The following is a 55,578-nucleotide window of genomic DNA, read 5'->3' on the forward strand; positions in this document are numbered from 1 at the left end:
ACTGCCGGTCCGGCAGGACCGGCAGTGCACGAGCACCGCCCGCAGTGCGACCACTTGCGCGCCCTCGACGCAGCACGGTCGTTGCGGAGGCACCCACGGAGCGAGGAGGGTGACCCACGCCACTGGACGAGGGGACGCGGGATGGCGGGCGACGGCGCGGGGTCCCCCGGGGTCGGCCGCGTGGTGGTCGACGGGGTGCCGCTGGCGCACCGGGAGCTGGGATCGGGCGAACCGGTCGTCTTCGTGCACGGCGGGATCAGCGACCTGCGCACCTGGGCGGCCCAGCTCGAACCGGTCGCGACGCGGTACCGGGCGATCGCCTACAGCCGCCGGTACGCCCGGCCCAACGCCGACGTCCCGCCGGGTGCTGCCGACCCGGTGCCCGTGCACGTCGACGACCTGGTCGCCGTCCTCCGGGAGCTGGGCGCGGCGCCGGCGCACCTGGTCGGGAACTCGTGGGGCGCGATCATCTGCCTGCTCACCGCGATCGAGCACCCGGACGCCGTCCGCAGCCTGGTCCTCGAGGAGCCGCCGGTGCTGTCGCTGGTGCTGGGCCCCGGCCCGCGGCCGCACCCGGGGGTGCTCGCGCGCAGCCTGCTCCGGCACCCCGGCACCACGCTCGCGGTCCTCGCGTTCGGCCTGCGCACCTCCGCGCCGATGGTCCGCGCCCACCGGCGGGGCGATGAGGAGCACGCCTGGCAGGTCTTCGCCCGCGGCGTGCTGGGCCGGGAGGCGTTCGGGAGGCTCACGGAGGAGCGCCGGCAGCAGATGCGGGAGAACGCGACGACGCTGGCGCCGAACCTGCGGGCCGGCTTCCCGCCGCTGGGCGAGGACGCCCTCCGCGGTGTCCGGGTGCCCACGTTGCTGCTCACCGGCGCCCGGAGCCCCGTCGTCGTGCGGCTGCTCAGCCGGTGGCTGGCGACGCTGCTGCCTCGGGTCGAGCAGGTGCGGGTGCCGGGCGCGTCCCACCTCGTGCACGAGGACCAGCCCCGAGTGGTCAACGACGCGGTCCTGCGGTTCCTGGACCGGGTCCGTCCGGGCGACTGACGCCACCCCTCGGCCTGGCGCCGGTGTCCCCGCGCTGAGCAGCCCGCACGGTCGTTGCGGCCGCCATTCGGCGCGTTCCTGGTGCTCCTGCGGTGCTGCGGCACCGCGGGAGCACGAGGAGCACCGCAGGAGCGGGGACCGGGGGCGGTCGCGGGTCCCGCGCGCCCCCGGCCCCGCGGCTCAGGACCCCACGGCCGGGTTGACCACCGGCTCGTCGACCGCCTCGTCGGACAGGCCCCACCGCTCGAGGGTCCGCGCGTAGGTGCCGTCGTCGAACACGTGCTGCAGCGCCGCCTCGAACGCGTCGACCAGGCCGTTGCCCTTGAGCGAGGTCGCGGCGACGTAGGTGGTGTCGGGCCACCCGGCGTTGACCGTGCCGACGACCTCGACGTCCCCGACCGACTGCTGGTAGACGGCGTTCGGGTTCGGGCCGATGTAGGTGTCGATCCGGCCCGACTGCAGCGCCAGCAGGGCGTCCGCGGCGTTGGCGTGGTACTCCAGCTGCGCGGGCTCCAGCCCGGCGGCCTCGTTCTGCGCGTTCCAGTCCAGCAGGATCCGCTCCTGGTTGGTGCCCGAGCCGACCGCCACGGTCAGGCCCGCGATGTCCTCGGCGCCGGCGATCGACAGCCCGCTGCCGGGCTTCGCGGTGAACGCCATGACGCCCTGGCGGTAGGTGGCGAAGTCGAACAGCTGGAGCCGCTCGTTGTTGACGCCGACGTTGCTGAACACGGCCTCGAGGTCGCCGCTCTGCACGCCCAGGGGCCACTGCTCCCAGGCGACGTTGACCACCTCGAGCTCCAGGCCGAGGGACTCGGCGACGAGCGAGGCGATGTCCACCTCGCTGCCGACGACCGTCGCGTTGTCGTCGGCGAGGAAGCCCAGCGGCGGCTCCCCGGTGCCGACGACGCCGACGGTCAGCTCCCCGTCCTCGGCGATGTCGGCCGGCACGAGCGCGGCGGCGTCGGGGTCCTCGTCGGTGTGGACCCGGCCGGCCTGCTCGGGACCGGTGTCCACCTCCAGGACCGCCCCGGTCGCCCCGGCCTCCGCGGCGGCGTCGGCGCGCGCCTCGGACTCGATCTCGGCGGAGCTGGTGCAGGCGGACAGGAAGACCACGGTCGACAGGGTCAGCGCGGTCCCCACGGGGAGCGCGGCGGCCGGCCGGACGGCGCGGCGGTGGCTGCGGGTGCGGGTGCGGGTCATCGGGGGTCTCCTCGGGGAGCTCAGGCGCCCAGGCCGGGCGGGTTGGTCTCGGACCGCTCGACCGCCTCGGCGCCCAGGCCCCAGCGGTCGAGGACCTGCTGGTAGGTGCCGTCCGCGATGGCGGAGTCCAGCGCGGCGGTGAAGGCCTCGGCCAGGCCGTTGCCCTTGGCGGTGGCGACGGCGATCTCGGCGGTGTCGGGCCAGCCGCCGTTGACGGTGCCGGCCACCCGGACGTCGTCCGGGGAGACCGCGGCGCTGTAGGCGGCGGTGGCGTTGGGGCCGACGTAGCTGTCCAACCGGCCGGACTGCAGGGCGAGGACGGCGTCGTTGTAGGACTCGTAGTAGTCGATGGTCACCGGCTCCAGGCCGGCGTCGCGGTTCTGCTGGTCCCAGGCGAGCAGGATCTGCTCCTGGTTGGTGCCCGAGCCCACGCCGACGGTGAGCCCGGCGATGTCGGCGGCCTGGTCGACCTGCAGGTCGCTGTCGGCCCGGACCAGCCAACCGAGCTGGTCGACCCGGTAGGACGAGAAGTCGAACAGCTGCTTGCGCTCCTCGGTCACCGTGACGTTGGAGATGGTGGCGTCGACCTCGCCGGACCGGGTGGCCAGCGGCCAGTTGGACCAGTCGTTGACGACCAGTTCGAGCTCCAGGTCGAGCGCGTCGGCGACCAGGGTGGCGATGTCGGTCTCGCTGCCGATCACGGTCTGGTTGTCGTCGGCGAAGAACGCCAGCGGGACCGCGCCCTGGGTCACCGAGACCCGGAGCACGCCGTCGGGGAACGCGCCCTCGGGCAGCAGGGCGATCGCCTCCTCGCTGGGCGTGGTGTGGATGCGGTCCTGCTCCGGGCTGGTGTCGACGGACAGGGCGGTGCGCTCCCCGCCCTCGTCGGCGCGGGCCTGCTCCTCGATGTCGGCAGAGCTGCTGCACGCCCCGAGCGCCAGCAGCGACACGGCGGCCAGGACGGGGACGAGGCGGGCTCGTCGGGTTCGGGCGGTCACGGTGGTCCTCCTCAGGTGGGGCGCGCGGGCGCGCGCCATCGACGGGCCGCGCGGGCTGCGCAGTCCGGGGGATCGGCGGAACGGCCTCGCTGCAGTGCCCCGCCGGACCCGTCCCGGGACCCGCCCCGAGCTTGTGAAGGGTGGGGAGGACGGGGTCCTCTCACGAGGCGTCGCGCAGCGGGGTCCTCCTAGAGGACCTTGGCGAGGAAGGCGCGGGTCCGTTCGTGCCGTGGGGCGTCGAGCACCTGCTCGGGCGGGCCGGCCTCGACGATGCGGCCGTCGTCCATGAAGACCACCTGGTCGGCGGCCTCGCGGGCGAAGCCGATCTCGTGGGTGACGACGACCATCGTGGTGCCCCCTCGGGCCAGGTCCGCGATGACGCCGAGCACCTCGCCGACCAGCTCGGGGTCCAGCGCCGAGGTGGGCTCGTCGAACAGCAGCACGGCCGGTCGCATGGCCAGCGCCCGGGCGATGGCGACCCGCTGCTGCTGCCCGCCGGACAGCTGCCGGGGGTAGGCGCCGGACCGGTCGGCCAGGCCCACGCGGGCGAGCAGCTCGCGTGCCTCGGCCTCGACCTCGTCGCGGCGGCGGCCCTGCGCCGACACCGGCGCCTCCACCACGTTCTCCAGCGCGGTCAGGTGCGGGAAGAGGTTGAAGGCCTGGAACACGAAGCCGAACCGGGTCCGCTGGCGGAGGAGTTCCTTCTCCTTGAGCTCGTGCAGCCGGTCGCCGTCCCGGTGGGCCCGGCGGCGGTAGCCGACCAGTTCGCCGTCGAGCGCCACGAAGCCGCGGTCGACCTTCTCCAGGTGGTTGATGCTGCGCAGCAGCGTCGACTTGCCCGAGCCCGACGGCCCGAGGACGACGGTCACGGTGCCCGGCTCGACGACCAGGTCGACACCGTGCAGCACCTCGACCGCGCCGAAGGACTTGTGCACGCCGTGCACCTCGACGCGACCGGGACGGGTGGTCAGGGGGGCGGCGGTCACCGGGACACCTCGGAGCTGGGACGGACCCGGGCCAGGCCCGCGGTCAGGTTGGCGCGCAGCCGCTGCAGCGGCGTGGGCGGGAGGGTGCGGACGGCGCCGCGGGCGTAGTAGCGCTCGACGTGGTACTGGACCACCGTGACCACCGTGGTCAGGACGACGTACCAGACCGCCGCCACGACCAGCATCGGCAGCACCCGCTGCGTGCGGCCGTAGATGACGCTCACCGTGTAGAAGAGCTCGCCGAGGGCCAGCACGTAGACGATCGAGGTGCCCTTGAACAGGCCGATCACCTCGTTGACCGCCGTCGGGACGATCGACCGCATCGCCTGCGGCAGCACGATCCGGGTGGTCTGCCGGCGCCGCGGGATGCCGAGGGAGGCGGCCGCCTCCAGCTGCCCCTGGTCGACCGAGAGGATGCCGGCCCGGACGATCTCGGCGGAGTAGGCCGCCTGGTGCAGGCCCAGGCCGAGGATGGCGGCGCCGAACTTGTCGATCAGCGAGAGCGTCTCGACGCTGGCGAACGAGGGGCCGAACGGGATCCCGAAGTCCAGGGACTGGTACAGGTAGGCGAGGTTGTACCAGAGCAGCAGCTGCAGGATCAGCGGCACCGAGCGGAACACCCAGGTGTAGCCCCAGCTGACCGCCTGCAGCAGCGGCGACCGGGACAGCCGCATGAGCGCCAGCACCGTGCCGAGGGCGAAGCCGAGGACGGCGGTGATCAGCGTCAGCTGGATCGTCGTCCAGACGCCGCGGACGATCGACTCCTCGGTGAGGTAGGCGGCGACGACGTCCCACTCCCACCGGGGGTTGGTGACCAGCGAGTTGACCACCATCGCCAGCAGCACGGCGACGACGGCGGTGGCCACCCAGCGGCCGAGGTGCCGCGCCGGCACCACCGTCAACTGGTCGTAGGGCGTCCCGGACGGCCGGGGAGCGGCGGTCTCCGCGGTGGGCCGGGGCACGAGCGTGGTCATGCGGGGTCTCCCAGGGACTTCTCGAAGGCGTACCCGAGCTGGCCGGGGGGCAGGGTGCGCAGGGTCGCCAGGTCGGTGGGGCGGGGGACGGCGGGGTCGAACAGCGGCGTCCAGCCGGCGGCCAGGTAGAGGGCCCTGGCCTCGGGCTGGCGGGGGCCGGTGGTCAGGTACATGCGGGTGTAGCCGCGGCCCGCGGCCCGGGCCTCGAGCTCGGCGAGCACCCGGCGGGCCAACCCCCTGCGGCGGTGTGCAGCGGCGGTCCACATCCGCTTGACCTCGGCGGTGCCCGGGTCGGCGTGCCGGCGGTAGGCACCGCCGGCGACCGGGGCGCCGTCCTCCAGCAGCAGGAGCAGCTCGCCGTGGGGCGGGAGGAACTCCGCGGCGGGGTAGCGGGTGAGCTCGGCCGCCGCACCGCCGTACAGGTCGCCGTAGCGGCTGTCGTACTCGTGCAGCAGCTCGGCGAACAAGGGCGCGGCCAGCGGGTCGTCGGGGTGGACGGTGACGACGGCCAGCCCGGGCGCGGCGGTCACCGGGCCACCCGCGAGGGAGGGTGGACGACGCCGGGCAGGGGGGTGCGGGACATGCGGGTGCTCCCAGGGACGAGCGGGTGGGGGTGCGCGGGCACGCCGCCGGCACCGCGCGGGGGGCGGTGGACAGGAGCGGGCGGTGCCGCGGGACCGGCCGGAGCCGGTCAGGAGAGGGAATGCCTCAGCGACAGAGGGCGCTGTCGGTACGCAGGAGGTCGATCGTGGGTCGGCCGACCAGGACGGTCGAACGGTCCCGCACGCTCGGCGTGCTCCGGCAACTCACTGCTGGTGCTCCTCGGTCAGAGCCCGGGAGGGCTGCGGACTTGCGGACGCGGGCGCGTCCGCCAGGTCGTCACCCGGGGCACCCCGTCGCAGCGGAGGGTTGCCGGCCAGCGAGCCGGGGCTTGGTGCTGGCACTCAGGACCTGGCCGGGACCATAGGCGGCGAGCCGCCTACCCGTCAATCCCGATCGATTTGGTAGACATTGCAGCGGCGCACACCGAGGTCCGGAGGGAGGAGGCGGCGTGACCCGACCGGAACTGGCGCAGCGACGGCACGTCGACCTGCTCCGCACCTGCAGCGCCCTGTGTCCGGCGGACTGACCGCCCCCCGTCGTCCGACCCCGGCACAGGAGCGCTCCCGCATGTCCCTGCCCGATCCCACCCGCCTGCCCACCCTGTGCATCGTCGGCGCCGGCCCGACCGCCGTCGGCGTGCTCGAGCGACTCGTCGCCTCCGCACCCGAGCTGTCGGCCGGGCCCCGGCTGCAGGTCCACCTCGTCGACCCGTTCCCACCGGGTGGCGGCCGGGTGTGGCGGGCCGCCCAGCCGGAGCTGCTGTGGGCCAACTCCCTGGTCGGCGACGTCACCGTGCTGCCCGACCCGTCGGTCGTCGTCGACGGCCCCGTGGGCGAGGGGACGACGCTGTGGGACTGGGTGCGCGACGTCGCCCGGGACCGGCCCGCCGGCGACCCGGTCGGGCGGGAGGCCCGCCGGCTGGGGCCGGCGTCCTTCCCGTCCCGCCCGCTGGTCAACGCCTACCTGGGCTGGGTGCTCGAGCGCGTGGTCGCCGGGGCTGCGCCGTGGCTCGACGTCCACCTGCACGCCACCCGGGTCGTCGACGTGGCCGAGGGGCCCGACGGTGCCCGGGTGCGGCTGGCCGACGGCGGCGTGCTCGCCGCTGACGCCGTCGTCCTCGCGCAGGGCCACCTCGAGGCGCGGCCGACGCCGGCCGAGCGCCGGGTGGCCGCGGCGGCGGCCCGGGCCGGCCTGACCTACCTGCCCACCGGCTACACCGCCGACCTCGACCTCTCCGCCCTCGCGCCGGGGGAGGACGTGCTCGTCCGCGGGGCCGGGCTCGCCTTCGTCGACCTGGCGGTGCTGCTGACCAGCGGCCGCGGCGGGCGGTTCCGGCGCGCGGACGACGGCCGGCTGCGCTACCTGCCTTCGGGCCGGGAGCCGGTGCTGCACGTCGGATCCCGCCGCGGCGTCCCGTACCGGTCGAAGCTGGCCTACCCGTGGGCGGGGCCGCCGGTTCCGCTGCGCTTCTTCACGCCGGCGGCCGTCGACGCCGCCTTCGGGCCGGACCGGCCGCTGGACCTGCGCACCGACCTCGCCCCCCTGATCGAGCGCGAGCTCGGCTGGGCGCACCACACCGAGCTGTTCCGCGCCCACCCGGAGCGGACCGCCATGCCGTGGGACGAGTTCGCCGAGGCCTGGGCCGCGGCGGCCGGCCCCCGCGCGGAGCGCGCGCTCGTGGCCCGCGCGGTCCCCGACCCGCTCGACCGGTTCGACCTCGCGGCGCTGGACCGCCCCCTGGCCGGGCGGTCCTTCCCCGACCGGGCGACCCTGCAGGAGTCGGTGCGCCGGCACGTGCGCGCCGACCTGGCCCGGGCCGCCGACCCGGCGCACAGCACCGACGCCGCCGTCTTCACCGCGCTGCTGCAGTGCCACGGCACGATCGCCGGGCTGGTGGCCGCGCGGCGGCTGACGCCCCGGTCGGAGGCCGAGGACGTCTCCGGCTGGTGGATGAACCTGTTCAGCTACCTCGCCAGCGGCCCGCCCGGCCCGCGGCTGGAGGAGCTGCTCGCGCTGTCTGAGGCGGGGGTGGTGCGCTTCCTGGGCGCGGACACCGTGGTGGTGCTCGACGAGGACGCCGGCGTCTTCCGGGCGCACTCGTCGAGCGTCCCCGGGGTCGTCGAGGCGCGGGCGCTCGTGGAGGCCCGGCTGCCCTCACCGGACGTCTCCGCCACCCCGGACCCGGTCGTCGCCGGTCTGCTGCGCCGCGGCGAGGGGCGCGAGCGGGTGCTGCCCGACCCCGCCGGGCCGGGCGGCGTCCGGCGCACGGGTCGACTGGACGTCGATCCGAGCGGCCGGCTGGTCACCGCGGACGGCACCCCGAGCGAGCGGGTGTCCGCCGTCGGCTTCTGGACCGCCGGCGCGCAGGTCGCCGCCTTCGCCCGGCCACGGACGAACGCGCCCTTCTTCCGCCAGAACGACGCCCTGGCCCGCGACCTGTGGCGCCGGCTGACCGCCGACGCCGCACCCGCCCTCGCCGCGTCCACCGTCGGCGCCGCGTGACCCGCACCCTCCGGGTCGCGACCCGCTGACCGCTGGACGCGGCGCTGCAACCATGGTTGCATCAACGCATGACGCCCGGCGAGTGGGTGCTGCTGTCCTACCGGTTGCCGCGCGAGCCCTCCGGCCCGCGGACGACGCTGTGGCGGCGGCTGCGCCGGCTCGGCGTGGCCCAGCTCGCGGACGGGCTGGTCGCGCTGCCGGCCGACGCGCGCACCCGCGAGCAGCTGGAGTGGCTGGCCGAGGACGTGCTGGCGGCGGACGGCACGGCGGGGCTGTGGGTGGCCCGGCCGGCGTCGGTCGCGCAGGAGCGGGAGCTGGCCACCCGCATGGCCGAGGCGCGGGCCGAGGAGTACCGGGCGCTGGCCGCCGAGTGCCGGGCCGCCGCGACCGGGGCGGCGCCCGACCGCGCCCGGGCGCTGCGCCGGCTGCGCACGGAGTTCCGCGCGATCGGGCGCCGCGACTTCTTCCCGCCGCCCGAGCGCGAGCGGGCCGCCGCCGCGCTCCGCGAGCTCGCCGCGGCCGACGCGGTGGAGGTCGCGCCGTGAGGTGGGCGACCCGTGCCGGGGTCCACATCGACCGCGCGGCCTGCGCCTGGCTGATCCGGCGCTTCCTGGACTCGGCCGCCGAGTTCGTCTTCGTCGCCGACCCCGCCGAGGTGCCGGCCGATGCCACGCCGTTCGACATGCGCGGGGTCGAGCTCGGCCACCACGGCGGCGACTGCTCCTTCGAGACCATCCTCCGCCGCCACGACCTCACCGACCCGGTGCTCTGGCGCATCGCCGAGGCCGTCCACGAGGCCGACCTCGACGACGGGCGGTTCGACGCACCGGAGGCGCCGGGGCTCGACGTGCTGCTGCGCGGCCTGTCGATGACCGGCACCGACGAGCGGACCCTCGCCGTCTCCGGTCCGCTGTTCGACGGGCTCTACGAGTACCACCGCCGCCGCCTGCTGCTCGGCCGCGAGCCGGCCTGACCCCCCGAGGACGCCCATGGGATCCGACAGCCCCGCCCGGCCCCAGGAGCAGACCGTCGTCCCGTTCCGGACGGCGGTCCGGACCTGGTTCCTCATCTCGCTGCAGACCTTCGGCGGCCCGGCCGGCCAGATCGCGGTCATGCAGCGGACGCTGGTCGACGAGCAGCGCTGGATCGGCCAGCGCCGGTTCCTGCACGCCATGAACTACTGCATGCTCCTGCCCGGCCCGGAGGCGCAGCAGCTGGCCACCTACGTCGGGTGGCTGCTGCACGGCTCCCGCGGCGGGCTGGTGGCCGGGGGGCTGTTCGTGCTGCCCGGCGTCGTCGCGCTGCTCGTCCTCTCCGCGGTCTACGTGGCCTTCGGGACGACGACGGCGGTGCTCGCCGTCTTCGCCGGCCTCGCACCGGCGGTGCTCGCCATCGTCGCGCAGGCGGTCGTCCGGGTGGCGAAGCGCGCGGCGGACAGCCGGGCGCTGGTCGGCATCGCCGTGGCGGCGTTCCTCGCCCTGGCGCTGTTCGCCGTCCCCTTCCCGCTGGTCGTGGCGCTGGCCGGGGTGGCCGGCTGGGCGCTGGGCCGCTGGCGGCCGTCCGCCCTCCCGCAGAAGGCGGCGGCCGAGGGCCCGGACGCCGGACCGCCGCCGGTCATCTCCGACGACGTCCTGCACACCGAGGCGCCGTCGGGCCGGCGCACGCTGCGCGTCCTGCTCGTCGGGCTGCTGGTGTGGGGCGTGCCGGTGGCCGCCGCCGCCCTGCTCACCGGCGCGGGCAGCGTGTTCACGCAGCAGGGCGTGTTCTTCTCCGGCGCGGCGGTGGTCACCTTCGGCGGCGCGTACGCGGTGCTGGCCTACGTGGCCCAGCAGGCGGTGGAGGTCCACGGCTGGCTGGGGCCGCGGGAGATGGTCCGCGGGCTGGCGCTGGCCGAGACCACGCCCGGGCCGCTGATCATGGTGGTGCAGTTCGTGGCGTTCCTCGGCGCCCACCGCGACCCGGGGTCCCTCGACCCGTGGGTCGCCGCCGTCCTCGCCTCGCTGCTGGTCACCTGGGTGACCTTCGTGCCGAGCTTCCTGTTCGTCCTGCTCGGCGCCCCGTACATGGAGCGGCTGCGGGGCAACCGGTCGCTGTCGGCGGCGCTCACCGGCATCACCGCGGCGGTCGTCGGGGTCATCGCCAACCTCGGGGTCTTCTTCGCGGTCCACACGCTGTTCTCGCAGACGGTCGACGTCGACCGCGGTCCGCTGCACCTGGAGCTGCCCGACGTCGGCACGCTGCGGCCGGTGCCGCTGGTCATCGCCCTCGTCGCCGCCGTGCTGCTGTTCCGGCTGAGGTGGTCGGTGCTGCGCACGCTCGGCGTCTGCGCCCTGCTCGGCCTGGCGGCCGGGCTGGCGGGGCTGCCGGTCACCTGACCGGGCGCGGGGGAATCGCCGGGGCGCCCCCCGGGTTCGGGACGTCGCACGGCGCGCCGCGCCGTCCCCACCCGCAGGAGGTCCGCGCATGTCCGTCGTCGTCACCGGAGCCACCGGCTCCCTGGGCCGCCTCGTGGTCGAGGAGCTGCTCACCCGCGGGGTCGCTCCCGGCGACGTCGTCGCCGGCGGCCGCGCGGTCGAGCGGCTGGCCGACCTGGCCGACCGCGGCGTGCGGACCGCGCGGATCGACTACGACGACCCCGCCACGCTCGACGCGGTGCTCTCCGCGGGGGACGTGCTGCTGCTGGTCTCCGGCAGCGTCCCGGGCGTCCGCGTGGCGCAGCACCGGGCCGTCGTCGACGCCGCGGTGCGCGCCGGGATCGCCCGCATCGCCTACACGAGCATCCTCGGCGCCGACGACAGCCCGCTGCCGCTGGCGCCCGACCACCAGGCCACCGAGCGGATGGTCCGCGACAGCGGGCTGCCGTTCACGCTGCTCCGCAACGGCTGGTACACGGAGAACCACGCCTCGGGGCTGGCGCAGGCCAAGCGCACCGGCGTGGTCGCCGGCAGCGCGGGCGACGGCCGGGTCGCCAGCGCCACGCGCGCCGACTACGCCGCGGCGACCGCCGCCGTGCTGAGCGCCGAGGGCGCCCAGAACGCGGTCTACGAGCTGTCCGGTGACACCGCGTGGAGCTTCGACGACCTGGCCGCCGCCTACGGCGAGCTGCTCGGCCGCGAGGTCACCCACCAGCGGCTCACGCCCGAGGAGCACCAGGCGGCTCTGGAGGCCGCCGGACTCGACGCGGGGACGGCGGGCTTCGTCGTCGCGCTCGACGGCGGCATCCGGGCCGGCGCGCTCGCGCGGACGACCGGGGACCTCTCCCGGCTGGCCGGCCGGCCCACCACCCCGCTGGTGGAGGGCCTCCGCCCGTTCGCGTGAGCGACGCGCTGCCGGTCTGCCCTCAGCGGCGGGCCGGCAGGCGGCCCTCCTCGTGGTCGAGCTCCCGCTCGAGCCGGCGCAGGCCCTCGTCGGGGAGCCGCCCCACGTCCCGCCAGTGCACCAGCTCCTCCCGCTGCGCGGCGAGGACGGCGCGGCGCACCCGCAGTGCCGCCTCGTACTCCGGCGACATCGGCACCTCGCCGCCCTCGGCGCCCTGCAGCACGTCCAGCCGCCTCCGGTAGCGGTCCAGCCGCGCCTGCAGCTGGGTGCGGATGGTCTCGATGGCCTCGTCGTCCACGTCGTCGTGCTGCTCGGCGGCCAGCTCCTGCAGCCGCCGCAGCCCCGCCTCCACCGACGCGGCCCGCGCCTCGTTGCGCAGCCGGGCCTGGTCGGCCTCGTCGGCGCGCAGGCCCAGCGCCCGCACCAGCGGGGCGAAGGTCAGGCCCTGGCCCACGAGCGTGACCAGGACGGCGAGGAAGGCGCAGAACAGCAGCAGGTCCCGGTCGGGGAACGGGGCGCCGGACTCGGTGGTCAGCGGCAGGGTGAAGATCGCCGCCAGGCTGATGACGCCACGGGTCCCGGCCCAGCTGAGGACGATGATCTCCCGGCCGGACAGCCTCGTCCGGGTGGTGGTCGGGTCGTCGTCCTCCCCGGCGACGTCCTCGCCGCCGAGCCGGGTGTGCAGGGACTGCGGCAGGTGCTCGGTCAGCCACAGGAACAGCGGGCGGAGCAGCAGCACCACGCCGACGGTGATCAGCGACGCGGTGACGATCGTGCCGGTGTCGTACTCGCCGAGCCCCCCGATGACGGCGGGCAGCTGCTGGCCGATGAGCAGGAAGACCACGCCCTCCAGGAGGAAGTCCACCAGCCGCCACACCGCCTCGGTCTGCAGTCGGCTGGCGCCCGAGGCCCAGCTGGGGTTGTTGTGGCCGATGACCAGGCCGGCCACCACGACGGCCAGGACGCCGGACACGTGCACGGTCTCGGCCAGCAGGTAGGCGACGAACGGCGTGGCCAGCGACACGGCGTTGGACGACAGCGGGTCCCGGCGGATCCGCCGCAGCGGCCGGACGCCGTAGGCGACCGCCATCCCGGCCGCGACGCCCCCCGCCGCGGAGACGACGAACTGCCCGACCGCCGCCGGCGTGGAGAAGCCGTCGCCCTGTGCGGCGGCGACGGCGACGGCGAGCAGCGTCAGCGCCGTCGCGTCGTTGAGCAGCCCCTCGCCCTGGATGAGGGTGATCAGCCGCGGCGGCAGCCCCACCCTGCGGCCGACCGCCAGGGCGGCGACCGGGTCCGGTGGCGCGACGGCCGCGCCCAGCGCCAGGCCCGCGGCCAGCGTGGCGCCCGCGACGAACAGCGCGAAGCCGATGCCGATGACCACCGCGGTCACGAGCACGAGCAGCACCGACAGGCTCACCACGGTGCGCAGGTTGCGGCGGATCGCCGTCAGCGAGGAGTCCAGCGCCGCGCTGTAGAGCAGCGGGGGCAGCACCAGGGTGAGCACCACCTCCGGGTCCAGCACGAGGTTGGGGCCCGGTAGGTAGGCGTAGGCGATGCCGGTCAGGGTCAGCAGCGCCGCCGCCGGCAACCCCGTCCGGTCGGCGAGCCAGCGGACCGCCACGATGACCGCGACCGCGGCCAGGACCAGCAACACCACGGTCTCGACGTGCACCTCCGCATCCTCCCCGCGCCCAGGCCGGGCGGCCCGCGCAGGTCGGCAGGGCGCGGCGATGAGTTCGGCCGCACTCGCCCGTCCAAGCCGGTGGGACGACCCGAGAGGACGGCGACCATGAGCAGGACGTCAGAGACGCAGAGCGGGCCCCTCCCGCTGGACGTGGAGTTCACCGCGGTGCTGGTGCGCAGCCCCTCGCAAGGCGGGTGGACCTACGTGCAGATGCCGGGGTCGGCGGAGTTCTTCGGCACCCGTGGCCTGGTCAAGGTCCGCGGCACCGTGGACGGCCACCCCTTCCGCAGCTCCTTCATGGCCCTCGGCGACGGCACCCACAAGCTGCCGGTGACCGCCGAGGTCCGGACGGCGATCGGCAAGGAGGTCGGCGACGCGGTCACCGTCCGGCTGGAGGAGCGCCTCGGCTGACCTCCGGGTCCCGGCCGCGCCCCGTCGGCGGGCGTACTGTGCCTGCGTCACGCAGGGGAGTGCCGGCCGAGGTGATGGGGACGTCGTGAGCGATGCGGTCGGGTCCTCCCCGCGCGCCGTGGGCGGGGGCGGCCGTCCGCGCGCATCCGCGGTGTTCGACGCGGACTGGACCCTCGTCTCGGTCGACCAGGCCACCGCCGACCTCTTGGGGCGCCGCCGCGAGGAGCTGGTCGACCGCAACATCTGGATCGCCCTGCCCGAGCTGGCCGGCACGATCTTCCACAGCTTCCTGCTGCACGCGCGCAGCGTGGCGGAGCGCGTGACGTGGCGGGGCTTCTACCCGCCGGCGGAACGCTGGCTCGACGCCACCGCCGTGCGCGTCGGCGACCGCCTGCACGTCTCCCTGCGGGAGAGCGCCGGCCCGCTGCCGGACGGCGACGTCCTCCCCGAGGACGACGCCCGCGCGGCGGAGGCGGCCGAGGACGACCGGCTGCGCTTCCTCGCCGAGGTCAGCGAGTCGATGATCAGCACCCTCGACGCCGGCGAGTCGGTCACGAAGCTCGTCCGCCTCGTCGTGCCGCGGCTGTGTGACTGGGCCGCCGTCACCGTCCTCACCGACGAGGGCCGGCCATCGGAGGCGTGGGCGCACGCCGATCCCCGGCGCGCGGCGGACCTCGCCCTGTACATGCAGGGGCGGGTGCAGGGCCCGGCCCGCGAGGACGACCCGATGGCCGTCGCGCTGCTCACCGGTGAGCCGATCCAGGTGACCAGCATCGACCCGGACCTCATCGCCCCCACGCTGCCCACCGACGAGGTCCGCGCGGCGTGGCAGCGCCTCGACGCCCGGTCGCTCACGATCGTGCCGCTGCGCGCCCGGGCGGAGACGTTCGGCGCGCTCGGCCTGGTCAACAGCTCCGGACGGCCGCCGCACGGGGAGATGGAGATCGCCACCGCGGTCGAGGTGGCCCGCCGCGCGTCCCTGGCGATCGACAACGCGCGGCTCTACGGCCGCCAGCTGAAGGTCGCGGAGACCCTGCAGCGCAGCATGCTCACCCCGCCGCCGCAGCCCGACGACCTGCAGATCGCCGTCCGCTACGTGCCGGCGTCGAGCACGATGCACGTCGGCGGCGACTGGTACGACGCCTTCCAGCAGCCGGACGGCGCCACGCTGCTGGTGATCGGGGACGTCGTCGGCCACAACGTCGACGCCGCGGCCACGATGGGCCAGCTGCGGAGCATCCTCCGCGGGATCGCCTACGACCGGCAGGAGGAGCCGGCGCGCATCCTCACCCGCGTGGACTCGGTCCTCACCGGCCTGCACCTCGGCGCGCTGGCGACCGCGCTGATCGCCCGCATCGAGCAGACCCCGGAGCAGGCGCGCGAGGGGCGGCGCACGCTGCGCTGGTCCTCGGCGGGGCACCTGCCGCCGCTGCTGCTGTGCGCCGACGGCACCGTCCGGGTCCTGCACTCCCGCCCCGAGACGCTGCTGGGGGCGGAGTCGACGCGCCCCCGGACCGACTGGGTGGCCGCGGTCGACCCGGGCGACACGCTGCTCTTCTACTCCGACGGCCTGGTGGAGCAGGGGCGCAGCTCCATCGACGACGGCACCGACCGACTGGTGCGGGTGGTCGAGGAGGTGGGGGTGGCACCCGTCGACGAGCTGTGCGACGCGCTGCTCACCCGGATCGTGGGCTCCCGGCCCGACGACGACGTCGCGATCGTGGCCGTCCGCTGCGACCCCGAGGGGGACGGCGGACCCGCAGCGGCCTCCTGACCTGCGGGTGCGGCATGCTCGGCCCCACCACCCGCCCTCGTGGAGCAGAAGGGACCGCCATGTCGATCCTGTCCGGGTTCGCCGCCGCCCTGGCCGCCGGGAGCATCGAGGTCGTCGACCTCACCGCCCCGCTGTCGGCGGAGACGCCGGTGATCGCGCTGCCGCCCGAGTTCGCCCAGACGGCGCGCTTCGAGCTGGAGGAGCTCTCCCGGTACGACGACCGCGGCCCCGCCTGGTACTGGAACAACTTCCGCACCGGCGAGCACACCGGGACGCACTTCGACGCGCCCAACCACTGGGTGACCGGTCAGGGCGGCGAGGACGTCGCGTCGGTGCCGGCGCGGCGGCTGATCGGCCCGGCCGCGGTGCTGGACCTCTCCGCCGAGGCGGCCGCGGACCCGGACTTCCTGCTCGAGGTCGACCACGTCCGCGCGTGGGAGGCCGAGCACGGCCCGCTGCCCGAGGGCGGCTGGTTGCTCTACCGCACCGGCTGGGACGCCCGCAGCGCCTCCCAGGAGGAGTTCCTCAACGCCGACGACACCGGCGCGCACACGCCCGGCATCTCCCCGGCCTGCGCCCGGTGGCTGGCCGAGGAGGCGCCGGTGATCGGCGTCGGGGTGGAGACCGTGGGCACCGACGCGGGCGCCGCGCACTCCTTCGACCCGCCCTTCCCGTGCCACGCGGCGCTCATGGGCAGCGGCAAGTACGGGCTCACCCAGCTGCAGAACCTGGCCGCGCTGCCGCCCACCGGCGCGGTGCTCGTGGCGGCGCCGCTGCCGATCGTCTCCGGCTCCGGCTCGCCGGCCCGGGTGGTCGCGCTGGTCGAGCGGGGATGAGCGCCCGCACGACGGTCGCCGAGGCGGTCGGGGCCGCGCTGGTCGGCTGCGGGGTGGAGGCGGTCTTCGGCGTCGTCGGGTCGGGCAACTTCGCCGTCACCAACGCCATGGTCGCCGCCGGCGCGCGGTTCGTCGCCGCCCGGCACGAGGGCGGCGCCGCGACGATGGCCGACGCGCACGCGCGGATGACCGGCCGGCCCGCGGCGCTCAGCGTGCACCAGGGCTGCGGGCTCACCAACGCGCTGACCGGGATCACCGAGGCGGCCAAGAGCCGGACACCGCTGGTGGTGCTCGCCGCCGAGGCGTCCTCGCCGCAGTCGAACTTCGCCGTCGACCAGGTCGCGCTCGCCGCCGCGGTGGGCGCGGTGCCCATGCGGGTCACCTCCGCCGGGGACGCGCTCGACCAGGTGGCCGCCGCGGTCGCCACCGCGGTGCACGGGCGGAGGACGGTGCTGCTCAACCTGCCGCTGGACGTGCAGGTCGACGTGCTGCCGGTGCCGCCCGGGCCACCGCCGCTGCCGCCCGCGCCGCAGCCGGGGGTCACCCCGGAGCACGTCGAGCGGCTGGCGCACGCGATCGAGCACGCCCGGCGGCCGGTTTTCGTGGCCGGCCGCGGCGCGCGCGGCCCCGGCTGCCGAGCGGCGCTGGAGGCCCTGGCGGAGCGCAGCGGCGCGCTGCTGGCCACCTCCGCCGTCGCCAAGGGGCTGTTCGCCGGCAGCCCCTGGTCGCTGGACGTCTCGGGCGGCTTCGCCTCCCCGCTGGCCGCCGAGCTCATCGGGGGCGCCGACCTGGTCGTCGGCTGGGGCTGTGCGTTGAACATGTGGACGATGCGGCACGGCCGGCTGATCGCCGACGGCGCGGTCGTCGTCCAGGTCGACGACGACCCGGCGGCGCTCGGCGTCCACCGGGACCTCACCTTCGGTGTGGCCGGCGACGTGCGGGCGACGGCGGAGGCGGCCGTGGCCGCGCTCGGCCAGCGGACGGCGACCGGCTACCGCACCCCCGAGGTGCGGACGGCGATCGCCGAGCGGGTCCGCTGGCGCGACGTCCCGTTCCCGCCGGCGGAGCGCCCGGGCCGGATCGACCCGCGGACCCTGACCATCGCGCTGGACGACCTGCTGCCTGCGCAGCGGGTGGTCGCCGTCGACTCGGGCAACTTCATGGGCTACCCGAGCATGTTCCTCGACGTCCCCGACGAGTTCGGGTTCTGCTTCACCCAGGCGTTCCAGTCGGTCGGGCTCGGGCTGGCGACGGCGATCGGCGCGGCGCTGGCCCGCCCCGACCGGTTGCCGGTGGCGGCGCTGGGCGACGGCGGCGCGCTCATGGGGGCCGCGGAGCTCGAGACCGTCGTCCGGCTCGGGCTGCCCATGGTGGTCGTGGTCTACGACGACGCCGCCTACGGCGCCGAGGTGCACCACTTCGGGCCGGAGGGGCACCCGCTGGACACGGTGCGCTTCCCCGACGCGGACCTGGCCGCTATCGCCCGGGGCCACGGCTTCGAGGCGGTCACCGTCCGCGGCGTCGAGGACCTCGCTGCGGTGGCCGCCTGGGTGGCCGGCCCCCGCACCGCGCCGCTGTTCCTCGACGCCAAGGTGGTGGCCGACGAGCCGTCGTGGTGGCTCGAGGAGGCGTTCCGCGGCCACTGACGGCCTCGTGAGCATCGCAGGGAGCGCCAGCGACCGAGGAGCGGAGCGAGGCCGGGAGGGGCCAGGGAGCGCGGCCACTGACGGCCTCACAACGGGGGAGGAGCGCGGCTCAGAAGTTGCCGCGGCGGGCCTGCTCGCGCTCGATCGCCTCGAACAGCGCCTTGAAGTTGCCCTTGCCGAACCCCAGTGAGCCGTGCCGCTCGATCAGCTCGAAGAAGACGGTGGGCCGGTCGCCGGTCGGCCGCGTGAAGATCTGCAGCAGGTAGCCGTCCTCGTCGCGGTCGACCAGGATCCCGCGCGCCTGGAGCTCCTCGACCGGCACCCGCACCTCGCCGATGCGGGCACGCAGTCCAGGGTCCTCGTAGTAGGAGTCGGGGGTGGAGAGGAACTCCACGCCCTCGGCGACCATGGCGTCGACGGTGCCCAGGATGTCGTCGGTGGCCAGGGCCACGTGCTGCGCTCCGGGACCGCCGTAGTACTCCAGGTACTCGTCGATCTGCGAGCGCTTCTTGCCGACCGCGGGCTCGTTGAGCGGGAACTTCACCCGGTGGTTGCCGTTGGCGACGACCTTGCTCATCAGCGCCGAGTAGTCGGTGGCGATGTCCTCGCCGACGAACTCGGCCATGTTGGTGAAGCCCATGACCCGGTTGTAGAAGTCCACCCAGCGGTCCATGGCGCCGAGCTCCACGTTGCCCACGACGTGGTCGATCGCCTGGAACAACCGCCGCGGGGCGCCCGGCCGCTTGACGAACGACGACGTCCGGGCGACGTACCCGGGGAGGTACGGGCCGGAGTACCGGGACCGGTCGACCAGGGTGTGCCGGGTCTCGCCGTAGGTGGCGATCGCGGCCAGCCGCACCGTGCCGTGCTCGTCGGTCACGTCGTGCGGCGCCTCGAGCACCGTCGCGCCCTGGGCGGCGGCGTGCGCGGTGCACCGGTCGACGTCGGGGACGGCGAGGGCGATGTCGACGATGCCGTCGCCGTGCCGGCGGTGGTGGTCGGCCAGCGGGCTGGCCGGGTCGTAGGCCCCCTGGACGACGAACCGCGCGGCGCCCGAGGTGAGCACGTAGCTGCGGGAGTCGCGGTTGCCGGTCTCCGGCCCGGAGCAGGCGACCAGGTCCATGCCGAAGGCGGACTGGAAGAAGTGCGCGGCCTGGGTGGCGTTGCCGACGACCCACACCAGGGCGTCCCAGCCACTGACCGGGAACGGGTCGGCTGCCGGGTCGTGCTCGACCAGCCCGACCAGCTGGCGCAGCTCCTCCAGGGTCAGGTTGGCGAGCTCCTCCTCGTCGGTCAGCGTGTGCTCGAGGCTCATCGTGTGCTCCCGGGTGCTCCGACCGGTCGTCCCGGTCCCTCGATGGTGCACCCAGCTCACCTCTCGGCCGCGGGGGTGGGCAAGATGTCTCGACCGGACTGGCCGATCCGCCCAGATCCGCGGTCACGAGCCGGCTCCGGCTGTCCGGTCTGCACACGTGAACGGCGTCACAGGGGAGGTGGCGGTGGGGCAGCAGCTGGACGCCCTCGACCTGGCGGTGCTGGCCGCCCTCACCGAGCAGCCCCGCGCCGGGGTGCTCGAGCTGTCGCGCCGGCTGGGGGTGGCGCGGGCGACGGTGCAGGCGCGGCTGCGCCGGCTGGAGGAGTCCGGGGTGGTCACCGGCTACGGGCCGGACGTCGACCTGGCCGCCGCCGGCTACGGCGTCCAGGCGTTCGTGACGCTGGAGATCGCGCAGGGCGCGCTGGAGGAGGTCACCGCCGACCTGCGGGCGATCCCCGGGGTGCTGGAGGCGCACGCCACCACGGGCTCGGGCGACGTGCTGTGCCGGGTCGCCGCCGAGTCGCACGGCGCGCTGCAGGAGACCCTCGTGCGGCTGGGGCGCTCGCCGTCGGTGGTGCGCTCGACCAGCGTCGTCGCGCTGTCGGAGCTGGTGCCGCGGCGGGTGCTGCCGCTGCTGTCGGCGGGGACGCCGCGCCCGGCCGGCCGCGCCCCCGGCTACCGGGGGACCGCCGCGCCCTGACCCGCCGTCCGCGGCAGGGCCAGCGCCCCGAGCAGGCCCAGGCCCAGCACGGCGGTGGTGACGGCGAAGGCGGCCTGGTAGGAGATGGCGTCGGTGAGCCACCCGGCGGCCAGGGGGCCCACGATCCCGCCCAGGTCGGCCGACATCTGGAACACCGCGACCACGCGGCCGCCCCGTGCCGGGCTGACGTCACCCACCAGTGCCGCCGGGACGCTGGCCAGCAGCGAGGCGGCCAGCCCGAAGGCCGCCATCGACAGCAGGAAGGCGCCGGTCGCCGGCGGCAGCACCAGCACAGCCGTCGACGCGGTCGCCAGCGACGTCCCGAGGAGCAGCGACGGGCGCCGTCCCCACGTGTCGGCCAGCCGGCCGGAGCGCAGCAGTCCGAGGGCCTGGGCGAGCGAGCCGGCGAGCAGCCCGGCGCCGGCCCAGGCGACCGTGCGGCCGAGCTCCTCGGTGACGTAGAGCGGGACCAGCGAGTTGCGGACGCCGAACAGCACCCACCCCACGCCGAGGTTGGCCAGCAGGGCCGCCACGTAGACCCGTGACCGGAACGCCGCGCGCAGCGGCAGCGCCCGGGTCGTCAGGTCCGGGACCCCCGGGGTGGCAGCCTCGGCGGGTGGCGGTCCGGAGCGGAGGAACAGCACCCCGACCCCACCGGCGACCAGCAGGAACCCGGCGTACAGCAGGAAGGGCAGGCGCGGGGAGAGCTCGGCCAGCAGGCCACCGAGCGCAGGCCCGGCGATGCCGCCGAGGATGAACCCGCCCTGGTAGGTCGCGGCGGCGCGACCCCGGTGCGACGGCGGGGAGGCGCGCAGCAGCAGCGACAGCGCGGCCACGGTGAACATCGCGCTGCCGATGCCGCCGGCGGCCCGCAGCCCGAGGAAGACCGGGAACGAGTGGGCCAGCCCGGCCAGCCCGGTGGTCACGGCGACCGTGGTCAGCCCGAGGGCGAGCACGGTGCGCTCGCCGAGACGCTCCACCAGCGACCCGCCGCCGAACGCGGAGACGAACCGGAAGAACGCGAACGCGCTGACCGCCAGCCCGACCGCGGTCGTCCCGACGCCGAAGGACCGCGCGAACAGCGGGATCGCCGGGGCCACGATCCCGAAGCCGAGCGCGACCACGAAGGCCACCACCGACAGCACCCCGACCTCGCGGGGGAGCGCCTCTGCGGAACGGGACCGGGACCACAGACGCACGGACGCCGATCCTCGCAGGTCGGCTCCGAGCGGACCGACGCGTCCCAGGTTGTCGCCGCGATCCGTACCGGTCACAGTGTGCGCGTGGGTGTCCTCCGGGGGGACGGGCACGAGCCGCCGAGCGGTTCGTTCGAGGTGGTGCACGAGACCGGCGGCCCGGTCCTGCACCTGAGTGGTGACGTCGATGCGCCGCTGGTCGCGCGCATGCAGTCCGACGGGCTGGACGTCGGGGAGCTCGTGGCGGTGCACGTCGACGGGCTGGGCTACATCGACTCCTCGGGGCTCGCGCTGCTGGTGCGCTGGGCCCGCTCCGCGGACGGGGCCGGGCGGCCCGCGGTCGTCCGCTGCGCCTCGCGGCGGTTCCGGCAGGTGCTGGAGCTCACCGGGCTGACGCCGATGTTCGTGCTCGAGGAGTCCGGCGGACCCTGACGCACCGGCCGGCCGCCGGGAGTGCCCGGGGTGGCGTGCCTAGGCTGCCCCGCGTGCCGTTGTTCTCCTTCGAAGGCCGCAGCCCGCAGGTGCACCCGGAGGCGTGGGTGGCGCCGACCGCGACGCTGGTCGGCGACGTCGTGGTCGAGGCCGGGGCCTCGGTCTGGTACGGCGTGGTGCTGCGCGCCGACTTCGGCCGCATCGTGGTCCGGGCCGGGGCCAACGTGCAGGACAACTCGGTGCTGCACGGGGGTGCCGACCCCGAGACCGAGGTCGGCCCAGGCGCCACGATCGGCCACATGTGCGTCGTCCACGGCGCCGTCATCGGGGCCGAGGCGCTGATCGGCAACGGCGCGACGGTCCAGGACGGCGCGCGGATCGGCCGCCGGGCGCTGGTCGGCGCGCACAGCCTGGTGCCGCCCGGCGCGGAGGTGCCCGACGAGGTGGTCGCCCTCGGCGTGCCGGCCCGCGTGCGGGGGCCGCTGTCCGGCGGCGCCGCCCGCTGGGTCGACGGCAACCCGGAGATCTACCGGGAGCTGGCCCGGCGGCACGCCGCCGGCGTCACCGAGGTGCGCTGACCGGCCGGCGCCGTCCAGCGAACGCACAGGGAGCCTGCGGGCTCGGAACAGCCGGGCCGGTCACGGTGGTCGCAACCCGCGACACCGGAGGAGACCGTGACCCACCCCGACCACGCCCACAGCGGCTCCCGCTGGGAGCCCGCGCCGACCCCGCCTCCCGGGCAGGCCGCAGCGCCGACACCGCCCGCGCAGCCTCCCGCGGCGCCCTCGACCGGGACGCCGGCTGGGGCGTCGACGGCCGAGGTCCCGCAGTCGCCCGCCGGGTCGACGGCCGAGCCGCCGCAGGCGCAGACGCCCTCCTCCGGGATGCCCCCGTCCCCGGTCCCGGCTGCCGCGCGCACCCGCCGGGCCGGCCGCCGCCGCGGGGTCCTGGTCGCCGCGGCCGCCGCCGGCCTCGTGCTGGCCGGTGGGCTCGGCGGCTTCGCCGTCGGCGCCGCCACCGCCGGGGGCGGTGCTGCGGACAGCGCGGTGACGCAGACCGGGGTCCCGGGGCAGGACGGCGACTCCTCCGGCTCCGACCGCGGGATCCCGCCGGGCAGCGGGTACGGCGTCCCGCCCGGCTTCGGCGGCAGCGAGGACGGGACGACCGACGACGGGACCGGTACCACCGGCGACCCGGCGTGACCGTCGTCCCGGCGACGTGCGCGCCCTCCCGCGTGTCGGTTCGTCGTCATGTCGTCATGACGTATGGTCGACCGCGACCCGGCCCACGAACGCGAGGAGCCAGCCGGTGCGCATCGGGATCCTGACCGGCGGGGGCGACTGCCCCGGCCTCAACGCCGTCATCCGCTCCGTCGTCCGCACGGCGACGGCCCACTACGGCAGCGAGGTGGTCGGTTTCCGCGACGGCTGGCGCGGCCTGCTCGAGGACCGGACGACGCCGCTGGACGTCGCCGCCGTCGACGGGCTGCTGACCCGCGGCGGCACGACTCTCGGCTCGGCCCGGGTCGCGCCCGAGAAGCTGCACGCCGGCCTGCCGCAGATGACGGCCGTGCTGGCCGCTCACGGGGTCGACGTGCTCATCCCCATCGGCGGCGAGGGGACCCTCACCGCTGCCCACCTGCTCTCGCAGGCCGGGGTCCCGGTCGTCGGCATCCCGAAGACGATCGACAACGACATCGACTGCACCGACCTGACCTTCGGGTTCGACACCGCGGTCAGCATCGCCACCGACCTCATCGACCGGCTGCACACGACGGCCGAGTCCCACCAGCGGGTGCTGCTGGTCGAGGTCATGGGCCGGCACGCCGGCTGGATCGCGCTGCACGCGGGCCTGGCCTCGGGGGCGCACGTCACGCTGGTGCCCGAGGAGCCCTTCGACGTCGCCGAGGTGGCCAAGATCGTCGAGGACCGCTTCGCGCGCGGCGACACCCACGTCATCGGGGTCGTGGCCGAGGGTGCCCAGCCGCTGGAGGGCACGATGCTCATCCGGGACGGCGGCGTCGACGAGTACGGCCACAGGCGGTTCACCGGCGTGGCCCAGCAACTGGGCGACGAGCTGGAGCGGCGCACGGGCAAGGAGGTGCGCACCACCGTGCTCGGCCACGTGCAGCGCGGTGGCACGCCGACGTCGTTCGACCGGGTGCTGGCCACCCGCTTCGGCCTGCACGCCACGATCGCCGCCCACGAGGGTCGGCACGGTCAGATGGTCGCCCTGCGCGGCACCGAGATCGAGCTGGTGCCGCTGGCCGACGCCGTGGCGAAGCTGAAGACCGTGACGCCCTCCCGGTTGGCCGAGATCGGCGCCTTCACCGGCTGACGCCGCGTCGCTGTGCGAGGCGGCGCAGCTGCCGCTCCCACCCGTAGCGGGTCCTTGACCTGGTCTCCTGCTGTCCACAGCCCTCGTCGCGACACCGTGTTCGAACATGTGATCGAACACGTGGACGACGTCGCGCTCACCGGTCTGCCGGTCGGCTCGGCGACTCGGGACACCGACGAGACCGCCGCGCCGTCGGTGGGTTGGTCGGCCGGTCCGCTGGGGCGGGTGCAGGCCGCCGATCGGGAGATCGCCCGGGAGACCGCGGCGCGGGCGCGGGCGGTGGCCGATTTCGCCGCCAGCCGGCCCGCCGCGGCCGACCGGCCGCAGGGTGAGCGCGGCGCGATGTCGGCCGAGCGGTGGGCGGCGCGGCCGGAGGTGCTGCGGGCGGTGAGTGAGTGGGCGGCGCCGGAGCTGGCGCTCCAGGCTGAACCTGAGCGCGCACAGGGCCGAGGCCGAGCTGGAGCGCTCGCTGGTGCTGGTGCACCGGCTGCCGCGGGTGCTGTCCGCCCTCGAGTCCGGCCTGCTGCACGCGGGGCACCTGTGGTGCCTGCTCGAGCACGTCGCGCCGATCGCCGAGGACGCGCTGCGGGCGGCGGTGGAGGCCGAGCTGCTGGCCTGGATGGCCGGGCGGTCGGTGACCACGCCGGCGCAGCTGGGTGAGCGGGTGCGCCGCGTGGTCGCGCGGCACGCCGCCCGGGATGCCGCCCGGGAGCTGCGGGAGCGGGGGATCAGCGTGCGGCCGGAGCCGGTCGCGGGCATGGCGGCGCTGACCGTGGTCGCCTCGGTGGCCACGCTGCTCGGCGGCGACGCCCCCGGTGAGGTCGACGGCCAGGTGGTGCCGACGGAGATGGTCCGCCGGCTGCTGCGCGGCCTCACCGGCAACGACGCCGCGACCGGCAGCCCGGCCGGCGAGGTCGCCCTGGACGGCGGCCTCGCTGCTGCCACCGCAGACCTCCCGGACGGCGCCGGGCTCCTCGCCGGCGCCCGGCCGGAGCCGGCGGGCGAGCAGGCCGGGCTGGCACGCTGGTGGGCCGAGATGGAACGCCGGGTGCTGGCCGGCGAGCTCGGCGGCGAGCCCGAATGGCCTCCGGACCCCGCGCCCGCCGACCCGCCCGGGGGCTCGCCGCCCACCGACCCGCCGCAGGCGCGAGCCGAGGCCGGTGCCGGCTGCGAGGCCGACCCCGACTGGGATGCCGACCTCGTGGCGCTGACCGATCCCGATCCACCCGCCGACCGCGACCAGCCACCACCGTCCAGCGGCTGGTGGGTGGCCGCCGACCGGGCGGTGGAGGACGCCGGCGCGGCGGTGCACGCCGCGGCGATGGCGCTCGGCCACGCCCAGCGGCTGCTGCACACCGCGCAGGCCGCTGACGCCGCCGACGAGGCCGCGTGGACCACCGGCCCCGGCGGGCAGCGCACCGCCGCTCCCGACACCCTCACCGCGCTCGCCGCCGCGAGCGCCGCCCCGCGCGGCGAGCTGGCCGCTCTGCTGGCAGCCACCGCCGGCGGGTTGGCCGACCGGCCCCGCCTGGCGCTGACCGACGCGGTCACCGGCGCGCTAGCAGCGCTCACCGACCTGCCCGGCCTGCGCCGCGCCGCGCACTGCGGCACCCGCGCCTGCCGCCGCCGGCCCGACCGGTGCCCCACCCCCTGACCGGCCGCCCCGGTCTGGGCGCTCCGGGCCCGACCGAGGGCTACCGGCCCGGCGCCGCCCTGGACCGCTACGTCCGCGCCCGCGACCGCCGCTGCCGCTTTCCCGGGTGCCACCGCCGCGTGCCCGCCACCGGCGAACTCGACCACGACCGGCCCTGGCCCGCCGGCGCCACCAGCGCGGCCAACCTGGTCGGCTACCGCACCACAGACCACCGCGGCAAACACCAGGCCCCCGCCTGGACCCACACCCTCGATCCCGACGGCACCCTGACCGTCACCACCCCCACCGGCCTGTCCGCGACCACCACACCACCGCCCTGCTGAGCAGCCGCAGGACGGGGGACGGCACGAGCGGGCGCCAACGGGCAGGGGTCGGCACGAGCGGACGCCAGCAGGGCAGGGGTCGGAGGGGTAGGGCTCGGGGGCAGGGGCTCAGCAGCAGCAGGACTCAGCGGTAGCAGTACGAGTCCGAGGAGGCGTCGCCGCCCTGCAGTCGCGTCTGGTGGGGCCGCAGGCCGCGCCAGTCCTCGCCGTGCGGGAAGAAGCGCTCGTCGAGGCTCATGCCGCCGTCCTGCGGATCGGCGTCGATCTTCGCCATCCACGAGCCGACGCCGGACGGGAAGAACTGGTCGTCCCACGCGCCGTAGAGGGAGTTGGTCACGTACACGCGCCGCCCGTCCCGGCTGACCTCGACCATCTGCGGACCACCGGCCAGCGGCTCGTCCGGCACAGCGGGGTGTGGGGTGCGCCGGACGATGCCGCCGAGGCGCACCGAGCCGACCTCCCGGGGTGCGGCGGGATCGGAGACGTCGAACTGCTTGAGCTCCCCGGTGCCCCAGCAGGAGACGTAGAGCATCCGGTCGTCGACCGACAGGTCGATGTCGGTGACCAGCGGCGGCACCGCGGAGAACGGCTCGAGCGCGGGAGGCAGGTCGTCGGGGTCGGCCGGCTCGGGCGGGATGGTGATGACCTCCTCGGCCCTCCACTGGTCGCCGTCGCGGAACCAGCGCCACACCGACGCCGACAGGTCGGCGGTGGAGACGGCCACGCCGACGAAGCCCCAGGTGGCGTCCGGGTCGTGCGAGGGCCGCAGTTCCAGCACCATCTGGTGCTCCGCCCCGAGGTCCACCGTCTGCCGGTGCCGGCCCTCCGCCAGGTCCCAGAAGTGCAGCTGGTGCCCGTACCTCCCGCCGAGGAGGAGCTCGGGCACCAGCCCGTCCTCCACCATGGACGGCGTGCCCCACTCGCTGGAGACCAGCGTGTTCTGGTTGAGGTGCCACCAGGCGTCGTAGGCCAGGTACTGCGGCCCCCGGTCGGTCTCCCACGCCCGCAGGACGTCGAAGGTCGAGTGGTCCAGGAGGGCGATCCCCCCGGGCCCGTCGCCGTCGTCCGCGCTGCCCAGGCAGGTGAGGAAGACGCCGTCCGGCCCGCAGTGGAGCGTGTGCGGCCGGGAGTAGCCGGCCTTCTCCGCCAGTTCCCGGGCCTCGATCGTCTTGTGCAGCGTGGGCCGGCGCGGGTCGGGCTGCGTGTCGTACACGTGGATGTTCGAGCTGCGCAGGCCGGGGAGGAGCAGGTAGCGGCGCTGCAACCCGTCGGAGCCCATGTCGTGTCCCTCGTGCCGGAGCGCGCTGGAGCAGGCGTTCCAGCCGAAGTGGTGCAGCTCGTCGCCGACGGTGGGCAGGTCCGCCCAGCCGACGATCTGCCCGTAGGTGGGGGAGTCCGCGTCGGTGTCGACGACGGTGAGCGCGTCGGGCCGCTCCCCGGCCCGGTCGAACGCGACGACGTAGGCCAGCCGCTCGGTCGGCGCGGCGATCGCCTCGGCTGCGCTGCGGTAGAAGGTGGGGTCGGTGCCCGTGGCTGAGCTCATCACGAGTCCTCCTCGACGGCGTGGGACGACCGACTCTCCCGCCGCCGACCGCGCGAGGGAAGCCCCGGCACGCGCCGCGGCTCCACCTCGCGGAGCGTGGTTGCAGCCTGCGGTTCCGCGGGCCCGGGCCGGCAGCCGGCGGTACTCGCGGCGCTGCGCGCCCTCCAGCCGGCGCACCCATCGCCCGCCGCTGCTCCCGCACGCCCTCGCACCCGGTGAGCCCCGGCAGGACCCGCCGCAGCCGAGGCGGGTCGGTCGGTAGCGTCCGTCTCCCGGCGGAGGGAGACCCTGGTGCCCGAGAGCACGATCCCCGGCGCGGTGAGCGCCCCGCAGCTGCGTGCCCACCTGGCCGTGCCTCCGGTGGGGGAGGGCCCGTGGCCGGGCGTGGTGGTCGTCCACGAGGCGTTCGGGCTCACCGACGACGTCCGGGCGCACGCCGACCGGCTGGCCGCCGCGGGGTACCTGGCCGTGGCCCCGGACCTGTTCACCGCCGGCGGGCTGCGCTGTCTCAAACGCACGTTCGGCGACCTCCTCCGGCAGGACGGCGCGGCGTTCGGCGACCTCGAGGCCGCCCGCCGGTGGCTGGCCGACCGGCCGGACTGCACCGGCCGGGTGGGGATCGTCGGCTTCTGCATGGGCGGGGGCTTCGCGCTGCTGGCCGCCACCCGCGGCTTCGACGTCTCCGCGCCCAACTACGGGATGCTGCCGAAGGACGCCGAGGAGGTGCTCGCCGGCGCCTGCCCGGTGGTGGCCAGCTTCGGCCGGCGCGACCGGGTGCTGCGGGGGGCGGCCGAGCGGCTGGAGGGGGTCCTCACCCGGCACGGGGTCCCGCACGACGTCCACGAGTACCCCGACGCCGGGCACTCCTTCCTCAACCGGCACAACGTGGGCCCGTTCGCCGTCCTGGAGCGGGTCGCCGGGCTCGGGTACCACCACCCGTCGGCCGAGGACGCCTGGGCGCGCATCCTCCGCTTCCTCGACACGCACCTGAGCCGCTGAGTCCTCGGGTGTCGCTCGGGCCCTGAGTGGGCAGGACGGGTGCACGTCCAGCCAGGGGCGGATGCGTGGCCGGCCGAGCCGGCCCCCCGCCCCCTCAGGAGCCCCGTGCCACTCCCCGCCCCCCGCAGCGTCTGGACCGACGTCCCCGACCTCGGACGTGTGCACGCACGGACGTGGGACGGGACCGCCGAGGGCGGCGGCGTCCCGGTCGTCCTCCTGCACGGCCTCGGCCTGTCCAGCCGCTACCTGGTCCCGCTGGGGGCGCGGCTGGCCCAGCTCGGCCACCGCGTGCTCGTCCCGGACCTCCCCGGCTTCGGCCGGTCGCCCCGTCCGGCCGGCCGCCGGTGGCCCGCCGGCCCGGACGTGCGCCGCCAGACCGAGGACCTGCTGGCCTGGCTCGACGCGTGTGGCGTCAGCCGCGCGGTCTTCTTCGGCAACTCGGTCGGCGTCCAGGTCGCCGTCGAGCTGGCCGTGCGGGCTCCGGAACGGGTACAGCGGCTGGTCCTGTCCGGCCCGACGCCCGACCCCGCGTACCGGAGGCCGTGGAAGCAGTACCCGCGGGTGGTGCGCAACATGGTCTTCGAGGTGCCCTCGCTGCAGCCGCTGTTCCAGGTCGAGTACCTGTCGACCGGCATCGCGCGGATGGTGCAGCAACTGGTGCGCACCGTGGACGACCCGATCGAGGCCCGGCTGCCCGACGTCGGCGTCCCCACGCTGGTCGTCCGCGGGCAGTACGACCAGACGCTGTCCCAGGCGTGGGCCGAGGAGTTCACCCGGCTCCTGCCCGACGGCCGCCTCGTCGTGCTGGAGGGCGCCGCCCACAACCTCCACTACTCGGCTCCGGACGTGTCCGCCCGGCTGGTGCAGGCCTTCCTGGACGACGAGCTGCGGCCTGACGCCGACGGTGTCGTCGTCCCGAGCCCGTCGGCCGGCGATCCGCTGGCGCCGCGCGGGCGGCTGCGGGCCGGGGCTCACGCGGTGCTCGACCACCTCACCGCACCGTCGCTGCTCGTGCTGCCCCGGGTGCTCGGCTGGAGCCCGCGGACGCGCAGGCTGCTGGCGGCCTTCGGGGCGTTCGGGGTCGCCGACGCGCTGCTCACCGACCACCCGGGCGGCGTCCTGCGCAGGATCCCGCTCCCGGTCCACCTCAACCTCGAGGCCTCGGGCGGTCTCCAGCTGCTCGCCGCCGCCCTGACCGTGCTGCGCGGGGAGCCGGCGGCGCAGCGGTGGGCCGTGGCCGCGCAGGGCGTGGCCGAGGTCGCCCGCGCAGCCGGCACGCGTCCACCGGCGGGGCCCGCCCGGCTCGTCCCCGTCACGGGCTGACGCGGGGGGTCGGCGCCCTCACGTCGGCGGCGGGCCTCCCTCCACCGGCTCGTCGCCGCCCCCACAGGCGAGGCACACGAGGACCGGGGCGCCGAGCACCAGCACCAGGCCCAGGACGCCGACCGCCCGGATGCCGAGCACCGCGAACGCGGCGCCGACGAGGACCGCGCACCCGGCCAGCCCGGCGAGCCACCGGCCGGGGTGTGGGCGGGCCAGGGCACCGAAGGAGCGGCTCAGCTCCGGGTCGTCGCGCTCCAGCGCGTCGCGCAGGTCGGCCAGGGCCTCCCGCTCGCGCCGCCGGCGGTCCTCGGCGTCCGGGCCGTCGACACGGCGCGGGCCGGTCGTGCCGGCGGCCCGGAGGAGGTGCTGCCGGGACCCGCGGGCGGTGCCCCCCGACCGGGTCGAGGGGCGTGCGGTCCGCCGCCCGGAGGTCACGGGAGCCGGCTCAGGTCGGGTCGGGGTCGCGGGAGCCCTGGCGCTCGCCGCCGCTGAGCCCGACCTCGCTGACGCCGGCGTAGGGCTCGTGCCGGCCGCCGACGTGCTTCTCGCGCTCCAGGCGGTCGATCAGGTGCGGGTAGTGCGCCTCGAACGCCGGCCGCTCGGAGCGGATCTTCGGGATCTCGGTGAAGTTGTGCCGCGGCGGGGGCGAAGAGGTCGCCCACTCCAGGGAGTTGCCGTGGCCCCAGGGGTCGTCGCGCAGCGCCAGCGGGCCGTGCCGCCAGGAGCGGACCACGTTGTAGAGGAACGGCACGATCGAGGCACCGAGCACGAACGAGAAGATCGTCGAGATCGTGTTCAGCGTGGTCCAGCCGTCGGTGGGCAGGTAGTTGACGTACCGGCGCGGCATGCCCACGTTGCCCAGCCAGTGCTGGATGAGGAACGTGCCGTGGAACCCGATGAAGGTCATCCAGAACTGCAGCTTCCCGAGCCGCTCGTCGAGCATCCGCCCGCACATCTTCGGGAACCAGAAGGCGATGCCGGCGTTGGCCGCGAACACGACGGTGCCGAAGACGACGTAGTGGAAGTGTGCGACGACGAAGTAGCTGTCGTTGAGGTGGAAGTCCAGCGGCGGGGACGCCAGCAGGACGCCGGTCAGCCCGCCGAGGAGGAAGGTGACCAGGAAGCCGACCGACCACAGCATCGGCGTCTCGAAGGTCAGCTGCCCCCGCCACATGGTGCCGATCCAGTTGAAGAACTTGATGCCGGTCGGCACCGCGATCAGGTAGGTCAGGAACGAGAAGAAGGGCAGCAGCACCGCGCCGGTGGCGAACATGTGGTGCGCCCACACCGACAGGGACAGCGCCCCGATCGCGATGGTCGCGAAGACCATGCCCTTGTAGCCGAACAGCGGCTTGCGGCTGAACACCGGGATGATCTCGGTGACGATGCCGAAGAACGGGAGCGCGATGATGTAGACCTCGGGGTGGCCGAAGAACCAGAACAGGTGCTGCCACAGCATCGGCCCCCCGTTCTCCTCCGTGTACACCAGCGCACCCAGTTGCCGGTCGGCGAGCAGGGCGAACAGCGCCGCGGTGAGGATCGGGAACGCGAAGAGCACGAGGATGCTGGTGACCAGCGTGTTCCAGACGAAGATCGGCATCCGGAACATCGTCATGCCGGGCGCGCGGAGGCAGACGATCGTGGTCATGAAGTTGACCGCGCCCAGGATGGTGCCCAGGCCGGAGACGGCCAGGCCGGCGATCCACAGGTTCGCCCCGGCGCCGGGGCTGTTGGTGACGTCGGACAGCGGCGTGTAGGCGTACCAGCCGAAGTCGGCCGCCCCGCCCGGGGTGGCGAACCCGGCGACGGCGATCGTGCTGCCGAACAGGAACAGCCAGTAGGAGAAGGCGTTCAGCCGCGGGAAGGCGACGTCGGGGGCGCCGATCTGCAGCGGCATGATCAGGTTGCCGAACGCGAAGAACAGCGGCGTCGCGAAGAACAGCAGCATCACCGTGCCGTGCATGGTGACCAGCTGGTTGTACTGCTCGGGCGAGAGGTACTGCAGCCCCGGCCGGCCCAGCTCGCCGCGCATCAGCATCGCCATGAAGCCGCCGATGATGAACCACACGAACGACGTGACCAGGTACATGAGGCCGATCGTCTTGTGGTCGGTGGTCCGCAACAGGTTCGACAGCCGCGAGCCCTTCGCCGCCGCCGGCACGTCGCTCGGCCGGCTGACGATCGGCCGGGGCGCGATGGCGGTCACGAGGTCGCACCCCGACGACGGTCGGGCCGCGCGCGGCCCGGACTCGGAGTGCTGGGGGAGTGGCTCATGGGCGCGTCCCTGCAGGAGGCCGCCGACCGCGGCGGGGGGAGCTCGGAGGCTGCGAGCGGACCCATCATGGCCCACCTCGGGGGGATCTGACACCCGAGCCCGGCGCGCCCCCCAACTCTGTTACGACCGTGTTTCGGAAGGGTCTGGTCGGGGCAGGGGCAGTCGACCCGGCCCGGTGCAAACCGCCGCCACGAGTCGGAGGACCGCTCGCGCGCGAACCCCGCGCGGCGCAGCCAAGCGTCCGTGCGCCTCGGAGCCACGGGCCGCCTCCCCCGAGGGATGACCCCATGCCCGCCGGTCTGCTCCTGACGACACCCCGCCCCCCGCGGCGCCCGGCCCCGGCAGGTGGGTCGTGGTGATGCGACCCGCGGTCCGCCGCCGGCCGCCCGGCGGGGTCCCGGCGCCGCTGACCGGCCACTCCTGGCAGCCGCCGTCGGAGCACCAGCTGCGCGGCATGCGGCCCGGCGTCGCCCTCGACCTGGGCTGGGGGCGGCTGGTCTTCGGTCAGACGTTCTCGGACCTGCACGGCATCGTGGACGTGCTCCGGCACGAGGGTCCCGGCCGCCGGGACATCTGCCTCTACCCGCGGGACCCCCAGGTGCTGGTCGGGCTGGCTCCCGACGAGCTGTTCATCGACCCCAGCTACACCTTCCGGCTCGACCTGCACCGCTACCGGGCCCGGCGGGACCTCATCGAGGGCGTGTTCGTCCGGACGGTGACCTGTCCGGCCGACGTCATCGAGATGGAGCGGATCCACCGCACGGCCGGCATGGTCACCGGCGACCGGGCGACCACGTGGCGGAACCAGCACGGCCGCACGGTCACCCACCTGGTCGCCGAGGACCGGCGCACCGGGCGGGTCGTCGGCACGGTGACCGGGGTGGACCACGTCCTGGCCTTCGGCGACCCGGAGGGCGGCAGCAGCCTGTGGTGCCTGGCGGTGGACCCGCAGAGCGCCCCGCCGGGCACCGGTGAGGCCCTGCTGCGGGTGCTGGCCGAGCGTTTCGTGGCCCGCGGCCGGGCCTACCTGGACCTGTCGGTCCTGCACGACAACGCCGCGGCCATCGCCCTCTACCGCAAGCTCGGCTTCCGGCAGGTCTCGGCGGTCGCCGTCAAGCGGAAGAACTCGATCAACGCGCCGCTGTTCGTGGCCGGCCCACCCGGTCTGGACGCGCTCAACCCCTACGCCCGGATCCTCGCGGACGAGGCGCTGCGCCGCGGCATCCGCGTGGAGGTCACCGACGCCGCCTCCGGGGAGATGCGGCTGTCCCTCGGAGGGCGCAGCCTGCTGACCCGCGAGAGCCTCTCGGAGCTGACGACGGCGGTGGCGATGAGCCGCTGCGACGACAAGCGGGTGACCCGGCGGGTCGTCGAGCGCGCCGGCGTCCGGGTGGCGCTCGGTGCGGAGGCGACCTGCGGGGACCTCACCGCCGCGCTGGCCCTGCTCGGCCGGGTCGGGCAGGTGGTCGTCAAGCCGGCCCGCGGTGAGCAGGGGAAGGGCATCACCGTCGGCGTGACCGACCCGGCCGGGCTGGAGCGGGCGGTGGACCTGGCCCTGCGGCACTGCCCGGACGTGCTCGTCGAGGAGCTGGTGCCGGGGGAGGACCTGCGGGTGGTCGTCATCGACCACGAGGTGGTCGCCGCCGCCGTCCGCCGTCCGGCCGAGGTCGTGGGGGACGGGCACTCCGACGTCACGGCGCTGATCCGCGAGACCAGCCGCCGCCGGGAGCGGGCCACCGGCGGGGAGTCGCGCATCCCGCTCGACGAGGTCACCGCGGAGGTCGTCGCCGCGGCCGGGTACGCGATGGACGGCGTCCCGCCCGCGGGGGAGCGGGTCCGCGTGCGCCGGACGGCGAACCTGCACACCGGCGGGACGATCGAGGACGTCACCGCGCGGCTGCACCCGGAGATCGCACAGGCGGCCGTGCGGGCCAGCCGGGCGATCGGCATCCCGGTCACGGGGCTGGACTTCATGGTCCCGGACCTCGACGGGCCCGAGCACGTCTTCATCGAGGCCAACGAGCGCCCCGGACTGGCCAACCACGAGCCGCAGCCGACCGCGCAGCGCTTCGTCGACCTGCTCTTCCCGGAGACCCGCCACAGGTAGCGGAGCGCGCGCCTCCCCACTCCGCTGGCGGGTGGCGGCGGCCCTACCGGGGGACGACGGTGGCCTGCCGCAGCCGGCGGTGCGCGGCCATCCGGACCGGTGCGTCGGTGGTGCCGTAGCCGTCGTAGCCGCCCAGCCGCTGCACGACCTCGACGAAGACGCGGTCGCCGAGCACCTCGGTGGCCAGGTGCAGGTACCCGCCGTGCGGGTCCTCCTCGTAGAACAGCCCGTGCTCGCGGATCGCGGCCAGCAGGTCCGCGGGCAGGTCGAGCCGCGCCTCGAGGTCGTCGGCGTAGTTCGCCGGCACCGGCAGCAGCGGCGCACCGGCCGCCCGCAGCGCGCGGGCGGTCGCGACGATGTCGTCGGTGGCGAAGGCGACGTACTGCGGCTCGGGGACGCCCGGCGCCCACCCGCCGCGGCGCAGCGCCGAGACCGACAGCGCCAGCCGCACCGCCCGGTCCGGGCCGGCGACCGCCCGGGTGCGCACCAGGCCGAAGGGAGCCGCCAGCTCGGTGACCTCCTGCGGCTCCAGGCCCAGCACCGCCCGGTAGAACAGCCCGGCCTCGTCGAAGGCGTCGAAGGGCTGGGTGAGGCCGACGTGGTCGACCCGGGTCAGGCCGGTGCCCGCGCCGGCGGTCGCGCCGGTGGGCAGGAAGTCCGCCGGCCAGCCGTCGGGCCCGGTCCGGGTGAAGAAGACCTGCGTGCCGTCGGGAGCGGCGACCGCGGACAGCTCGGCCTCCGCCGCACCCCGGGTGCGCGGCAGGACCGGAGCGCTCATCGCCTCGGCCCGCGCCGCCGACCGCCCGGGGTCCTCGCTCTCCAGACCCAGGGCCGCGACCGCGGCGACGCCGGTGGCCGACGGGCGGACGGCGTCGGCCCGGGTGTCGAAGGCGTTCAGCAGCACCCGCGCCCCGCCCTGCTCCCACAGCTGCACCGGCTTCGAGCGGTGCTGGCCGGTGTGGGTGAACCCGAGCGCGCCGAGCACCCCCGCCACCTGCGGCCCGGAGACGGCGTCGACCGCGAGCTCGGTGAACGACCACCCGGAGAGCGCGGGCGCAGGTGGCGGCGCGGGCAGGTCCGTCCCCGGGGAGCGGAGCGCGAGCGCCTCCTCCAGCCACTGCAGCGACCGCATCGCGTCCACCGCCGTCCGGGCGGGGTCGGCCTGCCGGTACACGTCGTTGAAGACCTCCAGCGACAGCGGCCCGGCGTAGCCGGCGGCCAGCACGCACCCGAGGAAGGTCGGCAGGTCGAACGCGCCCTGGCCGGGGAAGAGCCGGTGGTGGCGGCTCCACTGGAGGACGTCCATCCGCAGCTTCGGAGCGTCGGCCAGCTGGAGGGAGAACAACTTCTCGGCCGGCACGTCGAGGAAGCCGGCCGGGTCCCCGCCCCGCGACAGCACGTGGAAGCTGTCCAGGCACAGCCCGAGGGCGGGGGAGTCGGCCCGGCGGACGGCGTCCCAGGACGCCTCCCACGTGGACACGTGCGTGCCCCAGGCCAGGGCCTCGTAGGCGATCCGCACGCCCCGCTCGCCGGCACGGGCCGCCGCGGTGGCCAGCTGCTCGGCGAGCGCGTCGGGGTCGGCGACGGCGTCCGGGGCGACGGAGGAGCAGATCAGCACGGTGTCGACGCCCAGGGCGGCCATGACGTCGAGCTTGCGGTCCAGCCGCCGCAGGTTGCGGGCGAAGCGGCTGGGGTCGGTGGAGTCCAGGTCCCGGAAGGGCTGGTACAGGTCGATCGACAGGCCCAGGTCGGCGCAGCGCGCGGCCAGCTCCGCGGGGGACCAGGGGGCGGCGACGAGGTCGGGCTCGAAGACCTCCACGCCGTCGAAGCCGGCCGCCGCGGCCGCGCTCAGCTTGTCCTCGAGGGTCCCCGAGAGGCAGACCGTCGCGATCGCGCGGCGGCGCCGCTCAGGCGATGCGGACATCGGGGCCGGAGACCAGCGAGGTGAAGTGCGCGAGCATCCGCTCGGCGTCGGGCTCGACCCCGGTGAACAGCCGGAAGGCGTCGACGGCCTGGAAGACGGCCATGCCGCCGCCGTCGAGCACCCGGCAGCCGAGGTCGCGGGCGGTGCGCACCAGCTGCGTCTCCAGCGGGCGGTAGACGATGTCGGCGACCCACAGGTCCGGCCGCAGCAGGCCGGCGTCCAGCGGGAGGCCCGGGTGGGCGGCCATGCCGGTGGGGGTGGCGTGCACCAGCCCGTCGGCGTCGGCCAGCGCGACCGGGAGGGTGGCGAGGCCGCCGCCGGCGGCCCGCGCCGTGCCGAACCGCTCGCTCAGGGAGCCGGCCAGCTCCACCGCGCGCTGCACGTCGACGTCCACGATGGTCAGCCGGGCGGTGCCCAGGGTGAGCAGCGCGTGGGCGACCGCGGCCCCGGCGCCGCCGGCGCCCAGCAGCGCCACCCGGTCCAGCGCGGCGTCGGGGAGGCCGCGGTCGAAGGCGCGCGCGAAGCCCGACCAGTCGGTGTTGTGCCCGACCGCCCGACCCTCGTGCAGGACGACGGTGTTGACCGCGCCCAGGGCCTCGGCGTCGGGCGAGAGCTCGTCGAGGTGCGGCAGGACGAGCTGCTTGCACGGGTGGGTGACGTTGAGGCCGTCGTAGCCGGCCAGCCGGGCCGCGGCCAGGACCTCGCCGATCGCGGTGGCGGGCCGGCGCAGCCGGTCGAGGTCCAGCCGGCGGTAGAGGTAGCGGAGGCCGAGCTGGTCGGCCTCGCGCTCGTGCAGGGGCGGGGTCAGCGAGGGACCGATCCCGGTGCCGACCAGGCCGACGAGGACGCCGGGCCGGTCGGCGGGGGCAGGGAGCGCGGTGGAGGACAGGGGGTCTCCCGGGGCTCGGGCTCCACGGGGGAGCGGTCGGGGGCGGGTGTGACCCGCTGCACCGTCACCGTCGAGTCTGAAACACGATGCAACCGGTGTCAACGGCAGGGGCGGTCGGCGTTCGGCGCCTCGGCGGAGGTGCGTTGACAGTCGATGACACCGGTTGCATAGTCGCGTCGAGCGCCCGGGCCGCCGTCCTTGGCGGGCGGGTCCCCCAGCGCCCGAGGAGACGCCCCGTGCCCGAGTCCGCCGACCTGCTCGCCGTCGCCCGCCCGGAGCCGGGCCCGCTGTCCGACGGCACCGCCGCCTTCCCCTTCGACCCGCCGGTGCGCGGCGCCGGCGGTGAGCTGCGGTGGGACGCGCTGGTCTACTCCTGCGACCCGGGCTACCGGCCGCTGATGCTCGACCTCCGGGTGCCCGCTGAGCGGTCCCCCGAGGGTGCGCCGCTGGTCGTGTGGGTGCACGGCGGCGGCTGGGTGCACGGCTCCCGCCGACGCCGGGCGCCGAACCTGCACGCCGGGCGGGTCGTGGAGCGGATCGTCGAGGCCGGCTTCGCCGTCGCCCTGGTGGACTACCGCCTGGCCGCCGAGGCGCCCTTCCCCAGTGCCGCGCTGGACGTGCTCGCCGCGGTCCGCTGGCTGCGCGCGCAGGCCAACGGCTTCGGCCTCGATGGCTCCCGGGTGGCGCTCTGGGGCGAGTCGGCCGGCGCCCACCTGGCCCTCCTCGCGGGGCTGTGCCGGCGCATCGAGGCCGAGCCGCGCACCGGGGAGGCGATGGAGCAGTCCCAGGAGGTGCAGGCCGTCGTCGACTGGTACGGCCCCTCGGACCTCTCGGCCATGGCCCCGCCGGTCGACGTCGTCTCCGAGGAGGTCGGGGCGGGCGGGGACCCCTTGGCGGTCCTGCTGCGCGACACCTCCTGGACCCGCGACGAGCTCTCCCCGGTGCGGTACGTCCGCCCGGACGGCCCGGCGGTCTTCGTCGCCCACGGGGTGGACGACCGGCTGGTGCCCGTCGAGCAGAGCCGCATCCTGGTCAAGGCGCTGGTCGAGGCGCGGGTCGATGCGGAGTACCTCGAGACCGGTGGGGACCACGTCTTCGTCGGCGCCCCCGTCGTGGGGGAGGTGACCGACCGGTCGATCGCCTTCCTCCGCCGGGTGTTCGCCGAGCGCCGGCTCGGCGACCCACGACCGCTGGACCCGCACACCGCCGAGATGGAGGAGCGGATGGCCGCGACCGGCATGTGGCCGCTGCTCCAGGCCCCGCCCGAGGTCGCCCGCGAGCGCGGGAGGGTGATGCGCCGCGACTTCTACCCGCCGCGGCCCTTCCCGGTGGCGTCGGTGACCGACGACGTCCTGCCCGGCCCGGCCGGCGACGTCCGCATCCGCGTGCAACGCCCGGTCGAGCCGACGGACGTCACGGTCCTGTACGTCCACGGCGGCGGGTTCGTGATCGGTGACCTCGACTCCCACCACGGCAGCGCCGCCCGGCTCGCGGTGACCGCCGGGGCCGTCGTCGTCCAGGTGGACTACCGGCTGGCCCCCGAGCACCCGTTCCCGGCCGGCCTGGACGACTGCCGGGCCGCCGCCGACTGGGTGCTCGCCCACATCGACCGGTTCGGCGGGGACCGCGCCCGTCTCGTGGTCGCCGGGGACAGCGCCGGCGGCAACCTGGCCGCGGTGCTGACCCGGGAGCTCGTCGACCGCGGCACCCCGGTGGCCGGCGTGTTCCTCGTCTACCCGGGCACCGACCTGCGCGCCGACAGCAGCGCCGACGTCCGCGTGCCCTACCTCGGGGCGGACGCCGACGCGCTGGCCGCCGATCCGCGCGTCTCGCCGATCTGCGCGCCGTCGCTGGCGGGGTTGCCGCCGACGGTCATCGGCATCGGCGCCCACGACTTCCTGTACGACGACACGCTGGCGTACGCCGCCGCCCTGCGGGACGCCGGTGTCCCGGTGGTCCTCCGCGACTTCCCGACGCTCGACCACGGGTTCTTCAGCTACGGGTCGGTGTCGCCGGCCGCCGAGGCCGCCGCGGACCTGATGTGCCGCGACCTGCGGCGGCTGCTGCACGGCCCCACGGCATGATCGGAGGCCGCGGCGCCGCGTGGTGCCGGAGGCCGACCGGGACGGGGAGCAGGGCGTGACGAACATCCGGATGGTGGCGGCGCACGCCGGGGTCTCGCCGTCGACGGTCTCGCGGGCGTTCGCCCGGCCCGAGGTCGTCGCCGAGGAGGCCCGGCGCCGGGTCTTCGCCGCCGCGGCCGAGCTGGGCTACCAGCCCAACCCCGTGGCGCGCAGCCTGGCGATGGGCCGCACCGGCAACCTCGGGGTGATCGTCCCCGACATCGCCAACCCGTTCTTCACCCCGCTCATCAAGGAGGTGCAGCGGGAGGCCCGCCGGGCGGGCCGGTCGCTGTTCGTCGCCGACTCCGACGAGCACGTGCGCCAGGAGCTCGAGGTCGCCCTCGCCATGGCCCGCCAGGTCGACGGCCTGGTGCTGGCCTCCTCCCGGCTGCCCGAGGACGACGTCCGCGCCGTCGCCGCGCTGACCCCGGTGGTCACCGTCAGCCGCGTGGTGGACGGCGTCCCCGCGGTGGCGACCCCGGGCGACCAGGGCATCGGCCAGGCGGTCGAGCACCTCGTCGCCCTCGGCCACCGGCGACTGGCCTACCTGGGCGGGCCCGAGGAGTCCTACGTGACCCCCGAGCGGCACCGGGCCCTCCACACCGCCGCCGGGCGCTGCGGGCTCGAGGTGGTCGACCTGGGGCACTTCCAGCCCCGGTTCGAGCCCGGTGTGCACGCCGCGGACCTTGTGCTGGCCGAGGACGTCACCGCCGTGCTGGCCTACAACGACCAGATCGCCCTCGGCGTGGTCAACCGGCTCACCGAGCGCGGCGTGCGCGTCCCCGAGCAGATGAGCGTCGTCGGGATCGACGACACCTGGATCGCCGCGCTCACCCGGCCGGCGCTGACCTCGGTCCGGGTGCCGGTCGCCCAGGCCGGGGCGGCCGCCGTCCGGATGCTCGCCGAGCCCGCGCCGGAGGACGGCGAGCCGACCCGGGAGAGCCTGGCCACCGAGCTCATCGTGCGCGCCTCCACCGGCCCCGCCCCGCGCTGACCCCACCTCGACGGCCCGCTCCCCGGCGCAGGGGAGCGGGCGCCCCCGGACTGCCGGGGACGACGGAGCGGGCGCCCCCGGTCCTCCGGGGACGCCCGCTCCGCGGGGGGTGCGGTCAGGCCGCGGCGGCCGGCTCCGTGCCCCGGGCCGAGGCGCGGCCGAGGTCGTTGAGCGGCACCTTGTGGGTCTCCCGCATGGTCAGCACCGCGATGGTCGCGACGACGGCCGCCGCGCTGGCGAAGACCGCGACCGGCACCCAGTTCTCCAGCGACGGCCCGGCCAGAGCGGCGGCGATGGACGGCGCGAACCCGCCCAGCGCGAACCCGAACTGGGTGCCGACGGCGACGCCGGACATCCGCACCCGGGTGTCGAACTGCTCGCTCCACAGCGCGTAGCCCACGCCGCCGTAGGCGCTGTAGGCGACGCCGCCGAGCAGGATGCCGAAGAGGAACACCAGCCCGAGCTCGGCCTGGCTGACCGACCAGATGAACGGCCAGATCAGCACCGCCGGGCCGAGCGCGCCGACGACGAACACGGGCTTGCGGCCGATCCGGTCGCCGATGCGGCCCCACACCGGGATGGCGACGAGGGCGACGACGTTGGCAAGGATGAGCATCCACAGCAGGCTGGTCCGGGACAGGCCGATCGTGTTGACGCCGTAGGTGAGGCTGTAGATCGACAGGATCGTGCTGATCGTCGACACCAGCGCGGCGAACACGATCTTGAGCACGTCGGTCGGGTAGTGCCGGAACAGCTGCTTGAGCGGGGTCCGCGGGACCTCGTGCCGCTCCTGCTCCTCCTCGAACGCGGGCGTCTCGTGCAGCGACCGCCGGATCCACCAGGCGACCACCATGACCACGGCGCTGAGCAGGAACGGGATCCGCCAGCCCCAGGACAGCAGGGCGTCGGTGGGCAGCGCGGCGATCGGGATGAAGACCGCGGTCGCGAGGATGAGGCCGAACTGGGTGCCGGCGAGCGTGAAGCTGGTGAAGAACGCCCGCCGGTTGGCCGGTGCGTGCTCCAGGGACATGGAGCTGGCGCTGGACTGCTCGCCGGCCACGGCCAGTCCCTGGCAGATCCGGAGGACCAGCAGCAGGATCGGGGCGGCGAAGCCGATCTGGTCGTAGGTGGGCAGCACGCCGATGAGGAAGGTCGCGATGCCCATGCCGAAGAGGGTGATCAGCAGGACCTTCTTGCGGCCCAGCTTGTCCCCCATGTGCCCGAGGACGAACGAGCCGACGGGGCGGGCCACGTAGGCGACACCGAACGTGGCCAGCGAGGCCACCGTGGCGGCGGCCTCGTTGCCCTCGGGGAAGAAGATCTGCGGGAAGACCAGCGCGGCCGCGGTCCCGTAGATGAAGAAGTCGTAGTACTCCAGCGCGCTGCCGATCCACGCGCTGACCGCGGCCTTGCGGGGGGTCTTGGGCCGGTGCGGCTCGTGCGCGCCGGAGGGCTCGACCAGGACGTCGTGCACGTGGTCCTCCTCGATGCTGGGGACGTCGGTGGCGGGTGCCGACCGGGGGCGCCGGGAGCCTGGGGAGCGGGTCCGGAACCGGCCGGGACGACTGTTTCAGGGATCCTGCAACCGGTTTCAGTAACCGGTTGCAGGAATGGTGCTGGCCGTCACACCTCCCTGTCAAGTGGCGCAGGGCACCTCGCCGGCGGCGTCAGTGCGGCCGGACCGCCGGCCCGCGGTCCGGGACCTCAGCGGGGCTCGACCGTGACGCTGGGGGTGGTCAGCAGCGCCTTCAACGCACCCAGCAGCCCGAGGACCGCGACGGCGACGGCGCACCACGCGCCGGGGCCGAGCCGGGCGGGGCTCCACCCGGCACCGGAGAGGACGACGACGGCGCTCACGGCCACGGCCTCCGCGACGACCAGTGCCAGCACGCCCACGAGCCGGTGGGTGCGCGCGCGGCGCAGGAGGAACAGCCCCAGGGGAAAGAGGACGGCACCGCCGGCCACGACCCCGAGGGGCGCCCAGACGTCGCTGCCGGGGAGCTCACCGGTGCCGGCGCCCAGCGTGCGGAACGCCTCCAGGACCGGCACCAGACCGGCCGTCCCCGCACCCCGGCCCCACGGCAGCCAGAGGGCCAGGCCCGCGGCGAGGCCGGCGAGCAGGAGTGCGGCGGCACCGACCCGGTCGGCGCGCCGGAGCACGACCAGTCGGCGGGTGACGTCGGGGGCGCCCGCCCTCGGGTCGGTCGCCGCTGGGAGCGGACGCTCGGCGACGGCGACGCCGCCGGTCCCGATGTCCGCGGACCGCGCGAGGCCGGACCCGGCTCCGGCCGGGAGCGGTTCGGCCGCCATGTCCTCGGGCGGCTCGGCCGGGAACCCCAGGATGGTGGGGCCGGACCCGGCGTCCGCTGCGGGCGGGGCGGCTCCGGCGTCCTCCGGAGAGGGGGCCTGCAGCGGGATGGTGGACCCGTCGTGCGCATCGGGCGGCGAAGGGAGCCGGTCACGCGTGCGCGGCGCGGGCGGGCCGGAGCGGGAGGGCAGGTGCGGGGACTCGGCCATCGGTGCCTCCGACGACGCGGGCGCGGGGAGACGCCCGTCGCACCGAGGGTAGGGCGGGCGGCACCCCGCCAGCAGGCCGCGCGGAACGGGATCGGGCGGAACTCCGGCGCGTCGCGCCCGACGCGCCGCGGTCCCGGCGTGCCAGGAGGGCGGGTCCTCCCTCAGTGCAGCCGCGACCGCCAGTCGGCCGGCACCCGGCCGCGCGGGCCGGGAGCGGGCTGGTCCAGGGGGTGGTGCAGCGGCGGGGCCAGCGCCGGGCCGGCGACGACGTCCTCGCGGGTGAAGTCCCAGAACCAGCCCTCGCCCGGCTCGAAGCTGCGCACCACCGGGTGGCCCGCGGTGGCCGCGTGCTCCCGGGCGTGGCGGGACGGCGAGGAGTCGCAGCAGCCGACGTGGCCGCACTGCGCGCAGCGGCGGAGGTGGAACCACCAGCCGCCGGTCGCCTCGCACTCCACGCAACCGGTGCCGCTCGGTGGCACCGACGGGTCGATCCCCGGGGTCGCGGTCATCGCAGCACCCTCCATCCGGACGGCTGGGGTGCCCACCGTAGGCCGGGGAGGGTGTCGGGGGGAGCGGCGGCGGACTAGCGTGGCGCGCGTCCGCGACCGCCCGCGCCGCGCAGTCGTGACCCGTTCCCCACCCATCCCTGACACCACCGCCGGGCCCGGCGTGCCCCGGCGGTGCCGACAGGAGGACGTCATGGGCAGACCGGTCCTGCTCAGCGTGGACGACGACCCCGGGGTGTCCCGCGCCGTCGCCCGCGACCTGAGACGCCGGTACGGCGAGGACTTCCGGGTGCTCCGCGCCGCCTCGGGTGACGAGGCGCTGGAGGCGCTGCGCGAGCTGAAGCTGCGCGGCGACCCGGTGGCGGTGCTGCTCGCCGACTACCGGATGCCGGGGATGAACGGTATCGAGTTCCTCGAGCGCGCCATGGACCTGTTCCCCCGTGCCCGCCGGGCGCTGCTGACCGCCTACGCCGACACCGACGCCGCGATCTCGGCGATCAACCTCGTCGACGTCGACGCCTACCTGCTCAAGCCGTGGGACCCGCCGGAGGAGAAGCTCTACCCGGTGGTCGACGGCATGATCGACGCCTGGCGGGCCGCTCCCGACGCGGGGTTCGAGGGGGTCAAGCTGGTCGGCCACCGCTGGTCGGCGCCCTCCTTCCGGGCCCGGGACTTCCTGGCCCGCAACGCCGTGCCCTACCGCTGGTACAGCGCCGACGAGCCCGAGGGGCAGCGCATCCTGGCCGCCGCCGGCGCGGGGGTGGACGACGTCCCGCTGGTGGTCACCTCCGACGCGCAGGTCCTCCGGCACCCGAGCGAGGCCGAGCTGGCGGCCGTCGCGGGCCTGGACACCGAGCCGCGCGAGGACTTCTACGACCTGGTTGTCGTCGGCGGTGGCCCGGCCGGCCTCGGGGCGGCCGTGTACGGCGCCTCGGAGGGGCTGCGCACGGTCCTGGTCGAGCGCGAGGCGACCGGCGGGCAGGCGGGGCAGAGCAGCCGGATCGAGAACTACCTCGGCTTCCCGGACGGCGTCTCCGGCGGCCAGCTGGCCGACCGCGCCCGCCGGCAGGCCGTGAAGTTCGGCGCCGAGCTGTTGATGGCCCGTGACGTGGTGGCACTCGAGGCGCACGGGCCCAAGCGGGTGCTGCGGCTCGACGACGGCCGCGCGGTCGCCGCGCACGCGGTCGTCCTCGCCACCGGCGTCTCCTACCGCAGCCTCGGCGTGGCCGGCGTCGACGACCTCACCGGCCGCGGCGTGTACTACGGGTCGGCGATGACCGAGGCCGCCGAGTGCTCCGACCGGGACGTGTTCATCGTCGGCGGCGCCAACTCCGCCGGCCAGGCCGCGGTGTTCTTCTCCCGCCACGCGCGCTCGGTCTGCCTGCTGGTGCGCGGGCCGTCGCTGGAGGCCTCGATGTCGGCCTACCTCATCGAGCAGGTCGCCGGGATCCCCGCGATCAGCGTGCGCACCTGCACCACCGTGGACGCCGCCCACGGCGACGGGCACCTGGAGGCCATCACCGTCCGCGACGCGCGTGACGGCGGGACCGAGACGCTGCCGGCCAGCCACCTGTTCGTCTTCATCGGCGGCGCACCGCGGACGGGCTGGCTCGACGGCGCCGTCCAGCGCGACGACCGCGGGTTCATCCCGACCGGGCCGGCGCTGGTGCAGGACGGGCAGCGCCCGCCGGGCTGGTCGCTGGACCGCGACCCCTACCTGCTCGAGTCCAGCCTGCCGGGCGTGTTCGTCGCCGGGGACGTCCGGTCGGACTCCGTGAAGCGGGTCGCCTCCGCCGTGGGGGAGGGCGCCATGGCGGTCACGCTCGTGCACCGGTACCTGGGGGAGAGATGACCGAGCTCGCGAGGTCATCCGGAGGCACAGCACGACCCGGCACGGGTCCGACGAGCGCCGGCGAGGAGGAGACGTGACGACCGCGGCGAGCCGGCTGTCCCCGGCCGAGCTGCGCGAGCTGTTCCTCTTCGCCGACCTCGACGACGAGCAGCTGGCGTGGGTGGCCCAGCACGGCGACGTGGTCGAGTGCCCGGCCGGCTCGGACGTGTCGGTGGAGGGCGAGCCGGCGACGTGCTTCTACGTCCTGCTGGACGGCGAGATGACCATGGTCCGGTTCGTCGGTGGCGCCGAGGTCGAGACCATCCGCACCTCCCAGCGGGGCGTCTACTCCGGCGCGGTGCAGTTCTACATCGGCGAGCGGATCGCCCAGACCTACCCGGGCACGGTGCGGGCGGTCACCGACTGCCGGTTCCTCGCGCTGCCCGCCGCCGAGTTCGAGGCGGTGTTCCGGCGCTGGTACCCGATGGCGGTGCACCTGCTGGAGGGGCTGTTCTTCGGGCAGCGCAACATCGCCGAGCTGGTCAGCCAGCGGGAACGGCTGCTCGCCCTCGGCAAGCTCTCCGCAGGCCTCACCCACGAGCTGAACAACCCCGCCGCGGCGGCGTCGCGGGCGGCCGCCTCGCTGCGCGAGCGCTTCGCCGGCATGCGGCACAAGCTGGCCCTGCTCTCCACGGGCACGCTCGACGCGTCGGTGCTGCGCGCGCTCACCGACCTGCAGGAGGAGCTCGTCGCCCGGGTGGGCAGCGCCGCCGAGGTGAGCGCCCTGGAGCGGGCCGACAGGGAGGACGAGCTCGGCGACTGGCTCGACGAGCACGGGATCGGCGGGGCGTGGGAGCTGGCCGGCGTGTTCGTGCCGGCGGGGCTCGGGCCGGACGACCTCGACCGGGTGGCCGCCGCCGTCCAGCCCCCGGCGCTGGAGGCGGCGCTGCGCTGGCTGGCCTACACGGTGGAGACCGAGACGCTGATCGGCGAGATCGCCGACAGCACCAGCCGCATCTCCGCGCTGGTCGACGCCGCCAAGCAGTACTCGCAGCTGGACCGGGCGCCGCACCAGCCCACCGACCTGCACGCCGGCCTGGACGCCACGCTGGTGATGCTCAGCGCCAAGATCCCGCCCGGGGTCACCGTCGTGAAGGAGTACGACCGGTCGCTGCCGGCGGTCCCCGCCTACGCCGGCGAGCTCAACCAGGTGTGGACCAACCTGGTCGTCAACGCCCTCGACGCCATGGCGGGGGAGGGGACGCTCACCCTGCGCACGGCCCGGGACGGCGACTGTGCCGTGGTCGAGGTCGCCGACACCGGCCCGGGGATCCCCGAGGACCTCCGCCGCCGCGTGTTCGAGCCGTTCTTCACCACCAAGCCGGTGGGGCAGGGCACGGGCCTGGGGCTGGACGTGTCCTGGCGGATCGTCGTGAACCGGCACGGCGGCGACCTGCGGGTGCAGTCCCGGCCCGGCGACACCCGGTTCCAGGTGCTGCTGCCGCTGGTGGAGGCCCCCCGCGGCTGAGGTCGGGCCCGTCTGGTGCGACCGACCGCCGCGATCACGGACCTGGGGACGGGACACGCCGCCGTCCCCGGGTGTGTCGCGACCCCAGGTCCATGATCGTCGGCCGGTACGGAGTCGGCCGGCACGGGCTGGGGTGGCACGGGCCGCGAGCCGGCCAGGGCCGAGGGACCCTCCCGGCAGCCCCGGCCGGGACGACGCAGAATCGGGGGCGGAGGGCGAGCGACCGGCCCGCCTCCGCCCTTCCCCGGAGGCGCCCGCGTGACCACCCAGCCTGCTGCCCGCTCCGGCGCTCCCGCCGCCGACGACGGCTACCAGCCGGACCCGCGGCGCTGGCGGGCCCTGTGGGTGACCCTCGTGGTGGGCTTCATGAGCCTGCTCGACGTCAGCATCGTGTCGGTCGCGCTGCCGTCGCTGCAGCGCGACCTCGCAGCGTCGCCGGCCACCGTGCAGTGGGTCGTCTCGGGGTACGCGCTGACCTTCGCGCTGGCGCTGGTCCCAGCGGGGCGGCTCGGTGACGCGCTCGGCCGGCGGCGGCTGTTCCTGGTCGGGCTGTCGCTGTTCGTCGTGTGCAGCGCCGCGGCCGGAGCCGCGCCCACGGTCGGTCTGCTGGTCGCCGCCCGGCTCGCCCAGGGGCTGGCCGCGGGGTGCCTGGCGCCGCAGAACTCGGGGCTGATCCAGCAGCTGTTCCGCGGAGCCGAGCGCGGCCGGGCGTTCGGCCTGTTCGGGGCCACGGTGGGCATCTCGACGGCGGTCGGTCCCGTCGTCGGCGGGCTGATCCTGGCGCTGGCCTCGGGCCCAGGCGGCTGGCGGTGGATCTTCTACGTCAACGTGCCGATCGGTGTGGTGGCGTTCGTGCTGGCCTGGCGGCTGCTGCCCCGCGGTGGGACCGGACGGCACGGTGGCATCGACGTCGGTGGCGTCCTGCTGCTCGGCGTCGGGGCGCTGGCCGTGCTCCTGCCGCTGGTGCAGGCGGAGGCCGGCGGGCTGGCCCGGCTGTGGTGGCTGTTCCCGGCCGGTGCCGCGGTGCTGGCCGGGTTCGTGGCCTGGGAGCGGCGGGTCGTCGCGCGCGGCGGGGAGCCGGTCTTCGACCCGCGCCTGGTCACGCAGACGCAGGGCTACGCCATCGGCGCGGCCCTGGCCACCGTCTACTTCGTCGGGTTCAGCGGCATCTGGCTGGTCTTCGCCCTGTTCTTCCAGATCGGCCTGGACTACACCCCCCTGCAGTCGGGCCTGGCGGTGACCCCGTTCGCGCTCGGTGCCGCGGCCTCGGCGGTGGTCGCGGGGCGGCTGGTCGAGCGGTACGGCCGCGCGATCACGGTGGTCGGGCTGGCCCTGGTGATCACCGGCCTGGTCTCCGTGGCGGCCGTGCTGCTCACCGTCCCGTCGAGCGCGGCCGGGTGGGCGACCGCGCCGGCGCTGCTGGTCGGCGGGATCGGCGGTGGCTGCGTGATCTCCCCGAACATCACCATGACCCTGCGCGACGTCCCGGTCCGGATGGCCGGCGCCGCCGGCGGCGGGCTGCAGACCGCCCAGCGCTTCGGCGCCGCCATCGGAACCGCGGCCCTGCCGGGACTGTTCTACGTCGTCCTCGGCACCACCGGCGAGGACTACCCGACGGCGGCGGCCGCGGGGCTCGCCGTGGCCGTCGCCGGGATCGGCGCCGCCCTCGTGCTCGGGGTGGTCGACCTGCGCCGCAACCGCCGGCGGGACGCCGCCGAGGAGGCCGAGCGCGACGACGCCGACCGCGAGCACGCCGACCACCGGGGCCACGCCCACCCCTGAGTCGAGGGTCAGCCGACCCCAGAGGGTCGGTCGCCAGGGTCGCCGCGCCGCCCACTCCCGGTGAGCTCCGCAGTGGCGCACGCCCTTGGCCTGGGCGGCGTCATGGGAGCGGCGCCGGGGCGTCTCCAGGGCGTGACGATGAGGCTCATCCGGCCCGCGACGCCCGTCGACCCGCCGCGCGCGCCGGTCACCACGCTCCTGGTGGGTGACGCGCACCCGGTCCTGCGCTGCGTCCTGCGCGACTGCCTGGACGACGTCGACGACATCGCCGTCATCGCGGAGGCCGAGACCGGGGACGAACTCCTCGAGGCGGGCCTGCGCGCCCGCCCGGACGTCGTCCTCGTGGACCCGGAGCTGCCCGGCACCGACCCGCTGCAGGCAGCGTGCGAGCTGCTCGACGCCGCCCCGGCCACGCGGGTCGTCGTGCACGCGCGCTGCTTCAGCCTGGTGACCTTCCACCGGGCCCGGCGCCTCGGCGCCGTCGGCTACCTGATCAAGGGCGCCGACCTGGTCGACCTGCCCCAGCGGATCCGCGACCTGGCCACGGGCGGCACCGCGTGGACCCCGCGCGCGGTCCGCGAGTTGGACGTGTGATCGTCAGGCGACGATGCCCACGGTCGCCTTCCGGACGGTCTGCTCCTCGCTCGCCGGCGCTCGCTGCGATGCTCCCGGGCCCGTCAGGCGACGATGCCCACGGTCGCCTTCCGGACCCGGTCTGCTCCTCGCTCGCCGGGTTGACGGCTCGCCTCCGCGCTCGCTCCGCTCCTCGCTCGCTGGCGCTCGCTGCGATGCTCACTCGCTGTCGGCTCGCTGGTGCTCGCTGCGATGCTCCCGGGCCCGTCAGGCGACGATGCCCACGGTCGCCTTCCGGACCCGGTCTGCTCCTCGCTCGCCGGGTTGACGGCTCGCCTCCGCGCTCGCTCCGCTCCTCGCTCGCTGGCGCTCGCTGCGATGCTCACTCGCTGTCGGCTCGCTGGTGCTCGCTGCGATGCTCCCGGGCCCGTCAGGCGACGAGGACGACGACGAGCGTCCGCGGGCCGTGCACCCCCTCCACCCGGGAGAGCTCGATGTCACTGGTCGCCGACGGGCCGCTGACCATGGTGAGCGGCGCGGTCGGCTCCAGCCGGGCCAGCGCCTCGGGCACGCCGCCGACGACCTGGCCGGCCTCGACCACGCACACGAGGCAGTCGGGCAGCAGCGACAGCGCCCGGCGACCGGACGGCGGTGAGCCGTCGAGGACCAGGGTGCCGGTCTCGGCCACGGCGACGGCGACCCCGGTGACGGTGGCGGCGAACGCGGCCAGCTCGACGGCGGGCCGGCCGTTGTCCTCAGACACGCCCTCGGGCCGCCAGCCACCGGGGACCCCCGGCGCGACGACGACGTCCGCGGGCGACCACCCGGCGCCGAGCCCGGCGTCCAGCGCGCCGGCGACGGTGGCGGCCACCGCGTCCGGAGCGCAGCGGAGCACCGCCGCCTTGTAGTCCTCGAGCCGGTCGGTCAGGACGTCGAGCAGCGTCCCCACCGGTCGCTCGTCGCTGGTCCGGTAGTGCCGGTGGACCTCCGGGACGCCGCGCCGCTCGCCCAGCGCGGTGCGGATCCGGCCGAGGACCTCCTCGCGCGCGCTCACTCCGCCTCCTCGCGCTTGCTCACGACCGGCCCCCGTGCTCCCGGGCCCACTGCTGGGTGAAGGTCTCCCGCGGCGGGGCGGGCAGGTCCCGGCTGCGGGTCCACCCCGACAACGGCGGCGGCAGCGCGGGGGGCAGCGTCGGCCGGCCGCGGGCCAGGAACCGGCCGAGACCGGCGGCACGCTGGGCCAGCCGCCACAGCCGCGGCCGCGACATCGCCGTCGCGAGCGTCCGGAAGGCCGCCGCCTCCGGCGTGACCCTCTCCTGCGCCTCGACGTGCTCGGCCCGCAGGTGCACCAGGATCGACGGGATGTCGATGGCCACCGGGCAGGCGTCGTAGCAGGCGCCGCAGAGCGAGGAGGCGTAGGGGAGCGAGGCGTTGTCCTCGACCCCGGTCAGCTGCGGGGACAGGACCGCGCCGATGGGCCCGGGGTACACCGAGCCGTAGGCGTGCCCACCCGTGCGCTCGTAGACCGGGCAGACGTTCAGGCACGCCGAGCAGCGGATGCAGTGCAGCGCCTCGCGGCCCACCTCGTCGGCGAGCACCGCCGTCCGCCCGTTGTCGAGCAGCACCAGGTGGAACTCCTGCGGGCCGTCGCCGGGGGTGACCCCGGTCCACATCGAGGTGTAGGGGTTCATCCGCTCGCCGGTGGAGGACCGGGGGAGCAGTTGCAGGAACACCTCGAGGTCGCGCCAGGTCGGCACCAGCTTCTCGATGCCCATGACGGTGATCAGCGTGTCGGGCAGGGTCAGGCACATCCGGCCGTTGCCCTCCGACTCGACGACGGCCAGGGTGCCGGTCTCGGCGACGGCGAAGTTGGCGCCGCTGACCGCCACCCGGGCGCGGAGGAACCGCTCGCGCAGGTGCGCCCGCGCGGCCATCGCCAGCCGGCGCGGCTCGTCGGTCAGGTCGGCCCCGGCACCGGGCTCGGCGAACTGCGGCATGGTGCGCAGGAAGATCTCGCGGATCTCGGCGCGGTTCTTGTGGATCGCCGGCACGAGGATGTGCGACGGCGCGTCGTCCCCCAGCTGCACAATCAGCTCGGCCAGGTCGGTCTCGTGCGCGGTGATCCCGGCGGCCTCCAGCGCCTCGTTGAGGCCGATCTCCTGGGTGGCCATCGACTTGACCTTGACCACCTCGTCGGCACCGGTCGCCTGCACGAGCCGGGTGACGATCGCGTTGGCCTCGGTGGCGTCGCGGGCCCAGTGCACCGTGCCGCCGCGCGCGGTCACCTGCCGCTCGAGCTCCTCGAGGTGCTCGTCGAGGCGGGCCATGGTCGCGGTCTTGAGCGCCTTGCCGGCCTGCCGCAGCTCCTCCCAGTCGGGCACCTCGCCGACGACCGCGGCCCGCTTGCGGCGGATCGTGCCGGTCGCGTGGCCGAGGTTGGCCCGCAGCTGCCCGTCGCGCAGCGCGTCGCGGGCGGCGTCCGGGAAGGGCCGGTCGCCGCGCAGGTGGCCCACCCCCCGGGGCGCGGTGGGCAGGCCGAGGAAGGTCGGCGCCGGCGGGGGCACCGACTCGTGCATAGGCGGGGGAGACGTCGTGGTCACGCGGGCACCGCCGGCTTCGTCGTCTGGTGGGGGCTCACGGCCTCTTCGGTCGAGGCGAGGATCTCGGCCAGGTGCACCGTCCGCGTGCCCGAGCGCAGCCGGGAGAGCCCGCCACCGATGTGCATCAGGCAGGAGGCGTCGCCGGCGGTGCAGACCTCGGCGTGCGTGGAGAGCACGTTGGCCATCTTGTCGGTGAGCATCGCGGTCGAGGTGTCGGCGTTCTTGACCGCGAAGGTGCCGCCGAAGCCGCAGCACTGGTCGGCGCCGGGCAGCTCGACCAGCTCCAGCCCGCGGACGGCCCGCAGCAGCTGCAGCGGCCGGTCGCCGACCCGCAGCAGGCGCAGCGAGTGGCAGGTCGGGTGGTAGGTGACCCGGTGCGGGTAGTAGGCGCCGACGTCGGTGACGCCCAGGACGTCGACGAGGAACTGGGAGAGCTCGTAGGTGCGGGCGGCCAGCGCCTCGGCCTCCTCGGCCAGCGCGGACTCCCCGGCCCGGCGGGCGACCATCGCCTGCTGGTGGTGGATCGACGCCACGCAGGAGCCGGACGGCGCGACCACCGCCTCCGCGCCGGCGAACGCCCGCACGTGGTTGGCCACGATCGGCACCGCCTCGCGCCGGTAACCGGTGTTGACGTGCATCTGCCCGCAGCAGGCCTGCCCCGGCGGGACGACGACCTCGTGGCCCAGCCGCTCCAGCAGCGTCGCGGTGGCCATCGCCACCTGCGGCGCCATCGTGTCCACCAGGCACGTGGCGAACAGCGCCACCCTCATCCCGTCTCCTCCCCGCCGCGCACCCTGCTCGACTCCCGCACCACCAGCTCGGGCTCGAACACCGGCTGCTCGTGCCGGTGTCCCGCGCGCGCCTCGTCCAACAGCAGCTCGGCGGCCCTGCGGCCGAGGAGCTGGCGTGGCTTGCGGACCGACGTCAAGGGGACGGCGGCCGCCGCGGCGAACTCGATGTCGTCATACCCGACGATGGCGAACTCGTCGGGGACCCGCACGCCGGCACGCACCATCTCCTGCAGCACCCCGAGCGCGAGGAGGTCGTTGGCGCACACGACCGCGGTGGGGCGGTCCGCCGCAGGGAGGGCGAGCACCTCGGCCGCGGCCTCCCGGCCCCCGGCCACGGTGAGCTCCTCCGGGGAGAGCACCGTCAGCTCGGCGTCCGGGGCCGCGCCCACGGCCGCCGCCACGCCGGAGTGCCGCTCGTGCACCTGCGGCAGGCCGGAGTGCCCGCCGACGAAGGCGATCCGGCGGTGCCCGCACTCGAGCAGGTGCCCCGCGGCCAGCCGGCCCCCGAGGACGTCGTCGGTCGCGACGGCGCACTGGTCGGTGTCGGGAGCCCGCCGGTCGACCAGCACCACGGGGACGCCGCGCCCGCGCAGTGCCGCCAGCTCCGGGGTCGGCTCCGCCGTCGGCGTGATGAGCACCCCCTGGACCCGCTGCTCGGCGAGCACCGCGAGGTGCGCGGCCTCCTTGTCCGGCCGGTCGTCGGAGTTGCACAGGATCAGCGCCAGCCCGGCGGCGTTGACGACGTCCTCCACCCCGCGGGCGACGTCGGTGAAGAACGGGTTGGCGATGTCCAGGACGACCAGGCCGACCGTGCGGCTGGAGCCGGCCCGCAGCTGGCGGGCCGACTCGTTGCGGACGAACCCGAGCTCGGCGATCGCGTCGAGGACCCGGCCCCGGGTGGCGGCGCTGACCAGCTCCGGCCGGTTGAGGACGTTGCTGACGGTGCCCACCGAGACACCGGCGCGGCCGGCGACGTCCCGGATGCTCGCGGTCAGCGGTCCTCCTCCAGCGGGTGTCGTCGCTGGTCGCCCAGCCCGTCTTGACGCATTCCTACCGCACTGGCTATGGTCTGCACCACACCGGTGTGAAACGTTTCACCGGCCGTCCCGGCGACGAGGCCGGGCGGGACCGCCGGAGGACCCGTGCCCCGCGTCTGCTTCACCCTCCAGGTCCGGCGCGACCGGCTGGCCGAGTACCGCGCGCGGCACGCCGCCGTCTGGCCGGAGATGCTGACCGCCCTGCGGGACGCCGGCTGGCGGGAGTACCAGTTGTTCCTCCGCGACGACGGCCTGCTCGTCGGCACCGTGCTGACCGACGACCTCGCCGCGGCGCAGGCCGCGGTGGACGCCGCCGCGGTGAGCGCCCGCTGGGAGGCCGAGATGGCCCCCTTCTTCGAGACCGGCGACGGCCGCGGCAAGGCCACCCTGGACCTCGTCTTCGACCTCGACGCCCAGCTGGCCGCGGCCGGCGAGCCCACCACGGCACAGACAGGAGACCGACCGTGACCACACCCCGCACCCGCGCCCTCGAGGCCCTGGCGCAGCAGACGATCGAGCTGCCCTCGTGGGCGTTCGGCAACTCCGGCACCCGGTTCAAGGTCTTCGGCCAGCCCGGTGTGGCCCGCGACCCCTTCGAGAAGCTCGAGGACGCCGCGCAGGTGCACCGGTACACCGGTGTCGCGCCGCGGGTCTCGCTGCACATCCCGTGGGACCGGGTCGACGACCCCGGCAAGCTCGCCGCGCACGCCGCCGACCTCGGCGTCCGGATCGGGGCGATCAACTCCAACCTGTTCCAGGACGACGACTACAAGCTCGGGTCGCTGACCCACCCCGACGCCGCCGTCCGCCGCAAGGCGATCGCGCACCACGCCGAGTGCGTCGAGGTCATGCGGGCCACCGGCTCGACCGACCTGAAGCTGTGGCTCCCCGACGGCACCAACTACGCCGGGCAGGACGACCTGCGGGCCCGCCAGGACCGGCTGGCCGAGTCCCTGCAGGAGGTCTACGCGCTGCTCGACCCGGGCATGCGGCTGCTGCTGGAGTACAAGTTCTTCGAGCCGTACTTCTACGCGACCGACATCCCCGACTGGGGCACGTCGCTGGTGCACTGCCTGGCCCTCGGCGAGCAGGCGCAGGTCGTGCTCGACACCGGGCACCACGCGCCGGGCACCAACATCGAGTTCATCGTGGTGCAGCTGCTGCGGGTCGGGCGGCTCGGCGCGTTCGACTTCAACTCGCGCAACTACGCCGACGACGACCTCATCGTCGGCTCGGCCGACCCGTTCCAGCTGTTCCGGATCATGAACGAGATCGTGCAGGACGGCGCGCTGCTCGGTGCCGGCGTCAACTTCATGCTCGACCAGTGCCACAACATCGAGAAGAAGATCCCGGGCCAGATCCGCTCGGTCATGAACGTCCAGGAAGCCACCGCCAAGGCGCTGCTGGTCGACCGCGACGCGCTGCGTGCGGCCCAGGTCGCCGGTGATGTGCTCGGCGCCCACGGTGTGCTGATGGACGCCTTCAGCACCGACGTCCGGCCGCTGCTCGCCGAGCTGCGCGAGTCCCAGGGCCTGGACGGCGACCCGTCCGCGGCCTTCGCCCGGAGCGGGTACCAGGAGCGCATCGAGCGCGAGCGCGTCGGCGGCCAGCAGGCCGGCTGGGGCGCCTGAAGACCGACCGCTCACCGCGAGAACACCCCGGAACCCCCGAGAGGACACCAGACGTGACGAACCCCGTGGTCAGTGAGTTGATCGAGCGGAGCAACCGGTTGGGTGGCGATCCGCGGAACACCAACTACGCCGGGGGGAACACCTCGGCCAAGGGCAGCGCGGTCGATCCGGTGACCGGGGGTCCGGTGGAGCTGTTGTGGGTGAAGGGTTCCGGTGGGGATCTGGGCACGCTGGCCGAGGCGGGGCTGGCGGTGTTGCGGCTGGACCGGTTGCGGTCGCTGGTGGAGGTCTATCCGGGGGTGGAGCGGGAGGACGAGATGGTGGCGGCGTTCGACTTCTGCCTGCACGGCCGGGGTGGGGCGGCGCCGAGCATCGACACCGCGATGCACGGGCTGGTGACCGCCGCGCACGTGGACCACCTGCACCCCGATTCGGGGATCGCGCTGGCCACCGCCGCCGAGGGGGAGGCGCTGACCCGGGAGTGTTTCGGCGATCGGGTGGTGTGGGTGCCCTGGCGGCGGCCGGGGTTCCAGCTGGGCCTGGACATCGCCGCGATCGCGGCGGAGAACCCGCAGGCGATCGGCTGCGTCCTGGGCGGGCACGGGATCACCGCGTGGGGTGCGACCTCCGAGCAGTGCGAGGCCCACAGCCTGGAGATCATCCAGA

At 75.5% G+C, this 55,578-nt stretch carries 49 protein-coding genes and 1 riboswitch; of the genes, 29 read left to right on the forward strand and 20 right to left on the reverse strand.

Going from position 1 to position 55,578, the window contains the following annotated elements; translation table 11 throughout:
- The first annotated feature begins 141 nt into the window (after positions 1-141).
- Complete coding sequence (locus ACI79I_RS21280; protein WP_456994314.1) at positions 142-1,047, forward strand: alpha/beta fold hydrolase; 906 nt, start codon at positions 142-144, stop codon at positions 1,045-1,047.
- Between the two features lie 180 nt (positions 1,048-1,227).
- Here ACI79I_RS21280 and ACI79I_RS21285 read toward each other — a convergent pair whose 3' ends face one another.
- The 5 genes from ACI79I_RS21285 to ACI79I_RS21305 all read right to left on the reverse strand — a co-directional run bounded on the left by ACI79I_RS21285 (position 1,228) and on the right by ACI79I_RS21305 (position 5,735).
- Positions 1,228-2,247, reverse strand: coding sequence for a transporter substrate-binding domain-containing protein (locus ACI79I_RS21285; protein WP_456994315.1), 1,020 nt, complete (start codon positions 2,245-2,247; stop codon positions 1,228-1,230).
- Positions 2,248-2,267: 20 nt separating this feature from the next.
- The gene (locus tag ACI79I_RS21290; protein ID WP_456994316.1) at positions 2,268-3,245 is read right to left on the reverse strand and encodes an ABC transporter substrate-binding protein; all 978 of its coding nucleotides are present in this window, start codon (positions 3,243-3,245) and stop codon (positions 2,268-2,270) included.
- 188 nt (positions 3,246-3,433) lie between these two features.
- A complete protein-coding gene (locus ACI79I_RS21295) occupies positions 3,434-4,231 on the reverse strand; it encodes an amino acid ABC transporter ATP-binding protein (protein WP_456994317.1) in 798 nt (265 codons plus the stop codon).
- Positions 4,228-5,205: an amino acid ABC transporter permease gene (locus ACI79I_RS21300; protein ID WP_456994318.1), complete on the reverse strand. Its 978-nt coding sequence runs from the start codon at positions 5,203-5,205 to the stop codon at positions 4,228-4,230. Before ACI79I_RS21300 ends, ACI79I_RS21295 begins: the two co-directional genes overlap by 4 nt.
- Positions 5,202-5,735 carry a GNAT family N-acetyltransferase gene (locus ACI79I_RS21305; protein ID WP_456994319.1) on the reverse strand — a complete coding sequence of 178 codons (534 nt, stop codon included), beginning with the start codon at positions 5,733-5,735 and terminating at the stop codon, positions 5,202-5,204. The genes ACI79I_RS21300 and ACI79I_RS21305 overlap by 4 nt, the downstream gene beginning before the upstream one ends.
- 311 nt (positions 5,736-6,046) lie before the next feature.
- Positions 6,047-6,157, reverse strand: a riboswitch (SAM riboswitch).
- 218 nt (positions 6,158-6,375) lie between these two features.
- Here ACI79I_RS21305 and ACI79I_RS21310 point away from each other — a divergent pair.
- The 5 genes from ACI79I_RS21310 (at position 6,376) to ACI79I_RS21330 (ending at position 11,628) form a co-directional block, all read left to right on the forward strand.
- Positions 6,376-8,310, forward strand: coding sequence for an FAD/NAD(P)-binding protein (locus tag ACI79I_RS21310; protein ID WP_456994320.1), 1,935 nt, complete (start codon positions 6,376-6,378; stop codon positions 8,308-8,310).
- A 68-nt stretch (positions 8,311-8,378) separates the two neighbouring features.
- Positions 8,379-8,855, forward strand: coding sequence for a Chromate resistance protein ChrB (locus tag ACI79I_RS21315; RefSeq protein WP_456994321.1), 477 nt, complete (start codon positions 8,379-8,381; stop codon positions 8,853-8,855).
- Complete coding sequence (locus ACI79I_RS21320) at positions 8,852-9,283, forward strand: chromate resistance protein ChrB domain-containing protein (RefSeq protein WP_456994322.1); 432 nt, start codon at positions 8,852-8,854, stop codon at positions 9,281-9,283. The genes ACI79I_RS21315 and ACI79I_RS21320 overlap by 4 nt, the downstream gene beginning before the upstream one ends.
- 16 nt (positions 9,284-9,299) lie before the next feature.
- A complete protein-coding gene (gene chrA / locus ACI79I_RS21325; protein WP_456994323.1) occupies positions 9,300-10,685 on the forward strand; it encodes a chromate efflux transporter in 1,386 nt (461 codons plus the stop codon).
- A gap of 88 nt (positions 10,686-10,773) precedes the next feature.
- Positions 10,774-11,628 carry an SDR family oxidoreductase gene (locus tag ACI79I_RS21330; protein WP_456994324.1) on the forward strand — a complete coding sequence of 285 codons (855 nt, stop codon included), beginning with the start codon at positions 10,774-10,776 and terminating at the stop codon, positions 11,626-11,628.
- 22 nt (positions 11,629-11,650) lie between these two features.
- On the opposite strand, the gene ACI79I_RS21335 is transcribed toward ACI79I_RS21330, so the two are convergent.
- Positions 11,651-13,303: a Na+/H+ antiporter gene (locus tag ACI79I_RS21335; protein WP_456994325.1), complete on the reverse strand. Its 1,653-nt coding sequence runs from the start codon at positions 13,301-13,303 to the stop codon at positions 11,651-11,653.
- Positions 13,304-13,420: 117 nt separating this feature from the next.
- Here ACI79I_RS21335 and ACI79I_RS21340 point away from each other — a divergent pair, with 117 nt between their 5' ends.
- The 4 genes from ACI79I_RS21340 to ACI79I_RS21355 all read left to right on the forward strand — a co-directional run bounded on the left by ACI79I_RS21340 (position 13,421) and on the right by ACI79I_RS21355 (position 17,982).
- Positions 13,421-13,726: a DUF1905 domain-containing protein gene (locus ACI79I_RS21340; RefSeq protein WP_456994326.1), complete on the forward strand. Its 306-nt coding sequence runs from the start codon at positions 13,421-13,423 to the stop codon at positions 13,724-13,726.
- A gap of 85 nt (positions 13,727-13,811) precedes the next feature.
- Entirely contained in the window at positions 13,812-15,500 is a 1,689-nt protein-coding gene (locus ACI79I_RS21345) for a PP2C family protein-serine/threonine phosphatase (protein WP_456994327.1), read from the forward strand.
- A gap of 59 nt (positions 15,501-15,559) precedes the next feature.
- Positions 15,560-16,336 carry a cyclase family protein gene (locus ACI79I_RS21350; RefSeq protein WP_456994328.1) on the forward strand — a complete coding sequence of 259 codons (777 nt, stop codon included), beginning with the start codon at positions 15,560-15,562 and terminating at the stop codon, positions 16,334-16,336.
- Positions 16,333-17,982 carry a thiamine pyrophosphate-binding protein gene (locus tag ACI79I_RS21355; RefSeq protein WP_456994329.1) on the forward strand — a complete coding sequence of 550 codons (1,650 nt, stop codon included), beginning with the start codon at positions 16,333-16,335 and terminating at the stop codon, positions 17,980-17,982. Before ACI79I_RS21350 ends, ACI79I_RS21355 begins: the two co-directional genes overlap by 4 nt.
- A gap of 109 nt (positions 17,983-18,091) precedes the next feature.
- On the opposite strand, the gene hppD is transcribed toward ACI79I_RS21355, so the two are convergent.
- The gene (gene hppD, locus ACI79I_RS21360) at positions 18,092-19,297 is read right to left on the reverse strand and encodes a 4-hydroxyphenylpyruvate dioxygenase (RefSeq protein ID WP_456994330.1); all 1,206 of its coding nucleotides are present in this window, start codon (positions 19,295-19,297) and stop codon (positions 18,092-18,094) included.
- Between the two features lie 157 nt (positions 19,298-19,454).
- On the opposite strand from hppD, the gene ACI79I_RS21365 reads away from it, so the two are divergent.
- Positions 19,455-19,997 carry an Lrp/AsnC family transcriptional regulator gene (locus tag ACI79I_RS21365; protein WP_456994331.1) on the forward strand — a complete coding sequence of 181 codons (543 nt, stop codon included), beginning with the start codon at positions 19,455-19,457 and terminating at the stop codon, positions 19,995-19,997.
- Here ACI79I_RS21365 and ACI79I_RS21370 read toward each other — a convergent pair.
- On the reverse strand, positions 19,973-21,196 hold the full coding sequence (locus tag ACI79I_RS21370) for an MFS transporter (RefSeq protein WP_456994332.1): 1,224 nt from the start codon (positions 21,194-21,196) through the stop codon (positions 19,973-19,975). The genes ACI79I_RS21365 and ACI79I_RS21370 overlap by 25 nt on opposite strands.
- A gap of 84 nt (positions 21,197-21,280) precedes the next feature.
- On the opposite strand from ACI79I_RS21370, the gene ACI79I_RS21375 reads away from it, so the two are divergent.
- The 6 genes from ACI79I_RS21375 to ACI79I_RS21400 all read left to right on the forward strand — a co-directional run bounded on the left by ACI79I_RS21375 (position 21,281) and on the right by ACI79I_RS21400 (position 25,939).
- Positions 21,281-21,625, forward strand: coding sequence for an STAS domain-containing protein (locus ACI79I_RS21375; RefSeq protein ID WP_456994333.1), 345 nt, complete (start codon positions 21,281-21,283; stop codon positions 21,623-21,625).
- A 53-nt stretch (positions 21,626-21,678) separates the two neighbouring features.
- Positions 21,679-22,203, forward strand: a complete 525-nt coding sequence (locus ACI79I_RS21380) for a gamma carbonic anhydrase family protein (RefSeq protein WP_456994334.1) — start codon at positions 21,679-21,681, stop codon at positions 22,201-22,203.
- 96 nt (positions 22,204-22,299) lie between these two features.
- Positions 22,300-22,827 (forward strand): hypothetical protein, encoded by a 528-nt coding sequence (locus ACI79I_RS21385; RefSeq protein WP_456994335.1) that lies wholly within the window; start codon positions 22,300-22,302, stop codon positions 22,825-22,827.
- Between the two features lie 106 nt (positions 22,828-22,933).
- Positions 22,934-23,962: an ATP-dependent 6-phosphofructokinase gene (locus ACI79I_RS21390; protein WP_456994336.1), complete on the forward strand. Its 1,029-nt coding sequence runs from the start codon at positions 22,934-22,936 to the stop codon at positions 23,960-23,962.
- Between the two features lie 391 nt (positions 23,963-24,353).
- Positions 24,354-25,616: a hypothetical protein gene (locus tag ACI79I_RS21395; protein ID WP_456994337.1), complete on the forward strand. Its 1,263-nt coding sequence runs from the start codon at positions 24,354-24,356 to the stop codon at positions 25,614-25,616.
- Complete coding sequence (locus ACI79I_RS21400) at positions 25,601-25,939, forward strand: hypothetical protein (protein ID WP_456994338.1); 339 nt, start codon at positions 25,601-25,603, stop codon at positions 25,937-25,939. Before ACI79I_RS21395 ends, ACI79I_RS21400 begins: the two co-directional genes overlap by 16 nt.
- Before the next feature lie 124 nt (positions 25,940-26,063).
- On the opposite strand, the gene ACI79I_RS21405 is transcribed toward ACI79I_RS21400, so the two are convergent.
- Positions 26,064-27,482, reverse strand: a complete 1,419-nt coding sequence (locus ACI79I_RS21405; RefSeq protein WP_456994339.1) for a selenium-binding family protein — start codon at positions 27,480-27,482, stop codon at positions 26,064-26,066.
- Positions 27,483-27,773: 291 nt separating this feature from the next.
- Between ACI79I_RS21405 and ACI79I_RS21410 the strand changes: the two genes are divergently transcribed.
- Positions 27,774-28,481 carry a dienelactone hydrolase family protein gene (locus ACI79I_RS21410; protein ID WP_456994340.1) on the forward strand — a complete coding sequence of 236 codons (708 nt, stop codon included), beginning with the start codon at positions 27,774-27,776 and terminating at the stop codon, positions 28,479-28,481.
- A 105-nt stretch (positions 28,482-28,586) separates the two neighbouring features.
- On the forward strand, positions 28,587-29,804 hold the full coding sequence (locus ACI79I_RS21415) for an alpha/beta fold hydrolase (protein WP_456994341.1): 1,218 nt from the start codon (positions 28,587-28,589) through the stop codon (positions 29,802-29,804).
- 18 nt (positions 29,805-29,822) lie between these two features.
- Here the strand turns inward: ACI79I_RS21415 and ACI79I_RS21420 are convergent, their stop codons facing one another.
- Positions 29,823-30,239, reverse strand: a complete 417-nt coding sequence (locus ACI79I_RS21420; protein WP_456994342.1) for a DUF3040 domain-containing protein — start codon at positions 30,237-30,239, stop codon at positions 29,823-29,825.
- 10 nt (positions 30,240-30,249) lie between these two features.
- On the reverse strand, positions 30,250-32,010 hold the full coding sequence (gene ctaD, locus ACI79I_RS21425; protein WP_456994343.1) for an aa3-type cytochrome oxidase subunit I: 1,761 nt from the start codon (positions 32,008-32,010) through the stop codon (positions 30,250-30,252).
- Positions 32,011-32,437: 427 nt separating this feature from the next.
- Between ctaD and ngg the strand changes: the two genes are divergently transcribed.
- The gene (ngg, locus tag ACI79I_RS21430) at positions 32,438-34,186 is read left to right on the forward strand and encodes an N-acetylglutaminylglutamine synthetase (RefSeq protein WP_456994361.1); all 1,749 of its coding nucleotides are present in this window, start codon (positions 32,438-32,440) and stop codon (positions 34,184-34,186) included.
- Between the two features lie 43 nt (positions 34,187-34,229).
- Here the strand turns inward: ngg and ACI79I_RS21435 are convergent, their stop codons facing one another.
- The gene (locus ACI79I_RS21435; protein WP_456994344.1) at positions 34,230-36,110 is read right to left on the reverse strand and encodes a bifunctional sugar phosphate isomerase/epimerase/4-hydroxyphenylpyruvate dioxygenase family protein; all 1,881 of its coding nucleotides are present in this window, start codon (positions 36,108-36,110) and stop codon (positions 34,230-34,232) included.
- Positions 36,094-37,101 carry a shikimate dehydrogenase gene (locus ACI79I_RS21440; protein ID WP_456994345.1) on the reverse strand — a complete coding sequence of 336 codons (1,008 nt, stop codon included), beginning with the start codon at positions 37,099-37,101 and terminating at the stop codon, positions 36,094-36,096. The genes ACI79I_RS21435 and ACI79I_RS21440 overlap by 17 nt, the downstream gene beginning before the upstream one ends.
- 134 nt (positions 37,102-37,235) lie before the next feature.
- On the opposite strand from ACI79I_RS21440, the gene ACI79I_RS21445 reads away from it, so the two are divergent.
- Together ACI79I_RS21445 and ACI79I_RS21450 are read left to right on the forward strand one after the other, a co-directional pair.
- A complete protein-coding gene (locus ACI79I_RS21445) occupies positions 37,236-39,083 on the forward strand; it encodes an alpha/beta hydrolase fold domain-containing protein (RefSeq protein WP_456994346.1) in 1,848 nt (615 codons plus the stop codon).
- Positions 39,084-39,138: 55 nt separating this feature from the next.
- The gene (locus tag ACI79I_RS21450; protein WP_456994347.1) at positions 39,139-40,116 is read left to right on the forward strand and encodes a LacI family DNA-binding transcriptional regulator; all 978 of its coding nucleotides are present in this window, start codon (positions 39,139-39,141) and stop codon (positions 40,114-40,116) included.
- Positions 40,117-40,231: 115 nt separating this feature from the next.
- On the opposite strand, the gene ACI79I_RS21455 is transcribed toward ACI79I_RS21450, so the two are convergent.
- From ACI79I_RS21455 to ACI79I_RS21465, 3 genes are all read right to left on the reverse strand, one after another.
- Positions 40,232-41,590, reverse strand: coding sequence for an MFS transporter (locus tag ACI79I_RS21455; protein ID WP_456994348.1), 1,359 nt, complete (start codon positions 41,588-41,590; stop codon positions 40,232-40,234).
- Positions 41,591-41,820: 230 nt separating this feature from the next.
- Positions 41,821-42,633: a hypothetical protein gene (locus tag ACI79I_RS21460; protein ID WP_456994349.1), complete on the reverse strand. Its 813-nt coding sequence runs from the start codon at positions 42,631-42,633 to the stop codon at positions 41,821-41,823.
- Positions 42,634-42,794: 161 nt separating this feature from the next.
- Positions 42,795-43,142 (reverse strand): UBP-type zinc finger domain-containing protein, encoded by a 348-nt coding sequence (locus ACI79I_RS21465; protein ID WP_456994350.1) that lies wholly within the window; start codon positions 43,140-43,142, stop codon positions 42,795-42,797.
- 190 nt (positions 43,143-43,332) lie between these two features.
- On the opposite strand from ACI79I_RS21465, the gene ACI79I_RS21470 reads away from it, so the two are divergent.
- From ACI79I_RS21470 to ACI79I_RS21485, 4 genes are all read left to right on the forward strand, one after another.
- A complete protein-coding gene (locus tag ACI79I_RS21470; RefSeq protein WP_456994351.1) occupies positions 43,333-44,991 on the forward strand; it encodes an FAD-dependent oxidoreductase in 1,659 nt (552 codons plus the stop codon).
- Between the two features lie 73 nt (positions 44,992-45,064).
- Complete coding sequence (locus ACI79I_RS21475; RefSeq protein ID WP_456994352.1) at positions 45,065-46,498, forward strand: ATP-binding protein; 1,434 nt, start codon at positions 45,065-45,067, stop codon at positions 46,496-46,498.
- 258 nt (positions 46,499-46,756) lie between these two features.
- Positions 46,757-48,280 (forward strand): MFS transporter, encoded by a 1,524-nt coding sequence (locus tag ACI79I_RS21480; RefSeq protein ID WP_456994353.1) that lies wholly within the window; start codon positions 46,757-46,759, stop codon positions 48,278-48,280.
- 138 nt (positions 48,281-48,418) lie between these two features.
- The gene (locus ACI79I_RS21485) at positions 48,419-48,874 is read left to right on the forward strand and encodes a response regulator (protein WP_456994354.1); all 456 of its coding nucleotides are present in this window, start codon (positions 48,419-48,421) and stop codon (positions 48,872-48,874) included.
- Positions 48,875-49,283: 409 nt separating this feature from the next.
- Here ACI79I_RS21485 and ACI79I_RS21490 read toward each other — a convergent pair whose 3' ends face one another.
- From ACI79I_RS21490 to ACI79I_RS21505, 4 genes are read right to left on the reverse strand one after another with little or no spacing between them, the layout of a single operon-like run.
- A complete protein-coding gene (locus ACI79I_RS21490; RefSeq protein ID WP_456994355.1) occupies positions 49,284-49,907 on the reverse strand; it encodes a LutC/YkgG family protein in 624 nt (207 codons plus the stop codon).
- Positions 49,908-49,926: 19 nt separating this feature from the next.
- Entirely contained in the window at positions 49,927-51,417 is a 1,491-nt protein-coding gene (locus ACI79I_RS21495; protein WP_456994356.1) for a LutB/LldF family L-lactate oxidation iron-sulfur protein, read from the reverse strand.
- Between the two features lie 32 nt (positions 51,418-51,449).
- The gene (locus tag ACI79I_RS21500) at positions 51,450-52,223 is read right to left on the reverse strand and encodes a (Fe-S)-binding protein (protein ID WP_456994357.1); all 774 of its coding nucleotides are present in this window, start codon (positions 52,221-52,223) and stop codon (positions 51,450-51,452) included.
- Positions 52,220-53,239 (reverse strand): LacI family DNA-binding transcriptional regulator, encoded by a 1,020-nt coding sequence (locus ACI79I_RS21505; protein ID WP_456994362.1) that lies wholly within the window; start codon positions 53,237-53,239, stop codon positions 52,220-52,222. The genes ACI79I_RS21500 and ACI79I_RS21505 overlap by 4 nt, the downstream gene beginning before the upstream one ends.
- A gap of 147 nt (positions 53,240-53,386) precedes the next feature.
- Between ACI79I_RS21505 and ACI79I_RS21510 the strand changes: the two genes are divergently transcribed.
- From ACI79I_RS21510 to ACI79I_RS21520, 3 genes are all read left to right on the forward strand, one after another.
- Positions 53,387-53,749, forward strand: a complete 363-nt coding sequence (locus tag ACI79I_RS21510) for an L-rhamnose mutarotase (RefSeq protein ID WP_456994358.1) — start codon at positions 53,387-53,389, stop codon at positions 53,747-53,749.
- A complete protein-coding gene (gene rhaI / locus ACI79I_RS21515; protein WP_456994359.1) occupies positions 53,746-54,912 on the forward strand; it encodes an L-rhamnose isomerase in 1,167 nt (388 codons plus the stop codon). Before ACI79I_RS21510 ends, rhaI begins: the two co-directional genes overlap by 4 nt.
- 53 nt (positions 54,913-54,965) lie before the next feature.
- Positions 54,966-55,578: class II aldolase/adducin family protein (locus ACI79I_RS21520; RefSeq protein ID WP_456994360.1), on the forward strand; the 613-nt coding region annotated here is incomplete at its 3' end.

This window comes from Geodermatophilus sp. SYSU D01105, assembly GCF_054050095.1.

Bases quoted from the DNA above. Each gene is read 5' to 3' on its own strand.
- ACI79I_RS21280 (WP_456994314.1), top strand. From the start codon at position 142: ATGGCGGGCGACGGCGCGGGGTCCCCCGGGGTCGGCCGCGTGGTGGTC.
- ACI79I_RS21285 (WP_456994315.1), bottom strand. From the start codon at position 2,247: ATGACCCGCACCCGCACCCGCAGCCACCGCCGCGCCGTCCGGCCGGCC.
- ACI79I_RS21300 (WP_456994318.1), bottom strand. From the start codon at position 5,205: ATGACCACGCTCGTGCCCCGGCCCACCGCGGAGACCGCCGCTCCCCGG.
- ACI79I_RS21310 (WP_456994320.1), top strand. From the start codon at position 6,376: ATGTCCCTGCCCGATCCCACCCGCCTGCCCACCCTGTGCATCGTCGGC.
- ACI79I_RS21315 (WP_456994321.1), top strand. From the start codon at position 8,379: ATGACGCCCGGCGAGTGGGTGCTGCTGTCCTACCGGTTGCCGCGCGAG.
- chrA (WP_456994323.1), top strand. From the start codon at position 9,300: ATGGGATCCGACAGCCCCGCCCGGCCCCAGGAGCAGACCGTCGTCCCG.
- ACI79I_RS21330 (WP_456994324.1), top strand. From the start codon at position 10,774: ATGTCCGTCGTCGTCACCGGAGCCACCGGCTCCCTGGGCCGCCTCGTG.
- ACI79I_RS21340 (WP_456994326.1), top strand. From the start codon at position 13,421: ATGAGCAGGACGTCAGAGACGCAGAGCGGGCCCCTCCCGCTGGACGTG.
- ACI79I_RS21350 (WP_456994328.1), top strand. From the start codon at position 15,560: ATGTCGATCCTGTCCGGGTTCGCCGCCGCCCTGGCCGCCGGGAGCATC.
- ACI79I_RS21355 (WP_456994329.1), top strand. From the start codon at position 16,333: ATGAGCGCCCGCACGACGGTCGCCGAGGCGGTCGGGGCCGCGCTGGTC.
- hppD (WP_456994330.1), bottom strand. From the start codon at position 19,297: ATGAGCCTCGAGCACACGCTGACCGACGAGGAGGAGCTCGCCAACCTG.
- ACI79I_RS21405 (WP_456994339.1), bottom strand. From the start codon at position 27,482: ATGAGCTCAGCCACGGGCACCGACCCCACCTTCTACCGCAGCGCAGCC.
- ngg (WP_456994361.1), top strand. From the start codon at position 32,438: ATGCGACCCGCGGTCCGCCGCCGGCCGCCCGGCGGGGTCCCGGCGCCG.
- ACI79I_RS21435 (WP_456994344.1), bottom strand. From the start codon at position 36,110: ATGTCCGCATCGCCTGAGCGGCGCCGCCGCGCGATCGCGACGGTCTGC.
- ACI79I_RS21460 (WP_456994349.1), bottom strand. From the start codon at position 42,633: ATGGCCGAGTCCCCGCACCTGCCCTCCCGCTCCGGCCCGCCCGCGCCG.
- ACI79I_RS21465 (WP_456994350.1), bottom strand. From the start codon at position 43,142: ATGACCGCGACCCCGGGGATCGACCCGTCGGTGCCACCGAGCGGCACC.
- ACI79I_RS21470 (WP_456994351.1), top strand. From the start codon at position 43,333: ATGGGCAGACCGGTCCTGCTCAGCGTGGACGACGACCCCGGGGTGTCC.
- ACI79I_RS21485 (WP_456994354.1), top strand. From the start codon at position 48,419: ATGAGGCTCATCCGGCCCGCGACGCCCGTCGACCCGCCGCGCGCGCCG.
- ACI79I_RS21500 (WP_456994357.1), bottom strand. From the start codon at position 52,223: ATGAGGGTGGCGCTGTTCGCCACGTGCCTGGTGGACACGATGGCGCCG.